General features: G+C 55.4%; 44 protein-coding genes (1 of these 44 only partly in view). 21 read left to right on the plus strand and 23 right to left on the minus strand.

Translation table 11 applies throughout. The features are described from left to right. The 6 genes from CIK94_RS08505 to CIK94_RS08535 form a co-directional block, all read right to left on the minus strand. Window positions 1–187: the 5' end (the start) of a calcineurin-like phosphoesterase C-terminal domain-containing protein gene (locus CIK94_RS08505; protein WP_254046176.1), read on the minus strand. 2,213 nt of this gene lie to the left of the window's left edge; the window shows 187 of its 2,400 coding nt (coding positions 1–187); it begins with the start codon at window positions 185–187; the stop codon falls past the left edge of the window. Between the two features lie 28 nt (window positions 188–215). Further along, window positions 216–2,093, minus strand: a complete 1,878-nt coding sequence (locus tag CIK94_RS08510) for a BACON domain-containing protein (RefSeq protein ID WP_094384938.1) — start codon at window positions 2,091–2,093, stop codon at window positions 216–218. Then, the gene (locus CIK94_RS14080; protein ID WP_094388728.1) at window positions 2,084–2,275 is read right to left on the minus strand and encodes a hypothetical protein; all 192 of its coding nucleotides are present in this window, start codon (window positions 2,273–2,275) and stop codon (window positions 2,084–2,086) included. The genes CIK94_RS08510 and CIK94_RS14080 overlap by 10 nt, the downstream gene beginning before the upstream one ends. Window positions 2,276–2,471: 196 nt before the next feature. Next, window positions 2,472–4,232: a BACON domain-containing protein gene (locus tag CIK94_RS08520; protein WP_094422628.1), complete on the minus strand. Its 1,761-nt coding sequence runs from the start codon at window positions 4,230–4,232 to the stop codon at window positions 2,472–2,474. Window positions 4,233–4,678: 446 nt separating this feature from the next. After that, window positions 4,679–6,055, minus strand: a complete 1,377-nt coding sequence (locus CIK94_RS08530) for an MATE family efflux transporter (RefSeq protein WP_094388730.1) — start codon at window positions 6,053–6,055, stop codon at window positions 4,679–4,681. Window positions 6,056–6,108: 53 nt separating this feature from the next. After that, complete coding sequence (locus CIK94_RS08535; RefSeq protein WP_094422630.1) at window positions 6,109–6,660, minus strand: hypothetical protein; 552 nt, start codon at window positions 6,658–6,660, stop codon at window positions 6,109–6,111. Between the two features lie 417 nt (window positions 6,661–7,077). Between CIK94_RS08535 and CIK94_RS08545 the strand changes: the two genes are divergently transcribed. The 5 genes from CIK94_RS08545 to CIK94_RS08565 all read left to right on the plus strand — a co-directional run bounded on the left by CIK94_RS08545 (window position 7,078) and on the right by CIK94_RS08565 (window position 9,989). Further along, the gene (locus tag CIK94_RS08545; RefSeq protein ID WP_173845692.1) at window positions 7,078–7,905 is read left to right on the plus strand and encodes a MotA/TolQ/ExbB proton channel family protein; all 828 of its coding nucleotides are present in this window, start codon (window positions 7,078–7,080) and stop codon (window positions 7,903–7,905) included. Further along, window positions 7,902–8,396: a hypothetical protein gene (locus CIK94_RS08550; RefSeq protein ID WP_094422636.1), complete on the plus strand. Its 495-nt coding sequence runs from the start codon at window positions 7,902–7,904 to the stop codon at window positions 8,394–8,396. The genes CIK94_RS08545 and CIK94_RS08550 overlap by 4 nt, the downstream gene beginning before the upstream one ends. Window positions 8,397–8,405: 9 nt before the next feature. Beyond that, the gene (locus CIK94_RS08555; RefSeq protein WP_022311182.1) at window positions 8,406–8,927 is read left to right on the plus strand and encodes a biopolymer transporter ExbD; all 522 of its coding nucleotides are present in this window, start codon (window positions 8,406–8,408) and stop codon (window positions 8,925–8,927) included. Further along, window positions 8,924–9,376 (plus strand): biopolymer transporter ExbD, encoded by a 453-nt coding sequence (locus tag CIK94_RS08560; protein WP_094422638.1) that lies wholly within the window; start codon window positions 8,924–8,926, stop codon window positions 9,374–9,376. Before CIK94_RS08555 ends, CIK94_RS08560 begins: the two co-directional genes overlap by 4 nt. Window positions 9,377–9,461: 85 nt before the next feature. Further along, a complete protein-coding gene (locus CIK94_RS08565) occupies window positions 9,462–9,989 on the plus strand; it encodes an Lrp/AsnC family transcriptional regulator (protein WP_094387484.1) in 528 nt (175 codons plus the stop codon). 180 nt (window positions 9,990–10,169) lie between these two features. Here CIK94_RS08565 and CIK94_RS08570 read toward each other — a convergent pair whose 3' ends face one another. After that, window positions 10,170–10,718, minus strand: a complete 549-nt coding sequence (locus CIK94_RS08570; RefSeq protein ID WP_022311179.1) for a DUF3332 domain-containing protein — start codon at window positions 10,716–10,718, stop codon at window positions 10,170–10,172. Between the two features lie 209 nt (window positions 10,719–10,927). Here CIK94_RS08570 and CIK94_RS08575 point away from each other — a divergent pair, with 209 nt between their 5' ends. Together CIK94_RS08575 and CIK94_RS08580 are read left to right on the plus strand one after the other, a co-directional pair. Further along, window positions 10,928–11,563 (plus strand): deoxynucleoside kinase, encoded by a 636-nt coding sequence (locus tag CIK94_RS08575; protein ID WP_094422640.1) that lies wholly within the window; start codon window positions 10,928–10,930, stop codon window positions 11,561–11,563. 15 nt (window positions 11,564–11,578) lie between these two features. After that, on the plus strand, window positions 11,579–12,205 hold the full coding sequence (locus CIK94_RS08580; protein WP_022311177.1) for a deoxynucleoside kinase: 627 nt from the start codon (window positions 11,579–11,581) through the stop codon (window positions 12,203–12,205). Here CIK94_RS08580 and CIK94_RS08585 read toward each other — a convergent pair. Genes CIK94_RS08585 through CIK94_RS14085 form a run of 9 tightly spaced genes read right to left on the minus strand, consistent with a single transcriptional unit; the run spans window position 12,175 to window position 19,985 of the window. Next, window positions 12,175–13,293, minus strand: coding sequence for a DegT/DnrJ/EryC1/StrS aminotransferase family protein (locus CIK94_RS08585; RefSeq protein ID WP_094422642.1), 1,119 nt, complete (start codon window positions 13,291–13,293; stop codon window positions 12,175–12,177). The genes CIK94_RS08580 and CIK94_RS08585 overlap by 31 nt on opposite strands. After that, window positions 13,290–14,264, minus strand: a complete 975-nt coding sequence (locus tag CIK94_RS08590; RefSeq protein WP_254046027.1) for a GNAT family N-acetyltransferase — start codon at window positions 14,262–14,264, stop codon at window positions 13,290–13,292. The genes CIK94_RS08585 and CIK94_RS08590 overlap by 4 nt, the downstream gene beginning before the upstream one ends. Then, window positions 14,230–14,625, minus strand: a complete 396-nt coding sequence (locus CIK94_RS08595; RefSeq protein ID WP_094422644.1) for an FdtA/QdtA family cupin domain-containing protein — start codon at window positions 14,623–14,625, stop codon at window positions 14,230–14,232. The genes CIK94_RS08590 and CIK94_RS08595 overlap by 35 nt, the downstream gene beginning before the upstream one ends. 1 nt (window position 14,626) lies before the next feature. Continuing rightward, on the minus strand, window positions 14,627–15,808 hold the full coding sequence (gene purT / locus CIK94_RS08600; protein ID WP_094422662.1) for a formate-dependent phosphoribosylglycinamide formyltransferase: 1,182 nt from the start codon (window positions 15,806–15,808) through the stop codon (window positions 14,627–14,629). Between the two features lie 24 nt (window positions 15,809–15,832). After that, on the minus strand, window positions 15,833–16,984 hold the full coding sequence (gene rfbB / locus CIK94_RS08605; protein WP_094387488.1) for a dTDP-glucose 4,6-dehydratase: 1,152 nt from the start codon (window positions 16,982–16,984) through the stop codon (window positions 15,833–15,835). Window positions 16,985–17,006: 22 nt separating this feature from the next. Continuing rightward, window positions 17,007–17,516, minus strand: a complete 510-nt coding sequence (locus tag CIK94_RS08610; RefSeq protein WP_094387489.1) for a metallophosphoesterase — start codon at window positions 17,514–17,516, stop codon at window positions 17,007–17,009. Then, complete coding sequence (locus tag CIK94_RS08615; protein WP_094388739.1) at window positions 17,509–18,153, minus strand: AAA family ATPase; 645 nt, start codon at window positions 18,151–18,153, stop codon at window positions 17,509–17,511. The genes CIK94_RS08610 and CIK94_RS08615 overlap by 8 nt, the downstream gene beginning before the upstream one ends. Next, window positions 18,143–19,519, minus strand: coding sequence for an MATE family efflux transporter (locus CIK94_RS08620; protein WP_094388740.1), 1,377 nt, complete (start codon window positions 19,517–19,519; stop codon window positions 18,143–18,145). Before CIK94_RS08620 ends, CIK94_RS08615 begins: the two co-directional genes overlap by 11 nt. Beyond that, window positions 19,512–19,985 carry a hypothetical protein gene (locus tag CIK94_RS14085; protein ID WP_144008356.1) on the minus strand — a complete coding sequence of 158 codons (474 nt, stop codon included), beginning with the start codon at window positions 19,983–19,985 and terminating at the stop codon, window positions 19,512–19,514. Before CIK94_RS14085 ends, CIK94_RS08620 begins: the two co-directional genes overlap by 8 nt. Between CIK94_RS14085 and CIK94_RS08625 the strand changes: the two genes are divergently transcribed. Further along, a complete protein-coding gene (locus tag CIK94_RS08625) occupies window positions 19,963–21,801 on the plus strand; it encodes a glycosyl hydrolase 115 family protein (RefSeq protein ID WP_094422646.1) in 1,839 nt (612 codons plus the stop codon). The two genes, CIK94_RS14085 and CIK94_RS08625, sit on opposite strands and share 23 nt — an antisense overlap. Window positions 21,802–21,940: 139 nt before the next feature. On the opposite strand, the gene trmB is transcribed toward CIK94_RS08625, so the two are convergent. After that, complete coding sequence (gene trmB, locus CIK94_RS08630) at window positions 21,941–22,702, minus strand: tRNA (guanosine(46)-N7)-methyltransferase TrmB (protein ID WP_094387493.1); 762 nt, start codon at window positions 22,700–22,702, stop codon at window positions 21,941–21,943. A gap of 267 nt (window positions 22,703–22,969) precedes the next feature. Between trmB and CIK94_RS08635 the strand changes: the two genes are divergently transcribed. After that, on the plus strand, window positions 22,970–24,004 hold the full coding sequence (locus CIK94_RS08635; protein WP_094422648.1) for a low specificity L-threonine aldolase: 1,035 nt from the start codon (window positions 22,970–22,972) through the stop codon (window positions 24,002–24,004). Between the two features lie 145 nt (window positions 24,005–24,149). On the opposite strand, the gene CIK94_RS08640 is transcribed toward CIK94_RS08635, so the two are convergent. The 5 genes from CIK94_RS08640 to CIK94_RS14750 form a co-directional block, all read right to left on the minus strand. Next, entirely contained in the window at window positions 24,150–25,166 is a 1,017-nt protein-coding gene (locus CIK94_RS08640; protein ID WP_094387499.1) for a branched-chain amino acid aminotransferase, read from the minus strand. Between the two features lie 90 nt (window positions 25,167–25,256). After that, window positions 25,257–25,433, minus strand: a complete 177-nt coding sequence (xseB, locus tag CIK94_RS08645) for an exodeoxyribonuclease VII small subunit (protein WP_022310422.1) — start codon at window positions 25,431–25,433, stop codon at window positions 25,257–25,259. Between the two features lie 8 nt (window positions 25,434–25,441). Continuing rightward, the gene (xseA, locus tag CIK94_RS08650; protein ID WP_094422650.1) at window positions 25,442–26,677 is read right to left on the minus strand and encodes an exodeoxyribonuclease VII large subunit; all 1,236 of its coding nucleotides are present in this window, start codon (window positions 26,675–26,677) and stop codon (window positions 25,442–25,444) included. Between the two features lie 3 nt (window positions 26,678–26,680). Continuing rightward, complete coding sequence (locus CIK94_RS08655; RefSeq protein ID WP_254046068.1) at window positions 26,681–28,051, minus strand: S8 family serine peptidase; 1,371 nt, start codon at window positions 28,049–28,051, stop codon at window positions 26,681–26,683. Window positions 28,052–28,102: 51 nt separating this feature from the next. Beyond that, entirely contained in the window at window positions 28,103–29,275 is a 1,173-nt protein-coding gene (locus CIK94_RS14750) for a helix-turn-helix domain-containing protein (RefSeq protein WP_254046069.1), read from the minus strand. A gap of 300 nt (window positions 29,276–29,575) precedes the next feature. Between CIK94_RS14750 and CIK94_RS08665 the strand changes: the two genes are divergently transcribed. The 6 genes from CIK94_RS08665 to CIK94_RS08695 all read left to right on the plus strand — a co-directional run bounded on the left by CIK94_RS08665 (window position 29,576) and on the right by CIK94_RS08695 (window position 36,121). Then, a complete protein-coding gene (locus CIK94_RS08665) occupies window positions 29,576–29,920 on the plus strand; it encodes a hypothetical protein (protein ID WP_144008357.1) in 345 nt (114 codons plus the stop codon). Window positions 29,921–30,292: 372 nt separating this feature from the next. Then, window positions 30,293–31,165, plus strand: a complete 873-nt coding sequence (locus CIK94_RS08675) for a hypothetical protein (RefSeq protein ID WP_022310426.1) — start codon at window positions 30,293–30,295, stop codon at window positions 31,163–31,165. Between the two features lie 12 nt (window positions 31,166–31,177). Further along, window positions 31,178–32,665, plus strand: a complete 1,488-nt coding sequence (locus CIK94_RS08680; RefSeq protein ID WP_022310427.1) for a TolC family protein — start codon at window positions 31,178–31,180, stop codon at window positions 32,663–32,665. A 7-nt stretch (window positions 32,666–32,672) separates the two neighbouring features. After that, complete coding sequence (locus CIK94_RS08685; protein ID WP_022310428.1) at window positions 32,673–33,659, plus strand: HlyD family secretion protein; 987 nt, start codon at window positions 32,673–32,675, stop codon at window positions 33,657–33,659. 14 nt (window positions 33,660–33,673) lie between these two features. Continuing rightward, window positions 33,674–34,837, plus strand: a complete 1,164-nt coding sequence (locus CIK94_RS08690) for an ABC transporter permease (RefSeq protein WP_173823504.1) — start codon at window positions 33,674–33,676, stop codon at window positions 34,835–34,837. A gap of 6 nt (window positions 34,838–34,843) precedes the next feature. Next, entirely contained in the window at window positions 34,844–36,121 is a 1,278-nt protein-coding gene (locus tag CIK94_RS08695) for an ABC transporter permease (RefSeq protein ID WP_254046177.1), read from the plus strand. Window positions 36,122–36,207: 86 nt separating this feature from the next. Here CIK94_RS08695 and CIK94_RS08700 read toward each other — a convergent pair whose 3' ends face one another. Further along, window positions 36,208–37,311 carry an Mrp/NBP35 family ATP-binding protein gene (locus tag CIK94_RS08700; RefSeq protein WP_094389098.1) on the minus strand — a complete coding sequence of 368 codons (1,104 nt, stop codon included), beginning with the start codon at window positions 37,309–37,311 and terminating at the stop codon, window positions 36,208–36,210. 236 nt (window positions 37,312–37,547) lie between these two features. On the opposite strand from CIK94_RS08700, the gene CIK94_RS08705 reads away from it, so the two are divergent. The 6 genes from CIK94_RS08705 to CIK94_RS08730 all read left to right on the plus strand — a co-directional run bounded on the left by CIK94_RS08705 (window position 37,548) and on the right by CIK94_RS08730 (window position 43,533). Continuing rightward, the gene (locus tag CIK94_RS08705; RefSeq protein WP_094387506.1) at window positions 37,548–37,790 is read left to right on the plus strand and encodes a hypothetical protein; all 243 of its coding nucleotides are present in this window, start codon (window positions 37,548–37,550) and stop codon (window positions 37,788–37,790) included. 199 nt (window positions 37,791–37,989) lie between these two features. Then, window positions 37,990–38,664: a hypothetical protein gene (locus CIK94_RS08710; RefSeq protein ID WP_022310433.1), complete on the plus strand. Its 675-nt coding sequence runs from the start codon at window positions 37,990–37,992 to the stop codon at window positions 38,662–38,664. 3 nt (window positions 38,665–38,667) lie between these two features. Beyond that, the gene (locus tag CIK94_RS08715) at window positions 38,668–39,534 is read left to right on the plus strand and encodes a DUF4384 domain-containing protein (RefSeq protein WP_144008358.1); all 867 of its coding nucleotides are present in this window, start codon (window positions 38,668–38,670) and stop codon (window positions 39,532–39,534) included. A 6-nt stretch (window positions 39,535–39,540) separates the two neighbouring features. Beyond that, window positions 39,541–40,575 carry a hypothetical protein gene (locus tag CIK94_RS08720; protein WP_022310436.1) on the plus strand — a complete coding sequence of 345 codons (1,035 nt, stop codon included), beginning with the start codon at window positions 39,541–39,543 and terminating at the stop codon, window positions 40,573–40,575. A gap of 68 nt (window positions 40,576–40,643) precedes the next feature. Next, the gene (locus CIK94_RS08725; protein ID WP_158215129.1) at window positions 40,644–42,020 is read left to right on the plus strand and encodes a caspase family protein; all 1,377 of its coding nucleotides are present in this window, start codon (window positions 40,644–40,646) and stop codon (window positions 42,018–42,020) included. A gap of 22 nt (window positions 42,021–42,042) precedes the next feature. Next, window positions 42,043–43,533, plus strand: coding sequence for a transglutaminase domain-containing protein (locus CIK94_RS08730; protein ID WP_022310438.1), 1,491 nt, complete (start codon window positions 42,043–42,045; stop codon window positions 43,531–43,533). Window positions 43,534–43,856: the final 323 nt, after the last annotated feature.

Here is a 43,856-nt window from a genome sequence, read left to right on the forward strand (position 1 = left end):
CGGTCTGTTCCCACTGGGCGGTGAGGGCGCCGCCATCCTCGGTATAACCTACGCGGGTGGGGGCTATCTTGCAGGCGGTGACATCGAAGTCGTTGCCAGGCTCGGTGCCGGGTGTCACCTGTTCCTCTACGTTGCTGCAACCTGCCATCAGGGCAGCTGCGAGCAGTGAATATAATATCTTCTTCATACTTCTTTCGTGTGCTGGATGGGTTGGATTAATTGTTTCCGCCGCCTATCTCTACATCCTTGTAGCCCGAGGCGGTGCGCTTGATGACGATGTCGCCCTGATAGGTCACGGCGTAGGCAGCGAAGTTGGAGGCTGAGTAGCCGCCGGGCTTCTGGCGTATCATGCTGGTGGAAGAGATGCTGTTGTTGTAATAGCGCATCACCTGCAGACCGCAGATATAGAGCGAGGGTGTTTTGTCCGAGGTCTTCAGCTTGTGCATACCGCTGGTATTGGCGTTCCAGCGCACGGTGGTGGTATGACCCACTACGCTCACGGTGCCTGTATACCATGTGTACTGCACGCCGCCGATGGTGGCATACTGGAACGACCAGCCGCCGTTGATCTTGGTGCTCAACTCAGGCATCAGGGCTGCGTACTCTCCGGCATACTGTCCGGTGTAGAGGCGCTGTGCCTTGGTCGAGGTATGGGTGTCGATGAAGATGCCCACGGTAGCCTGCTTGGCAGAGTGGTCGACCTTGGTGAGGGCTTCGGTCTTCAGATTCTCGAAGAGTCCGGTGATGCTCACGTTGTTGGTGGCTTTCTGCGAGTTCTGGCTCAGACTCTCGTATGCGGTGACGGTCTTGCCGGTCTTGTTGACCAGGTTCAGCTCGGTCTTGTTGTTGTAGTTCACGCCATCCACTATCTTCAGGTCGGTGCGGTTGTCGCTGGGCGTGGTGCCTGCGGCGCTCCACTTGCTGTCATAGTTGGTGGTAGAGGCAGAGCCCTTGGTGTAGAATGTCTTGAAAGCTGTCATATCCCATACGCCTGCGAAGTCGGTCTCTTCTATCTGGGTAAGGTCGATGGTGGTCTTCTGGCTGCCGTTGCCGAAGATGAGCTTGGCCTGGCGGGGTGCACCGGTGGTGTTGGCGGTGGCAGATACGATGACCTGGGTACCGTCTGAGGTCACGCTGAGCCAGTCGCTGCCTTCGGCAGGTATGCGCTCGATGGTGGTAATCTTGTACTTGGCCACGTCGTAGGTCTTGCTCCACGCCTTGTTGTCGGTCCAGAGCGATACGTCGGCCAGCTTCTCGTTGCTACGGGTCACGGTGTACAGTTTGCCTGCCTCTACCTGGAAGTTGTCGGTGATGAAGAGGTCATTGTATGCTTCGGCGCTGGGGCCCACGATGTCGGCGCGCATGTTCTTGAGCGTCTGGGGCAGCACGGCGGCATAGAAGGTCAGCTTGTTGCCGTCTACCTTGGCGGCGCTGATGTTGATGTCGCCGGTCGACTGGTTGCTTTCGCTACCGTCCTTCAGCGAGAACCATACTCCTGTGGCGAGGCCGTCGGCTTTGAGCTTTACGGCGTAGGTCTCGGTGGTGGGGGTGAAGGGCAGGATGATGGTGCCGCGGATGAAGCCCACGTTGTGCTTCATGCTCAGGTCTATCTTGCCATTGTTGGTGGGGACGTATTCACCCTTGGCCGACAGCAGGTCATAGTTGCCCAGGTCTTCTATCTTTCCCGTCTGTGTGGTCAGGTCGAGCTTGGCTGTGGCGTCAACGATGGGCGCTGCGACTATCTGGTTGACGGCGAAGAGGGTAGTCTTCCCGGTGGGAGTGCTTGCCAGTGTGCCGGTAAACTCGGCGTTATGGCCGTCGCTGCTTATGGTGCCTGCGGTGAATGTGCTCACGCTGTTCTGCTGGTAGCAGTTTACGGCGAGCTTGTCGTCGGCTTTCCACTGCACCTTGAGTCCGGGGTTGGTGGCTTCGCCCTGCTCACTCAGACCCACACGGGTGCTGGGGAGAGAGGTGCGGATGGTCAGCTTGCCGGTCTGCGGGGTGTCGGGAGTCATGGGCGCGATGTCGTCAGACGAACATGCGGCTACGAGGGCGGCGAGAGCTATGCCGCCAAAGATTTTCTTCAGTTCCATAGTCCCTCCTTCTCTTCTTCGTTGGGTAAAAAACTACTAACGCGATCCATGTCGCCGCCTGGTTCCACGTCAGGAACAGAGGCGTTGCAAATCTCGCTGCCAGTCTCAATGGCGCGGGTTTTGCACAGAGGCTTCACATACGCGTCACGGGTAATAGTGGTTGCATTGTTACTCTTTTTCATGTTGTATCTATATAAGGCACCTGTAGTCATGGGCGCCAAGGTTATTGTTTGTGTGGTTGTGGTAGCGATGGTAGCCGGCAGGGAAAGGATGGCTGGTGCCAGCGGGGCATCGCTCACGATTGTTAGAAAAAACACCTGCTTGTAAAGCGATTACTTTCCAAGCAGGTGCCTGCGGTTTATGGTTTATCCGATAAGTTTATTTGCGTACGAAACTTGTACCGGGCTTGCCCTTGGCATTCACCTGGTATACGTTGGCGTAGCCAGTGGGAATGCCGTCTGCAGTAGCAGTAGCTACAATGTCGATACCGGCAATCTGGTTCATAGTAGCGTCAGAATATTGGCTTACGGTAGAGAATTCTACATTGTTGCCAGCGCGGTTGTAGTACATGAAGGTCTTCAGGTCAGCCTGCAATGGGAACCATGCCCATGCATAGTTGGGATTTCCCAGGTTAACCTCGTCAAACTTCCATGGCTTTGCCCATGCTGCAGCAGTGCGGGTAACCAGTGTAGGTACGAAGCGTGCATAGAGACCCTTGGCAGCGCCTTCTGCTGCTATCTTCTGTGCCTCTTCGGGGCGTGCATCGTAGAATACACCCATCTTGGCCTTCTGGTTCTCATAGTCAATCTCGATACAAGCGTCCATGATGGCATCGAAGTAGAGCCCCTTGATACCTACATTGTTGGTGTGCTTGGTCTTACCGTCAGCGTCGGTCAGAGTGACAGCCTTGCGGGGCTCGCCGATGGTAACATCCCAAGACTTGGGGTCTTGGGTGGCTTTGTGAGCAGAAGCGGCAGCACCAGCAAATACCTTGGTAGTGAAAGTATATGTGCCCTTGAAGTCCTTGGGTTCAATCTGAGTGATGGTAAACTTGACATCGCCTACGGTGATGACACCAGTACGTGGAGCGCCAGTCTCATTGGCCTTGGCGTGTACCTTGCCTGCGGCGTAGGTGAGCCAGTCTGCCTCAGAGTTAACGGTACCGTCTACGGCGTCAGCCACGTCGGCCTCGTTGTCCTTGACCCAGATGGTCTTTTCGGTCTTCTGCTTGGCCATGGCTGTTGCCACGGTATAGAGCTTGCCTGCCTCGAGCTTGTCTGCGTGGTTCTTCAGATACTCGCCAGCATACTTCTTGCCGTCTATCTCGGTAGAAATGTTGACGGTGCTGAACTCGTTTTCATTTACGTTGGGCCAGATGGTCATATAGGCAGTAGCGACATTGCCGCTTACTTCACCTACCTTTACAGTGAATGTAGCTTTGCCCTTGGCGCCTGCAGGAGTACTGCTGCCGCCAGGATTGCCACCAGAAATCTGTACCTTATTATATGTAGCATCAGCCTGTACGGTGAGTGCAGTGCCCTTGGCTACAGTAACGCCCTCGGGGAAGGTGAGCTGCAGCTTGAGTACAGAGGTCTTGGGCGCGAAGGTAACATTGTTCAGAGTGGCGGTATTCTTCTCGGTGTTTACGTCCAGATTGCCTTCGGTCATGGGGTCAGCCTGGAAAACGCTGCGCATGGCGGCGTCTTCAAGAGTACCCTCCTGCTTGCTCAGGTCATTGATGAGCGCGCACTTGCCGGCAGCGGCATCGATGTAAGGAGTGCCACCCTTGGTGGTACCGATGAGGATATGGAGCAGACCGGTTCCTTCGGGAATCTCGGCTATCTGGGCAGAGAACTTGCCAGCAGTACCGGGCTCATAGTTGAGCACGCAGGTCTTGTTGAGCCATTCGCCATTAGCCTTGCGGAAATATACCATCATATAGTCGCCCTCCTGGAACGAGCCCTTCAGGCCCTCGCCATTGGGAGTGAATCCTACACGTGAGCCGGCAACGCTGGCGTTGATAGACAGCTTCATCTTCTTGGCGCCTTCGTCCTGATTGTTGTCTACTACGGTGTTGTCTGTACATGATGCGAACAAGCCGGCAACCATGGCAACGAGAAACATCAATTTCTTCATCATTGTTAGTCCTCCCATAAATTAAAGTTGTCCTTAGGTGCAAGAGCGCCGCCACCTTCGTGGTCGGTATTTCCTGGGTCAACAGTAGATTCTACGGAAGTGTTAAGCAGGCTGTCTGCCTCAATTCCGCGAGTCTTCACGCATGGCTTTACGTACGCGTGCTTTACTCCCTGTAAGCCATCCAATAAGGAGCTGCGTAATGTTTTGTCCATATTATTACTCGTTTAAGTTATTAATTATCAGTTTATATTCACGTTAGTTGGAGTTCTCCCGGTGTGCGGGCGAACTGTCTTCAATTGCGGTTGCACTGTCTTTCATGACAGAATAACTACAATTTGTGAGCAAATCTACTAAAAATCTGTGAAATATAATAGTGTTTTCTTTATTTTTTTTGATTTTCGTCAAAAAAAGTTGCGCAATATTTGCGCACATGGCTATCGATAGACTTGTCAGACGGTAGCGAGGCCCCTCATCCATCTGCCTTTGAAGAGGCGGAAGAGGAATATAGTACCACGGAAAGTGAGCTCTATCGCCATGGCAACCCATACGCCGCGCAACCCATAGGTGGGGGCGAGCAGGGCAGCAAGCGTCAGACGCACGCACCACATCGAAACCAGGTTGAGCAGAGCGGGTTTGATGGTGTCGCCGGCACCCACACACACGCTGTAGGTGACGATAGAAGCGGCGAAGAAAGGTTCAGCAAAAGCCTCGATGCGCAGCACCTCGGTGCCGAGGCGGCGTATCTCTTCGACGGGCGACAGCATGCCTATCATCTCGGGGGCGAAGACATACATCACCACACCCATCACTGCCATCACGCCCATGCCCAGTGCCACGGTCATATAGGCGAAGTTGCGGCACAGGTCTGCGCGTCGCGCTCCATAGGTCTGGCCCACCAGTGTCGACGCTGCGTCGCCGATACCATAGCCCGGCATATAGCAGAGGCTCTCGGCAGTGATGGCAAACGAGTTGGCGGCGATGGCCACGTTGCCCAATGGCGCCACTATCAGTGTGCTTACCACCTGGGCACCACTCATCAGCGCCGACTGGATGGCTATGGGAAGACCCACGCGCAGGGCGTTGCGCACATAGAGCCATACCCAGGTGAAGGGGGCGGTGTCCTGGCGCAGGGCGAGGATGCGGTTGCGCCTCGTGGCAACCCACATCATGGTGAGCGAGATGATGGCAAAGGCGCAGAAGGTGCCCATGGCGGCACCGCGTACGCCGAGTTCGAGGATGTAGATGAAGAAGTAGTTGAACACCACATCCAGTATGCACATCGTGATGCTCAGCAGACTGGGGATGTGCATATTGCCCGTACTCTTGAGCATGGCTGAGTTGAGGTGGAACAGCAGGATAAAGGGCATGGCCAACGAGAAGATGAGGAAGTAGGCCGACGAGTCGCCGGCGATGTCCTCTCCGCCTCCCAGCCAGTAGGGTAGTGCTCCGTGGATGGTAACGCCCACCAGCAGTATCATCATGCTGACCACGGCGCCACACACCAGGGCATGGCGGAATACCTGGCGTGCCCTCACGAAGTCGTTGGCTCCGATGAAGTGGGCCACCTGGACAGAGAAGCCGGTAGATACCGCTCCCATCACACTGCCCATGAGCCAGGTGGTCGACTCGATGAGTCCGATGCTGGCAGAGGCTGCCGCACCGAGGTGTCCCACCATGGCGGCGTCGATGAAGAACATGAGTACGGTGGTGATTTGTGCCAGAATGGACGGTACGCTGAGGTCGACAATCAACCTCAACTTCTCGTGCATGGTCATTGCGTTGCCCATGCGTATCTTTTCCAGCAATATTTCACTCCGTTTTGCCATACCTTATTATATATATGGGTGCAAAGGTACGCATAATTATAGACATAGTCAGTCTAAATGGCAAGAAAAAAGTGTCGCAGGCGGTTGTAGTATGCATAATCAGCGTGATATAGATACAAAAAGATTTGCGGTTTTTCAGGGCTGCGCCCTTTGCGTTTGTGGGTGTCGGCAATGTCGTCGAGAGCACGCTCTCGGCCATTCGCCGCCATCCCCATCCGCGCCTGCCTGTCGGCAGGCTGAAAAGCCGCAAAAACAAAAAGTCCGCCTTTGGCGGTAAAAAAAGTCCGGCTGTCGCCGGTACAAAAACAACTGCAAACAAGGAGCCCACAAGCAGCAGCTACTCTGTAGGAGTTGCGTTTCCCCAGCCCAGGGTTGCGGGCGAAGACCGCTACCCTGGGTAGCTGCCCCACTAACATGGCAACTCTGTAGGAGTTGCGATTAGCCGCAGGCGTTATCCGCAGCAGGATAATGGGCTGAAATGAGTAGGGAAATACCATCAAACTGATAATAACGCCTACGGCTAAACACAACACTTTACCTTTCCGCGTCGCACTGCGCTGCGCCGGTGACCTTTGGTTCAGCGTTGTTATCTCTTTGTGTATCATGACCCAGGGTAGAGGCGCTTCGCACCTCTGCCCTGGGCTATGTAATCGCACCTCCTACAGAGTTGCCATGGGTGCGTGCCATCCACAATAGGCTACATGTGTCGCTGGCATAAATCTGACTACTGGACATCTGGTCTATGCTCACGACAGACGGCATCGCAACCATCCCCAACCTAACTTCGAGGCGTGAAATGGTGAAAGCGTGGTTTGACATGATTGTGGCGCGGCCTGCAATCAATAATTCGCAGTTGGAAATGAAGATAGAGGGCTGCTGCGCTACCTTTGCCTCGTGCCCCCGCAACGCGTGGACAGTCTGGCGGCGAAATAAAAAAACGGGCGCGTTTACAAAGATTATACAAAAAATCTTGGTCTGTCGTGGCAAAACCGCTACTTTTGCACCTTATTAATATATATATGATGAAGACAATGACAAAGATACTGGGGCTCTGCATGGCCCTGATGCTCATGATGACTGTGCCCACGACGGCGCAGACCGCCGATAGCCTTGCTGCCGCCGATGTGACAGCAGCCGATACCACCCTCGCCGCCACCGATTCGCTGACAGCCGGCGCCGACGACCTGCAGGCCATTGCCGACGACGAGGCACCCAGCTTCCACCAGATGCTCAAGACCAAGTTTATCGAGGGCAATGCCGGGTTTATGTCACTCGTCGCCCTCGCCCTGGTGCTGGGCCTGGCGTTCTGCATCGAGCGCATCATCTACCTCGGACTCTCCGAGGTGGACGCCAAGCGACTCATGACCGACATCAAAGACAAGGTGGAAGGCGGCGACCTCGACGGCGCCCGTGAGCTCTGCACCACCACCCGTGGCCCCGTGGCAGCCCTCTGCGCCCAGGGACTCTCGCGCATGGCAGAGCCTATGGAGAACATTGAGCGCACCCTCGTGGCTTATGGCAGCGTGCAGGCCGCCAAGCTCGAGCGCGGCTGCTCGTGGATAGTGCTGTTTATCGCCATGGCACCCTCGCTGGGATTTCTCGGCACCGTCATCGGCATGGTGATGGCCTTTGACCAAATCCAGGCCGCCGGCGACATCAGTCCCGCCATCGTGGCATCGGGTATGCGCGTGGCCCTCATCACCACCATCTTCGGTATCATCGTGGCGCTGGTGCTGCAGGTGTTCTACAACCTTATCCTCTCCAAGATAGACCATCTCACCTGCCAGATGGAGGAGAGCGTCATCTCTCTGCTCGACATCATAGCCCGACACAAAGGAGGTCAAGCATGAAGACCGGAAGCAAACCTACCGAAGCCCTCTCACGCCTGGCGCTCTATGCAGTGATAGGTCTGGCTGTGGTGGTCTATGCCCTCTTTATGCTCATCGGCTATGACCTGCCGCTGGCTACCGACCCCACCTTCAGCGCGCCGCTGCTCACCCCGCTGCTCATCGCCTTTGTAGAGCTGACGATGGTGGCTGCCGTCGTCGCCGCCCTGTGGCTGATGGTAGTGCGCCGTCGTGGCGTGAAGTCGCAGCCTCTGACCAACGGCATCCCTGCACGCCGCATCGTGATGGCGGTGGCTCTCGGCACGGTGGCTCTGCTGGCGATAGGCTTTGCCCTGGGCAGCAGCGTCCCCATCATGGCTAACGGTGCCCGCTTTGCCGACGGACTGTGGCTGAGAGTCGCCGATATGTTCATCTACGCCGGCACGGCGCTCATCGTGGCTGCTGTGGTCGCCGTGGCAGTAGTCAAGAGCAGGAAAGTCAAAGAAAAAAGATAGAAAACCATCATGTTTGCCCGTCGTCACCGCCGCTCGTTCGGCCTCAATACCACCTCGACAGCCGACATCTCGTTTGTGCTGCTCATCTTCTTTCTGGTCACCACGTCGATGGACCAGAACAAGGGCCTGGTGCGCCAGCTGCCGCCTATGGAGCCTGCCGAGCAGACCCCGACAGAGGTGGACCGCCGCGACGTGCTCACCTTCGCGCTGGCTGCCAATGGCACGGTGACGGTAGATGGCAAGCCTGTGGCCGACAAGGATGTCGCAGCGCGCGTGGAGCAGCACGTGACGAGCCGTGGGCTGCGCCATATCATCGCCATCGACATAGACCCCGATGCCGAGTATCAGGCTTACTTCCAGCTGCAGAACAGCATCGTCGAAGCCTACCGCCAGCTGCGCGACGCCGAAGCCCGCCGACGCTATGGGCGCCCCATGAAGGGCTGCACCGCCGCCGAGCGCGACCAGGTGAGACAGGCTTGTCCGCAGCGCATCGTCGAAAACTATATGGAGAAAGGAGGTAGTCGCCCATGAGCATCATCCGTCGCCGCCGCCGTGAAGTGCCCGAGCTGAACACCTCGTCTCTGCCCGACCTGATATTCACCGTGCTCTTCTTCTTTATGATAGTGACCCACATGCAGACCAATGCCGTGCGTGTGCGCTATGATGTGCCCCAGGGCACTCACCTCTCCCGCCAGCAGAGTCGCCAGTGTGTGACCTATATCTACGTGGGAACACCCATAGAGCGGCCTGGCGCCCAGCCCCAGATACAGTTGGGCGACAGGATGGTCGATGCCAGTCAGCTGTCGGCCCTCGTGGCTGCCGAGCGCAGCCGCATGACGCCCGCCGAACAGCAGCGCCATCTGGTCGTCATCAAAGCCGACCGCCATATCCCTATGAGTCTGCTGCGCCAGGTCAAGGACGCTCTTCGCAGCGCCCATGCTACGAGAGTTATCTATACTGCCAATGACAAAAAACGTTAACGCTGTTATTTTGTAACTTTTTTGCGTGGAAACAGAGTAAATTGCGGTAAAAATTAGTACCTTTGCAAGTAAAATATAACTTGCTATGGCATATCGTAATTTAGACTTACTGGACAAGAAGATCCTGAACTTGGTGGCCGATAACGCACGCATGCCTTTTCTTGAGGTCGCTCGTATCTGTAATGTGAGTGGCGCTGCCATCCATCAGCGCATTGCAAAGATGACAAAGATGGGCTTAATCAAGGGCTCCAAGTATGTAATCGACCCCGAAAAGCTGGGTTATGAGACCTGTGCTTATGTGGGCCTTTACCTGAAGGACCCCGCCACCTTTGATGATGTGGTAGAGAAGTTGAGAATGATACCCGAGGTGACCGAGTGTCACTACACCACGGGTGGCTATGACATGTTTATCAAGCTCTATGCCCGTACCAACCATGATCTGCTCAACATTATCCATGACCGTCTGCAGCCGCTGGGCCTGTCGCGTAGCGAGACCATTGTCTCCTTCAATGCGGTGATAGACCGTCAGCTGCCCGTGCCCGAGGACATCATCGAAGATGACGAAGACGATGCAGACTTCGACGATGTCGATGTCGCCGACACCACCGATTAAATCCTTCACCGCCGAAGGGTAACCCCGTATGGACGGCAGTGCCTCCATATCCGAATGTCCCACTCTCCATGACAGAGAGTGGGACATTCGTTTAGGCTCTATAGGCCTGAAACCAAAAGGAGCAGCCTCTGCCAGTGGCGGTGGGCTGCTCCAGATGGTCTGTATGTAGAGGGTGTGATTCTATCTCACGGCAAAATACATGCCCTCGTTGGCATCCATGCGTGCCTGGTAAACTCCGGCTTCGTCGAGGGTGTAGGTGCGAGGCTCGCCGTTGACGGTGGCCATGATGGTGCCGTCGTCGTTGAAGCGGAAGATTTCCTTCACGTCACCGTTCTGCTCCATGGTCCATGAGTTGTTCTTCTTGTTGTATTTCAGATTGGTCACCTCGCCTGTAGGTGCCTTGATTTCATATCCGTCCTTGAGGGTGGTCACGGCATAGTAGCGTCCGTCCTGACCCATGATGGTGCGTGTCTTTCCGATGTCGGCGATGGGGTTGCTGCCACTCCAGAACTCAATGGTATTGAACAGCAGCGCGTCGCCCAAGAGGCATACCGAGCCCACAAAGGGAGTGATGATGAAGCCCACGATGGCGTTGACATACTTGTTGCTGGTCATCTGCGTTTCCCACTTGGCAAACTTGTTGAAGAGGGTGAACGAGCCGATACACGAACTCATGGTGAGGCTGCCCAGAAGCAACCATGCTACGACGGTGACATTGATTTTCTTCATATCTATAAGGTTTAATGGTGAATAATGTACTCTGTTACGATTACAAAGATAAATATAATATCCCGATTGGTAGACTGTTTTTAATTTTTTTTCTATTCCGCTACCTTTTTTTATATATAAATGGTTATCTTTGCACAGCGTTTGCGCCAATAGAGATGGCGCCGGGCAGTACAGATTTATCAATAACCACGATAAAAACCTACACTAACGTGCATATAGCGATAGCAGGCAATATAGGTAGCGGCAAGACGACGCTTACCACAATGTTGGCAAAGCATTATGGATGGATACCACGCTTCGAGCCGGTGGATATCAATCCTTACCTTGAGGACTATTATAAGGACATAGCCCGATGGTCGTTCTGTCTTGAAGTGTATTTCCTCAAACAGCGTTTCCGCGACCTGTTGGAGATACGCAAGAGCGACAGAACCGTCGTGCAAGACCGCTCCATCTATGAGGGCGTCTATGTATTTACCGCCAACAACCGGGATATGGGCAACCTCTCAGACAGGGACTATGAGACCTATATGGAACTGTTTGAGATTATGACCGACGTGGCCCAGCTGCCCGACCTGATGATTTATCTGCGCGCCTCGGTGCCCCATCTGGTGAAGAACATCCAAAAGCGTGGCCGTGCCTATGAGCAGACGATGCAGCTGGAGTATCTCAAGAACCTCAACCAGCGTTACGAGGACTTTATCTTCAACAAGTATAAGGGCAAGGTGCTGGTGGTAGAGGCCGACGACAACGACTTCCAGCACGACCCCGACAAGTTTGCCCGCATCATCGAGCGCGTGGACAGTGCGCTGGAACTGGGTACACTTCCATTCACAGACAACGAATAAAAACTCTATACAACTATGCATATAGCAATAGCCGGAAACATAGGCAGCGGTAAGACCACGCTTACCAAGAAGCTCGCCAAGCGATATGGGTGGATTCCCCATTTCGAGCCCGTCGACAACAATCCCTATCTGGCCGATTACTACGCCGATATGGACCGTTGGTCGTTCAACCTGCAAATCTATTTCCTCAACAAGCGTTTCCGCGACGTGGTGGAGATAGCCAAGAGCCAGGACACCATCATCCAGGACCGCACCATCTTTGAAGACGCGCGCATCTTTGCGCCCAACCTCCACGATATGGGGATGATGAGCGACCGCGACTTTGACAACTACACCGACCTCTTCGACCTGATGATGTCGCTTGTCAAGTTGCCCGACCTGATGATTTACATCCGCTCGTCCATACCTACCCTGGTGTCGCATATCCAGAAGCGCGGGCGCGACTTCGAGCGCTCCATCCGCATCGACTATCTCGAGGGTCTCAACAAGAGATACGAGGAATGGATTGCCGGTTATAAGGGCAAGCTCATGATTGTGGATGGCGATACCCTGCAGTTTGAGAACAGCGTGGAAGACTTCAAGACCATCACCGACAATATCGACGCCGAGCTCTACGGTCTGTTCCCGTTTGATGGCGAGTAGTCGCTGACGGCCTCGGCTACCTGCCGGCACTCCTCGTCTGAGAGATAAGGTGCCAGCGGCAGACTCAGTTCCTGGGCATGTATCTGCTCGGTGATGGGCAGTGAGAGATGGCTCCACGCAAGATAACAGCGTTGGCGGTGTGGAGCGATGGGGTAGTGGATAAGCGTCTGGATACCCCGTTGGAGGAGGTGCAGCGCCAACGCATCACGGTCATTGCAGCGTATGGGGAATATATGCCATACGCTGTCATTGTTTCTATCCGCAGGGAGAGCGACAAGCGTGTTGTGGATATGGTCCAGATAATAGCTGGCTATATCCTTGCGACGCTGGTTGTCACGGTCCAGATAGCGGAGCTTCACGCGGAGCACCGCCGCCTGTATCTCGTCGATACGGCTGTTGCGTCCGCAGTAATCAAATACATATTTCTTATGGCTGCCATAGTTGGCAATGGCTCTGACGGTCGCTGCCAGACGGTCGTCATCAGTGGTCACGGCTCCGGCATCGCCCAGGGCGCCAAGGTTCTTGCCTGGATAGAACGAGTGTCCGGCTGCGTCGCCCAGGGCACCGGTGTGCGCGTCGCCGAAGCGGCATCCGTGGGCTTGGGCGTTGTCTTCTATCAGCAGCAACCCGTGTCGGCGGCATATTGCTGCTATCTGCGGGGAGTAGGCACATCGGCCATAGAGGTGCACGATGAGCACTGCGCGGGTGCGGGGAGTGATGGCCTGCTCTATCAGGTTGGCGTCGATGTTGTAGGTGGTTATGTCGGGCTCTACCAGGATAGGCTTGAGCCTGTTTTCTGTCACGGCGAGTATCGAGGCGATATAGGTGTTGGCAGGCACGATTACCTCGTCGCCTTCGGCCAGTCGTCCCAGCTCGATATAGGCGCGCAGTATCAGCGTGAGCGCATCCAGCCCGTTGCCGCAGCCTATGCAGTGGCGCGTGCCGATATACTGGGCATAGTCGTGCTCAAACTCCCGCGTGGCATCGCCTTGCAGGTAGCGTCCGCCATTGACCACGCCGGTCACCGCCTGCGCGATTTCGTCGGCATGCATCGCCGTCATCCGTTTCAGGTTCAAGTATTCTATCATAACTCCCATTCATAAGTGTCGTAGACCACACCCCGGCCGCCATAGCCCTCCTTGTGGGCGATGAGTCCGGCGTTGATGACGCTGCCTTGCTCCTCGGTAGAACTGCCGAAGTCGAGGTAGGGCCAGTCCTTGTAGTCCTGGTACATGACCTGCTCGTAGATAGCCTCCATGGCTCCATACTCCTTGCCCTCGTCGTTGGTTCCGCTGTACTGGCCGTGCACCACCTGTTGCGAGATGTAGAAGGTGATGCCGCCGATGATGTGTCCCTCGCGGTAGGCGCTATACTGGATGATGTTGTCGGGAAACCGGCTCTGCAGCAGGAGCATCTCGTCGAGCGTATGCACAGGTTTGGCGTCAAAGCGCTTGTGCAGGTTGTCGGTGAGTATAGGCCAGAACTCGGCTATGGACGCATTGGCCCTCACGGTCACGCCGTTCTCGTGGGCTTTTCGCAACCGCCGCAGATGGTCTTTGCGCCAGCGCAGATGCTGGGGCATGCTGATGGCGGTGCCGATGTTGCGGAGGGCGAGCCGGGCATGACATTGCCAGAAGATGGCATAGAGGTCTTCCTCGGAGGGATGAACATGATAAATCCAGGGGATGGGGCGGTAGAGCACACGGGTAAAGCCCTCGTGGCGCAGATAGTCGTTGAGACAGGCGAAGAGCTGGCAGGTGTCGCTTATGGTGACATGGATGTCCATAATGAGTCCGCCATAAGTGAGGCCATAATGAGAGATAAGCGTGGTGTCGCGACGGTGGGCGGGGAGCAGGGCGTAGAGCCTGCCTTGGCGATAGAACATCAGCGACCAGTCATCAAAGCGGTCGGCGTGATACTCCATATAGTTGCGCTCAAAGAGGAAGGTGGCGTTGCGTGCACGGCGCACGTAACCGTCCCAGCTCTTGCGGTCGTCGGCGGTATATCTTCTTATCTCAAACATCTCATCGTCTGCTCTGCAGGTATTCTTCGTAGTCATAGATATAATCGGCCTCGTCGTAGGGGTCTTCGGCAAGCACCAGACATACGGCTCCCGACGAGAATTCGTCGAGAGTGCGCCAGATGCCGGTATCTACCAGTAGCCCCTGGTAAGGACGGTTGAGCTGATAGGTCTCACGCTCGGTGCCATTGTCCAGGCTTACGCTGAACGCGCCACTCACAGCGATGATGAACTCACGGCAGTGGCGGTGGGCATGACCTCCACGATGGCTGCCGGCAGGGATGTCGTAGGTCCAGTAGACACGGCTTACCTCGAAGGGGATGTCCTTCATCTGCTCGGCCACGGAGAGGTTGCCCCGAGGGTCGGCTATCTTGCTCAGGCTGATTATCTTTCCTATCATCTTACTTTTTCATATAAGGGTCGGTGCCCAGCACGGTCTTGGCCACACGCTTGGCTTTCTCGCGCAGACAGTCGATGTCGTCGCCCAACTCTCCATAGCAGAGGGCGACACCCATACGGCGGCCTACGTGGGCTTCGGGCTTGCAGAAGATACGCAGACGGGTGCGGTCTTCCTCCATAGCCTCGTCGAAGTGGTAGTCGAGCGGTTGGGAAGACTCCGTCGGCGAGAGTATCACGGCCGAACAGCCGGCGTGTTCGAGGTGGATGGCGGGGATATTCCAACCCATAAAGGCACGCAGATGCAGCTCAAACTCGCTCAGATTGGTGGTGTGGGCGAGGGTGACCATGCCGGTGTCGTGGGGACGGGGCGACAGCTCAGAGAAGATTACCTCGCCTTGCTTGGTCAGGAAGAACTCCACGCCCCAGAGGCCATAGCCTGTCAGCGCGCGTGTCACCTCGGCAGCCATGTGCTGTGCCTGCTCCAGTGCCTGTGGCGCTATCTGGTAGGGTTGCCAACTCTCGCGGTAGTCGCCGCCCTTCTGCACGTGTCCGATGGGCGGGCAGAAGAGCGTCTTGCCGTTTTTCTGAGTGACGGTGAGCAGGGTAAACTCGCTGTCGAAGTCGATAAACTCTTCGATGATTACCTCGCGCACGTCGCCACGGCTTCCCTCCATCGCTTCGGTAAACGCCTGCTGTAGTTCGTCGTCATTGTGCACGTAGCTCTGGCCGTGCCCCGACGAGCTCATCAACGGCTTGACCACGCAGGGGAACCCTATGGCGTCGGCAGCGCTCTTGAACTCTTCAAAGGTCTTGGCGTAGAAGTATTTGGCGGTGCGCAGACCCAGCTCTCTTGATGCCAGGTCGCGTATGGCGCGTCGGTTCATCGTGTAGTTTACTGCCTTGGCGCTGGGAACCACCTGTATGCCCTGCGCCTCGAAGTCGAAGAGTCGCTCGGTGCGTATGGCTTCTATTTCGGGCACGATGATGTCGGGGTTGTGGCGCGCCACGGCGGCAGCGAGGGCATCACCGTCGAGCATGCTGAATATCTCTCTCTCGTCGGCCACCTGCATGGCGGGAGCGTTGTCGTATCTGTCACACGCCACCACGTAGAGACCGGCTCTCTTGGCAGCTATTACCAATTCTTTGCCCAACTCGCCCGAGCCGAGCAGCATTATCTTTTTCATTGTCATATATATAATAAGGTGGAATTATCCACGGTTGCCATACATTTGTTCGTAGTATTTCTGATAGTCTCCCGATGTGACGTCTTTAATCCAGTCCTGGTTCTCGAGGTTCCAGCGGATGGTCTTGACGATGCCGTCGGCAAAGCGGGTTTCTGGGTACCATCCCAGTTCATTCTTGATTTTGGTGGGGTCGATGGCGTAGCGCTGGTCGTGGCCCAGTCGGTCAGCCACGTGGGTGATGAGGCTGTCGTTAATCCAGTCTATGCTTATCTCGCCGTCGTCGCCGATTACCTGCTTGCGCAGCACCTTGCGCAGCTGCTTGTCTTCGGCCATCATGTCATGGATGGTGCTGATGATGAGCTTCACGATGTCGATGTTGCGCATCTCGTTGTGACCGCCCACATTGTATATCTCGCCCTCACGACCCTGGCGCACCACCAGGTCTATCGCCTTGCAGTGGTCTTCCACGTAGAGCCAGTCGCGCACGTTGAGGCCCTCGCCGTAGACGGGCAGCGGCTTGCCTTCGAGGATGTTGTTGATGATGAGGGGTATCAGCTTCTCGGGGAAGTGATAGGGGCCGTAGTTGTTGGAACAGCGGGTGATTGACACGGGCATGTGGTAGGTGTCGCGGTAAGCCATCACAAAGAGGTCGGCCGAGGTCTTGGACGCCGAGTAGGGACTGTGGGGGCAGAGTGGGGTCTCCTCGGTGAAGTAGCCTTCTGCGCCCAGCGAGCCATACACCTCGTCGGTGGCAACCTGATGGAAGCGCTTGCCCGGCTTCCATGCCGGATAACCCTGGCTGTCGCGTCCGGTAACCCACGCACGGCGGGCGGCGTCGAGCAGGTTCTGCGTGCCCAGGATGTTCACACTCAGGAAGAGCTGCGGGTCTTCGATAGAGCGGTCCACATGGCTCTCGGCGGCAAAGTTTACCACATAGTCTATATCGTATTCGCTGAAGAGTCTGTCGGCGAGCTCCCGGTCGCGTATGTCGCCCTTGACGAAGAAGCAACGACGGTTGTCGATGTCGTCTTTGATGGTGCCGAGGTTGCCGGCATAGGTGAGGGCATCGAGCACCACCACGCGTATGTCGTCGTTGGCATACTTCTTATAGAGTAGATACTTGATGAAATTGGCGCCGATGAACCCGGCGGCTCCCGTGACAAGGTAAGTCTTCATATCGGTATGTTTTTTAGTTGGTTTATCGTTGTTTTCTATCATTGAGGGTTATCACTTCGCAGTCGCTCATCTTGTCGCCGTCGATAGTGAGCCTTACCAGCGTGCGGTCTACGTGCCAGCCCTGCATACCGGCTGCTCCTGGATTGATGTGGAGCATTCCCAGCGTGCGGTCATACTGCACCTTGAGAATATGGGAGTGTCCGGCTACGAAGAGTTTGGGCGGCATAGCCACGAGCGAACTGAAGACCGAGCGGTCATAGTGGCCCGGATAGCCGCCGATATGCTTGATGAGCACGTCCACATCTTCACACTTGAACCGCAGCCTCTCGGGATAGCGCCGACGCAGGTCGCCGCCGTCGCAGTTGCCGCAGACGGCGCGGAAGACGGGGCGCATGGCCTCAAACTGGTCTGCCAGTTCGGTGGTGCCTATGTCGCCGGCGTGCCATATCTCGTCGCAGTCGCCGAGATAGGTCTCGTACTTGTCGTCCCAGCATCCGTGGGTATCGCTGATGATGCCTATCCGCTTACTCATGGCTCTTGTCGTTTGCCTGTCCCATCACCTGTCTTGCGTAGTCGGCTATCAGCTTGGTGGCAGCCTCGTGGCCCAACCGTCCTGCGTTGATGCAGAGGTCGTAGCTCTCACAGTGTCCCCACTGCTTGCCCGTGTAGTAGTTGTAGTACGACGCCCGTCGGCTTTCACCCTCGCTGATATACTTGCGGGCTTCGTCGTCGCTGATGTTGCGGCGGCGGGCTATCTCGGCGATGCGGGTGTCGAGGTCGGCACTTACAAACACGTTGACCACATTGTCCATATCGCGCAGCACATAGTCGGCGGTGCGGCCCACGAACACGCAACTGCCCTCCGAGGCAGCCTTGCGTATGGCGTCACACTGGAAGAGGTACAGGTTCTCCTGGTTGAAGTCGGTGTTGTAGTAGCTGTTGCGCGTGAAGAGAGGGAAGTGAAACTGCAGTGCAGTTTTGAAGAACCCCTTCTTCTCGTCGTTCTCTTCAAAGAACTCTTCGCAGAAGCCGCTTTCGCGTGCTGCCAGGTTGAGTATCTCCTTGTCGTAGAGGCGTGCGCCGAACTCCTCGGCGAGCATCTTGGCGATGGCGCTTCCACCACTGCCTATCTGCCGCCCTATGGTGATGATGATGTTGTTATTGTCCATGATTGTTAGTGGCTACGGGGTTGCTATTCTTTAGTTTGCTGATATATATCTTCATGATGACAAAGGTGGCGATAGTTGCCATGAAGTCAGAGATGGGCATGGCATACCACACTCCGCCGATGCCCCAGAACAGGGGCAGCACGCCGATGAGCGGCAACAGGAAGAGCATCTGTCGCGACAGCGAGAGGAAGATGCTTATCTTCACCATGCCGATACACTGGAAGAGGTTGGTCGTCACTATCTGGTAGCCCACAAAGGGGAACACCAGCATCATGATGCGTATGGCGCGTGCCGACATGTCGATGAGCGTGGGGTCGGTGGTAAACATGCGGGCACAGAGATGGGGCACAAACATGGCTATCAGCCATCCCACCGCCATGATTGCCGTAGCCGCCATTACCGATAGGTGGTATACTCGTACCAGACGGTCTATCTGTCGGCTGCCGTAGTTATATCCTGCTATGGGTTGCATGCCCTGGTTGAGGCCTATGATAAACATAACGAAGATGAAGGCTATGCTGTTGGCTATGCCGTAGGCACCCACACTCAGGTCGCCACCGTAGCGCACCAGCTGGTTGTTGAGGAATATCACCACCACGCAGGCGCAGCTCTGCATGAGGAAGGGCGAGATGCCTATCGCGATGATATTCTTTACCAGATTGGCTTTGAGTCTGTATATGCCACGCTCCAGGTGGAGCAGCTCGTTCTTGTTGGCAAAGATGCGCATCTGGTAGCACAGCGCTATCGTCTGCGAGATTACCGTGGCCCACGCCGCACCGCGTATGCCCCAACCGAAGACCCAGATGAAGAGCGCGTCGAGCAGTATGTTCATCACCACCGTGAAGATGGTGGCGTTCATAGCCTGTCGTGGCTTGCTTGCCGACCGCAGCACGGCGTTCATACCCAGATACATGTGGGTCACGGCATTGCCCACGAGTATTATCTGCATATAGTCGCGGGCGTAGGGGATAGTGGCCTCGCTGGCGCCGAAGAAGTAGAGTATGGGGTCGAGGAATATAAGACACAGGGCACCAAGTCCGATACCCACCAGCAGGTTGAGCGTAATGGTATTGCCCAGCAGGTTCTCGGCGACACCATAGTCGCGCTGCCCCAATTTCACGGAGATAGAGGTCGAGGCTCCCACGCCGATGGCGGCACCGAAGGCTCCCGAGAGGTTCATGAAGGGCAGCGTGATGGCCAGTCCCGATATGGCGAGCGGACCTACTACCTGTCCCAAGAACACGCGGTCGGCGATATTGTAGAGCGACGAGGCGGTCATGGCAATGATAGCTGGCAAGGCAAACTGCCACAGCAGCCGCCCTACTGGCTTCGTTCCCAATTCTAACGTAGCTTTCTTATTATCCATTATATATAATTATGTATTGCAAAGGTAGTGCAAGTCGAAGACAATGCAAAGAAAAAACAAAAGTTTTTTCATTTGGCATTGTTGAGACGCAGCCTACCTTATCCAAAGGTAGTGCAAACCGAAGAGAATACAAAATAAACTCGTTTATTTTTATTCTTGAGGTGCCGCCTACCTTCACGGCGGGAGCCGTAAATAGTGCAAACCGAAGAGAATACAAAATAAACTCGTTTATTTTTATTCTTGAGGTGCCGCCTACCTTCACGGCGCCGCTGTAAAGTAGTGCAAGTCGAAGACAATGCAAAGAAAAATCAAAAGTTTTTTCGTTTGGCATTGTTGAGACGCAGCCTGTCCTCACGCCGCTTGCCGTAAAGATTAAAGAGGTCGAATAGAAAAACCTCAAGTTTGTTTTGTATTTCGCCCAGCTTATACTACCTTTGTATTCAATGAAAAGGAATATACTTACCATCTTATTATGCTGCTTCGTGCTTGCCTCGTGGGCCAAGGACGTGGTCTGGTACAGCGGGCGAGGCAGCGTGGAATATAGTTTTGTGGGCAAGCGAACGGGCGTAGTCGATATGGCGCTCAATATGTTTGCCGAAGATATGCGCGCCGTCACCGGCCATCGAGCCGAGCATCGTGCGGGGGCTGTGATAGAGATTTTCGAGCTCGACAAGATGCGCGACAAGGACTTCCGGCGGCTCCAGCGACGCCAGGTGCCTATCGACCGTATCATCGCCAAAGACGATGCCTTTGCCATCTGTGTCGAGGGCGGACATATCGTGGTGCTGGGCAGCAATGCCAACGGCACCGCCTATGGCATCCTTGAACTCTCGCGCCTTGCGGGTGTCTCGCCGTGGGCGTGGTGGGGCGATGTCACTCCCCTGCGCCGCCACTATCTCGCTCTCGCTTCCGACTACCTTACCATCCAGTGGCCCTCGGTGGCGCGGCGTGGTTTCGTCGCCCAGGGTCATGGCCTCGACAGTCACCGCCTCCACCAGCTTCTCCTGCGACTCCGTGGCAATCTCCTGCGCCATGCCGACTGCGACGGTCGGGGCGCCAAGTGTATGGAGATTGGTGAGCGCTGGCTCCCCTCTACCCAGCCCGGCCGCATTTATGCTGAGATGAAGACCGCTTACGACCAGGGTGCCCGCCACGAATGGGTAGCCCGGATTGACAATCCACGCACCGTGGCTTACCAGCTCTCGCTCTTCATGGATATGGCATGGAACATCACCTATGTCAATGCCACCAATATCCCCTCCCACTTTCACGCGTGGCTTACCGAGCAGTTTGGCGAGCAGGCTGCCGACCGCCTGTTGCCCGTGCTCACCGAGTATTACCATCTCGTGGGCATACGCCGACCCGAGCAGATGAATGTCGAGTTCATGGCCGATGCCTTTGGCAACGAGCTCGAGCGCTATCTCGCCAACTACGAGGCTCTCGTCAAGGCTCTCACCCCCATTGCCGCCCTTGTGCCCCAAGAGCGCAGCGAGGCGTTCTTCGCCTGGGTCGACTATCCCGTCAGGGCAGCATGGCTCATGGCGGTCAAGCAGTTGCAGGCCCAGGAGGCGCGCCATATAGGCCGTCCCAGTTCGTTCGTCCGCGACGATGAGGCGCTGTCCTCTGCCGTGCGTAGCTGGAAAGCCTACCAGCAGCTGCTGGCGCTCAACCGCAAGTTTGCCGGCATGCTCGACGGCAAGTGGGAGCATACCCTCTCTCTTGCCTACATGCCCCTGATGGCAGAGCCTAAGTTCCCCGGCCCGCTGTCTCACGACGCCATCAAGCGCTTTGCCCAGCAGGGCCCCGAGCCGTTCAATCTCGATGTCGGCAATACCATAACCCGCAACGCCTGCCATTTCCGCCGCGCCACCCAGGGGGTACAGACGGTCTCTATGCTTGGCCACAGCATGAAGGCGGTGATGGTGCCGCCCGGTGGCAGCCTGTCCTACTCTTTCTTCTCCGAACTCAGAGGCAAGGCCGTCGTGCGGGTGGCTGCCATAGCCATGCCCGACTATCTGGGCCACGACATACGGCTGGCGGTGCGTGTCGACGATGGCGAGGCGCAGATAGTGAGCGTGCGCCCCGATGCCAATTCGCCTCAGTGGCAGACCGCCGAACAGCGCGGACAAGTCATTGTCAACGTCGATGTCAACCTCACCCGCAACAGCCACGATATTGAGATACGCGCGCTCGACACGCCGGTATTTATCGACCAGCTGATGGTCGACTACGACCCCGTGCGCGAGTTCTACATCTTCCCTGTGACCGCCGAGCAGCTGTAGACCCCATCCCCCTATATCGACACCAGCCCACAGATGAACTTCCATCTGTGGGCTGGTGTCTTATATATATAATAAGGTGTAGTCGCCGTTCGCCCCATCCGCTTGGCGGGGCTGGCATCTTGTGCCGTTGTCGTCGTGCTTACTTTGCTGTCTCCTTGGGGCTGCGCTTCTCGCGGTGGTAGCTGCGATACTCGTCCATGGGTATCTCCACATCGGGTTCGGAGAGCTCGCCCTCGCGCGGCAGACCCAGACAGATATACTTGATGTCTATGCCACGCTCCATCCACATCGACTCATAGTAGGTCTGTATGCTCAGCAACCGCTCGTCCATACCCGGGGTGTGGTAGAGGTCGGCGGTAGCCACATGGATGGGCAGCTGGTTGTGCTCAGCCATACAGCGGGTGTAGGTATAGAGGAAGTTGGAGTCGGTCTTGACATGCACCAGTCCGCCATCCTCCATGAAGCGGCGGTAGCGGGTCATGAATGTGGTCGAGGTAAGGCGCTTGCGCACGTGCTTCATCTGAGGGTCCGAGAAGGTGAGCCATATCTGCTGCACCTCGTCCTTGTCGAAGAAGCGGTCTATTATCTCGATATTGGTGCGCAGGAAAGCCACGTTCTTCAGCCCTTCGTCCAGAGCCTGCTTGGCTCCCGTCCACATGCGCGCGCCCTTGATATCCACGCCTATGAAGTTGATGTCGGGATATTTGCGGGCCAGCCCTACGGCATATTCGCCGCGTCCGCAGCCCAGTTCGAGCACTATCGGGTTGGAGTTGTTGAAGTACATGTCGCGCCAGTGCCCCTTCATCTCAAAAGGCACGTTGTCTATGACCGAGAAAGGATACTGAAACACGTTCTCAAACGCTTCCATATCCGCAAATTTGGCTAATTTACCTTTGCCCATATCTTGTTTTTGATGCAAAATTACACAATTTGTGTCAAATAATCAGACGACTGCCTCACAAATCATACCCTCTACGGCATAAAAGTATGCCGATACCTGCTGTCGGGACACAGATTGACAGCCATTGCCTTGGTTATGTTTCTGCTTTTCATTACTTTTGCACCCACCACCCTCGCCTTTCCGTCGGCAGCCACCCGTCCCCGTGTCCTGCTCCGTCGGTCTGCGACGGGGGAGAGTATAGATGACAACTTTACAACACGATAGATTATGATTTCTTTTGAGAGTGATTACAACAATGGATGTACCCCCGAGATACTCCGTCGTCTTGCCGATACCAATGACGACCGTACGTCAGGCTATGGCTCTGACCCTTACTGCCAGTCGGCCATCAGGCGCATACGCGAGGCAGTGCAGATGACCGATGCCGATGTCTTCTTCCTCATCGGTGGCACCCAGACCAATGCCACCGTCATCGACTCGCTGCTCATGGGCTGCGAGGCGGTCATCACGGTCGAGACGGGCCACATCGCCGTACACGAATCGGGAGCGGTCGAGGCTTTCGGACACAAGGTCATCACGCTTCCCGCCGTCGACAGCAAGCTCACTGCCGCCACACTCGACCGCTTCATGGACACCTTTACTGCCGACGAGACGGCGCCCCACATGGTGCAGCCGGGCATGGTCTATGTCTCCATGCCTACCGAGTTGGGCATGGTCTACACCCGCAGCGAGCTCGCCAACCTCTACGAGGCGTGCCGCCGCCACCACCTCAGACTCTATATCGACGGTGCACGCCTGGGCTATGGACTCATGTCCGATGCCTGCGACTACGACCTGCCCTTCTTGGCACGCCATTGCGATGTGTTCTATATCGGCGGTACCAAGGTGGGAGCCATGTTTGGCGAGGCAGTGGTGTTTACCGGCATCAGCGCGCCCAAGTATTTCTTTACCACCGTCAAGCGCCACGGCGCGCTGTTGGCCAAGGGGCGCATGCTCGGCATCCAGTTCGACACGCTCTTTACCGACGGCCTCTACCTGCGTCTCTCGCGCCACGCCATAGCGATGGCAGCCCGCCTCAAGGAGGTCTTTGCCCGTCACGCCATCCCTATGGCTTGCCTTTCGCCCACCAACCAGCAGTTTGTCATCCTCTCGCCCAGCCAGTACGATGCCCTCATCGCCCAGGTGGCTTTTGAGATATGGGAGCGCCATGCCGACGGCACCCTCACTTGCCGCTTTGTCACCAGCTGGGCGACCACCGATGCCGACATAGACCATCTTGACCGCTGTCTGGCTGCGCTATAACGGGCTGCCCATGGTGGTAGCCTGAAAGGCCGTCTGCCAGCCATGCCGGCTGGTTTGCCCCGGCGTTTATACCTTTATATATACGACACCAGCCCACAGAGGTATGACCATCTGTGGGCTGGTGTATGTTGTTATGGTTGTGTTCTTACTCGATAATCACGCGTGTCCATCCGTGCTTGTCTTCCAGTATACCGTACTGGATGCCGCGGAGGGTGTCGTAGAGCTTCTTCGACCATGGGCCGGGCTCGTTGCCGAAGAAGTATTTCTTGCCGGTCTCAAAGTCGTCGATGTGAGAGATAGGCGAGATGACGGCTGCGGTACCGCAGGCTCCTGCCTCTTCAAATGTCTCCAACTCTTCCTCGGGAATTGGGCGTCGCTCTACCTTCATCCCCAGGTCTTCGGCTATCTGCATCAGACTCTTGTTGGTGATAGAGGGCAGGATGCTTGTCGACTTGGGAGTGATATAGGTGTTGTCCTTGATGCCGAAGAAGTTGGCAGCACCACACTCGTCGATATACTTCTTCTCCTTGGCGTCGAGGTAGAACTCAGAGGCGTAGCCGTTTTCGTGGGCTATGTGGTTGGCCTTGAGCGAAGCGGCATAGTTGCCACCCACCTTATAGATACCGGTGCCGAGGGGAGCGGCACGGTCGTAGTCGCGCATGATGACGTAGGGGTTGGCAGAGAAGCCACCCTTGAAGTAAGGGCCTACGGGGGTAACGAAGATGAGGAACAGATAGTCTTCGGCGGGATGCACGCCTACGCAGGGCGTGGTGCCGATGAGCAGCGGGCGGATATAGAGAGTGGCGCCGCTCTCATAGGGGGGGATATACTTTTGGTTGAGGCGTACCACGCGTTCAACCATCTCTACAAAGAGCTCGGTGGGAACCTCGGGCATCATGATGCCGCGGCTGGTACTTTGCAGGCGGGCTGCATTCTCTTCCACGCGGAATACGCGCACCTTGCCGTCGGGACAGCGGTAGGCTTTCAGACCCTCAAAGGCTTCCTGTCCGTAGTGCAGGCTGGAAGCTGCCATTGAGAGGTTGATGTTGGGGTCAGAACTGATTTCTATCTCGCCCCACTTGCCATTGTGGTAGTTGCAGCGCACATTGTAATCGGTCGGCAGATAGCCGAACTTGAGATTTGCCCAATCTAATTCTTTCATTTTACTATCGTTTTAGTATTCGTTCTACTTGTCAGGGTGCAAAAGTAAACAATATTTGTTGCTTTGCCAACCATCTGTAGCAAAAAGTTGTTATCCTGCCAATATTTTGTCTATTTTGTCATTGGCAGCAGTGAGCTTGGCCTCACACAGGGCGATCAGCTTCTTGGCTTCGGTGAGTTGCTTGGCGAGCGAGTCGATGTCGAGCTCGCCTTGTTCCATTTGCTGCACGATGGTTTCCAGTCTTGCCATCGCTTCTTCGTAATTCATTTGCTTGCTCATTTCCTTATCTCTGATTTCAGGGTTCCTTGTTCCAGTCGTGTTTCGATGATGTCGCCGTCGGCCAGTTCATCGCCACTGCGCAGGGCATGACCGTTGTGCAGCGTGATGCTGTAGCCCCGGCGCAGGATGTGTATGGGGTCTTGGGCCTGGGCGCGTTGGGCCACGAGCTGCAGCCTGTGGCGCTCGCGCTCCAAGCGTTGGGTTGCGGCGCTGTCCAGCCTGTGGGCGAGGGCGTCTATGCGTTTGGTCTGCCGTTCGCGGGTCAGGGCAAAGAGGGTAGGGATGCGGTCGGCGAGCTGCTTGAGCCTCATCTTCTCGTAGGCGAGATGGCGCTCGGCGATACGGCTGATGCGCTCGCGGGCGCTGACGAGGGCGGTATAGACCTCGCTCAGATGGTCTATGAGGAAGGCGGCTGCCGCTGTGGGTGTCTTCACCCGCATATGTGACACCATGTCCAGTATGCACTCGTCGCGGTCGTGGCCTATGCCGGTGATGATGGGCAACGGGAAGTTGGCCACGTTCTCTGCCAGCGCCAGCGTGTCGAATCCCGACATGTCGGTGGTGGCGCCACCGCCACGGATGATGACCACCACATCAAACTCGTCTATGCGGGCATTGATGCGGTCGAGCGCGGCTATCACGCTCTGCTCCACCTGCTCGCCCTGCATGATGGCGGCGAAGAGTTCGTGGCTGAACGACAGCCCGTAGCTGTTGTCGTCTATCTGGTGGCAGAAGTCGCCATAACCGGCAGCCTGGGCGCTGGAGACGACGGCTATGCGCTGGGCAAAGCGGGGCAGCGCGAGCTCGCGCTGGAGGTCGAAGATGCCTGCCTCCTTGAGCTGGTGGATTATCTCCATGCGCTTGCGCACGATGTCGCCCAAGGTGTAGTCGGGGTCTATGTCGCTCACCTGGTAGGCGAAACCGTAGGCTTCGTGGAAGGTGGGCGTTACCATCATCCTCACCTTGATGCCAGGCCGCAGCTGTTGCTGGGTCTGGCGTTCAAACTTGCTGCGCAGTGCCGTCCAGCGGTTGGCCCAGCACACCGCACGGGCCTTGGCCAAAGGGGTGGGGCCGAAGGGGTCGTTCTCCACGAGCTCCATATAGCAGTGGCTGCGGTCGTGTAGGTCGGAGAGTTCGGCTTCGACCCAGTATTTGCAGTCCATCTGCTGTTCGATGGTCTCGCGCACCATGTGGTTGAGCTCCAGCAGCGTGAAGGTTCTCTCGCTCGCCATTGGTTATCGTCCTTGTTGGTAGGCACGCCAGAAGTCGGGGATGCCGTAGCCGTAGATGTTATCGGGGGTGAGATAGCGGTCGGCGCTGCTGCGCACCAGACTGATGATTTCTTTAGCGGTCTTGCCGGGCAGCGCCTGCCAGAGGCATGCCACCATGCCGCAGGCTATGGGCGAGGCAAACGAGGTGCCGTTGGCGCCACCGTTGACGCCGGCTGCGTTGAAGATGCGTGCCATGCCGCCCCGTGCCATGATGTCGGGCTTCACGCGACCGTCCTGCGACGGACCGATAGAGCTGAATACCGTGTTCAGGCCGTGGCTGTCTACAGCCCCCACCGTGAGCACGTCGATGGCGTCGCCCGGAGGCGTCACCTTCTTCCAGCGGTCGCGGCCCGAGTTGCCTGCGCTGCACACCAGCACCACGCCCTTCTGGGCCAGCATCGATGCCGTGTTGGATATGAGCGTGCGGCGGCCGTCGAGGTCCACATACTTGTGGCTCGTGGTGGCATCGTCAAACTCGGCGTAGCCCAATGACGAGTTGATGACGTCCACGCCCACCGAGTCGGCATACTCGGCAGCCATCGCCCATGAGTCTTCCTCCATCAGGCTCTCTGTGGGGCCGTATTCCGAGCGCAGCAGATAGTAGGAGGCTTCGGGTGCGGTGCCCACGTAGCGGAACGAGTCGACCGCAGCCATGCACGACAGCACCATAGTGCCGTGAGACAAGAGGTCTTCCATCTTGTCGCGGTAGGGGTAGACAAAGTCGCGACAGCCCAGCACGCGTACACCGCGCAGGGCGGGTATACGGGTGTAGTTCATGTAGCCGCCGTCGATGATGGCGATGGTCATGCCCTTTCCGCGGAAGCCAGCCTCATGCAGCTTCACGCCGTTGAGCTGTGCTATCTGGGGCAGCGCCTTGCCATAGACGCTCTCCGATGCCTTGGTCGTGTCTTTCACCACGCCGTAGGGCTTCACGGGACTCACCGAGTCGGGCGACTCGAAGACGCGCACCACGCGGGTCACAAAGTTGAGCCCTTCGAGCCGGGGGGCGATGTCGCCCTTGGGCGAGGCGATGAGCACGGTGTTGTTCCATCGGCTGCCGCCCACCACCTGATAGCCGTCGTGGCGCAGCGTGCCTATGTATTTGGATGATACGGGCAGGTCGGTAGAGTCGACAGCCAGCCCCTGGCGCTCTCTGCGGGCAAGGGCCTTGGCAGAGAGAAACTTCTCGGGGTGGCGCAGCGAGTAGCTTCCGCCCTTCTTGTCTTTGAGATACACTCTGTACATGTAGCTTTTGCCCCCGGCAAAAGCCACCTTCTGCGCCTGTATCTGCATCGAGCAGCACAGCGCCAGTAGTAGATATAATATTCTGTTCATAGTCGTGTGGTTGGTGGTGGCTGTCGGGGTGAGGGCTACAGCCGCCGGTGGTTACATACTGCCGTCGGCATCGCTGCCGCCTGTCTGCGACGGCAGTATGGGGCAGCCCCTCTCTCTCCAGGCTGTGGGTGTGCAGCCTGCGCGGTTCTTGAAGATGCGGTAGAGGTGGGTGCGCGACGAGAAGCCGCACTCGGCAGAGATGATATCATTGCTGTAGTCGGGGTAGTCGCGCATCATCTCCTGTGCCGCCTTGAACCTTATCTCGCTCAGCCATATACGGAACGACAGTTTCAGGTTCTGCTCGAAGTAGCGGGTAAGCTCTGCCCGAGGGATGAGCAGCATGCGCGAGAGGGTGAGCATGTTAGCATTGCTGTCGCGGTAGCCCTTGTCCTGGCACCATTTGTCCAAGCGCTCGGCGACGATGCGCTCGCGCTCGGGCGGCAGGGCTGCCAGATTGTAGGTGGCGGCTGCCGGGCTTCCGGTGCCATTGGTTCCGGCTGCGCGGGCAGACTCCTCGTCATCGTTGACCAGCTCTTCGGTGGGCACGTAGTTGAAGCCCAGGTTGCTGAATGTCAGGACAAAGAAGAATATGGCGAGCAGGATGACGGGGGCATAGATGACCAGTATCTTGTTGAAGAGGATGACAAAGGGCATCGTCATCAATGCTACAAACAGCACCGCCACGCTCGTCTTGGCAAAGCGCACATGGGGCAGCATGTCGTTGGCGGTGAGGGTCTCGAGCAGCTTGCGGCGGAGCAGTATTTGGCGAGATGCCTTATAGATGCAGTAGGCTACAAGGCATATATAGAGGGCAAGCATCACATACATCCACATGCCGATGCGCATGCTGCCGTTGCAGCAGTAGCCTATGGCGTAGCACACGACGATGAGGGCATAAAGCCCGACGATGCCGGCGACAAAGCGGCGGCGGTTGTCGTGGACGGCTTCGATGTTGTAGATGGACAAAGCAATCAGTGCAAAGCTCGGGGGATAGGCAAGCAGATTGAGCACTGCACCCAGGTCGGCGCCCGACGCTCTCACAGACAGGGTCATCTGCGCCAGGAAGTGGGCAGCCAGTATCAGCATGGCTGCAAACAGCATCCAGCGCGACTGCTCATAACGACGGTTCTTCCATCTCACGTGGAGGCTGCCAAGGCCCAATAACATAGCATTGATAAGCATGGACAAGAGGCTCGTAAACTGAAGCAGAAATAAAATCTTCATGACCTTTCGATGTTTTAGTCGTTAATCATACACTCTCAGAGTATCATCTCGCAATACTTTAGAGTATTATCTTGCAAAAATACAGCTATCTTGCAATACCCTTGGTATTATCTTGCAAAAAATACAGCTATCTTGCAATACCCTTAGTATTATCTTGCAAAAAATACAGCTATCTTGCAATACCCTTAGTATTATCTTGCAAAAATACAACTTTCCTCCCAAACGGCGGAGGAAAAATCCCGAAATCTTGAAAAGTTTTTTGCCACTCTCCGAGGCATCGTGCCAACCACCCTCACCAGCATGACGCCCACCGCGATTGTCTCCAGCATCGTGGAGAGTACCTCCAGACAGCTGGAGGGTACCTTTAGCGAGCTGGAGGGTACCTTTGGAAAGCTGGAGGGTACCTCTATCGGCGTGGAGATTGTCTCTATTGAGCAGGATGGTATCTCCAGAAGTCAGGCGACTGCAGACAGCGGCGTGGAGGTTGCATGGGCTGGCTCGTACCTTCTGATACGAGCACACGTGACAATAGGCACGAGCCCACGTGACATAAGATACGAGCCCTCGTATCGCAAAGCACGAGCCGATGATGATGGTCAGCACGCCGCCGAACGTGGTGGATGCCATAAGTCTTGGTCATCGTGACGACAACAGTGCCGATAGCGTTGCCTGGCGGCACAATCACCAGCCCGCAGACCACGGTTGGCGTAGGCGAGTATGCCCCTATCCACCCCGCCGACAGTCCCACGGATAGGGTCATGATAGCGGGCGTCTTGGCAGCCGTCAGCCCCCAGTTCGAGACGGTCATCGGCATGCCCGCAACAGGCTCTCCGAGAGGGCTGAGAGTGGTGGTATACACCGCAACTGCCCACTGCAAACAAATATTAATGATTGGCCTTTTTTTCCACAAAAGTGCTAATTTTTCATATTATTATATATTTGGTCTGACGATTTATTTGATAAGTCAGATAATTGGCTTACTTTTGCAGCGCATAACAAATATTCACAGTGCAATATATGAAGACTAAAATTCTTATCCCCGTAATCGTCGTAGGTCTGCTCCTTGTGGGCGGCATAGTGTATCTCGCTCTCAGCCTCAACCAACAGAGGCAGGAAAACCAGGCTATGCAGGAACTTGCCGAGATAGACAAGCGGGAAATGGAGAACGAGTATCAGCAGTTTGCCAATCAGTACGGTGAGATGAAGACCAAAATCAACAACGACTCTATCGTCGCCCAGCTCACCGCCGAACAGGAGCGTACCCAGCAGCTGCTCAAGGAACTCAAGGATACCAAAGCGTCGGACGCAAGAGAGATAGCCCGACTGAAGAAGGAACTGGCCACCGTGCGCGCCGTATTGCGCAACTATGTGTTGGAGATAGACTCGCTCAACCGACTCAATCAGAACCTTACTGCCGAGAATACCCGTGTGCGCGGACAGTATGAAGAGGCTACCAGACAGATAGAGGGACTCAATTCGGAGAAAGCAACGCTCTCGGAGAAGGTCGCTATAGCCGCACAGCTCGATGCTATAGGCATCAGCGTCACACCCTTAGACAAGCGAGGCAGGGCTACAAGAAAGATAAGGAAGTGCAAGGCCATCCAGGTGAGCTTCGCACTCGCCAAGAACGTCACCGCCCAGAGCGGCATGAAGACAGTATATGTAAGACTGACATCGCCCACAGGCACACTGCTGGGTGGCGCAGGTTCATTCAGCTATGAAAACCGCACCCTGCAGGCTTCGATGAAGAAGGTGGTGGAATATGGCGGCCAGGAGACCCCCGTGACACTGTTCTGGAATGTCACCCAGGCGCTGGTCGAAGGCACCTATCATGCAAGCATCTTCGCCGATGGCAACATGATAGGTTCCAAGAGCGTTACGATAGACTAAAAAGGAGAGCAAATGACAAGGCTATTATTATCATTAATGTTATGTGCCGTCTGGCTGCCACAGGTTCAGGCGCAGGGGCTGTCGCTCGACAGTTGTCGGGCTCTGGCGCTGCGCAACAACAAGCAGCTCAATGTGGCAAGGCTCAAGCAGGATGTGGCGCGATACAACCGCAAGGTGATGCGCACCAAGTATCTGCCCAAAGTCGATGCCGTGGGCGGCTATGAGTATTTCAGCAAAGAGATATCGCTGCTCAACAGCAACCAGAAGACCGCTTTCGGGTCGCTGGGAACGACTGCCACGGGAGCCGTGGGTGGCAATATCACCCAGATGATAACGGGGTTGGTTCAGCAGGGCGTCATCACGCCCGAGTTGGCACAGCAGTTGGGTGGCGTGCTCAACAAGCTCACGCCACAGTTGGCTGAGGCTGGCAACAAGTTGGGCCAGGCGGTCAACGACGCCTTCCGCACCGACACCAAGAACATCTGGTCGGGAGCCGTCATGGTGAGACAGCCCATCTTTATGGGCGGCGCCATCGTCGCAGCCAACAAGATGGCAGACATCGGCGAGAAGATGGCTGCCAGTGACCTCGAACTGCGTCGGCAGACCACCCTCTACGACATAGACCAGGCCTACTGGCTCGTGGTGTCGCTGCGCCAGAAGGAGCAGTTGGCCCAGAGCTATCGCGACCTGGTTAAGAAGCTCAGCGAGGATGTGAAGAAGATGATTAGAGAGGGCGTGGCTACCAAGGCCGACGGACTCAAGGTCGATGTCAAGGTCAACGAGGCCGACATGCAGCTCACCCAGGTCGAGGACGGCCTGTCGCTGGCCAAGATGATGCTCTGCCAGCTCTGCGGTCTGCCCATGGACCGGGAGATAACCCTCGCCGACGAGAACGTGCAGACACTCGCCCCAGTCATAACAGAGACCTATGAAGCAGCCGACACAACCTATGCTGCGCGCCCAGAGATACAGATGCTCGAGAACGCCATTGAACTGAGCCGCCAGAGCACCCGCCTCATCCGCGCCGCCGCTCTGCCCCATGTGGCACTTACCGGCGGATACATGGTGAGCAACCCCAATGTCTTCAACGGGTTTGAACGCAAGTTTGCCGGCGTATGGAACGTAGGCGTACTGGTACAGGTACCCGTGTGGAACTGGTTTGAAAGCAGCTACAAGATACGCGCTGCCAAGACAGCCACCAGCATAGCCGTGATGGAGTTGAGCGATGTGCGCGAGAAGGTCAATCTACAGGTGGCACAGAGCCAGTTCAAGCTCAAGGAGTCGCTCAAGCGGTTCCACATGGCCAACGAGAACATGAAGAGTGCCGAAGAAAATCTGAGATGTGCCAACCTGGGATTCAAGGAAGGCGTGATGGAGGTCACCGATGTCATGGCGGCACAGACCGCATGGCAGATGGCACAGTCGCAGAAGATAGACGCCGAGGTGGGCGTCAAACTGTCGCAAGTAAACGTAAAAAAAGCATTAGGTATATTAAACTGAAACGATTATGTCAGCTAAAACACAACATAACAACATACTGCTTGCCGTTGTAGGATTTACGGCAGTGGTGGTCATCGTGGCCCTCATCGGCTATCTCACCCTCGGCCAGGAACCGGAGATTATCCAGGGCGAGGTCGAAGTGTCTGAATACAGGGTGTCGAGCAAACTGCCCGGCCGCGTGGTAGAACTCAGAGTCAAGGAGGGCGACTTTGTGCATGTCGGCGATACACTCGCCATACTCGAGGTGCCCGAGATGGACGCCCAGAAGCGAGTGGTCGAGGCTACAGGCGAAGCGACCAAGGCGCTCAAGGACCTCACCGACGCCGGAGCACGCCAGGAGCAGATACAGGGTGCCTACCAGCTGATGCAGCAGGCCAAGGCTGCCAGCGAGATAGCCCAGAAAACCTATAACCGCATGCAGAACCTCTACAACGAGGGCGTCATAAGCGGACAGAAGCGCGATGAAGCCTTTGCCGCGTACAAGGCGACCGAGGCACAGGTAAAGGCTGCCGAGAGCCAGTATGAAATGGCGAAGAACGGAGCCCGCAAACAGGAGCGCGAGGTGGCTGCGATGAACGCACAGGCCGCCAGCAACGCTGTGGATGTGGTGAGCTCGCTGCTGCGCGAGACGGTGCAGGTGGCACAGGTAGAGGGCGAGGTGAGCGAGGTATATCCCAAGGTGGGAGAACTCGTGGGACTGGGCTCGCCCATCATGAGCATCTCGATGATGAACGACGTATGGGGCACATTCAATATCCGCGAAGACCAGTTGGGCGGCATGAAGATTGGCGACACGTTCACCGCCTACTGTCCGGCATTCGGCAAGGACATAGAACTCAAGGTGTACTATATACACGACCAGGGAAGCTACGCCGTGTGGAAGGCCACGAAGACCAACGGCCAGTATGACCTCAAGACATTTGAAGTCAAGGCTCGCCCAGTGGGCAAGTTTGAGGGCCTGCGTCCGGGTATGAGCCTTATCCGTAAAGACTGAGAGGCACAGACACTATGATAAAGCAGATATATCGGATAGCCCTGCGCGAGTGTGGCATCCTGCGCTCCAATCCCATCTATGCGTTTTGCATGGTAGTGTTCCCGGTGCTGGTGGTGGTGTTCTTCACCTCACTCATGACCGAGGGACAGCCTGTAAACATGCCGGTGGGAGTGGTAGACCAGGACAATACCGCCACAACGAGGGCGCTGATACGCCGGCTCGATGCCTTTCAGACCACGAAGGTGGTGGCGCACTATGCCAACATCAACGATGCGCGCCGCGCGGTGCAGGAGGGCGACATCTATGCCTTTCTGCTCATCCCAAAGGGTACCACCGACGGCATGGTGTCGGCACGCCAGCCCAAGATATCATTCTACTACAGCCAGGTGACGCTCCTGGCGGGCTCGACGCTCTTCAAGGACCTCAAGACCATCTGCACGCTGGGCTCGGCGGCAGTAGGCTCGGCTAAGCTGTCGGCTCTGGGCAAGACCGAGCGCGAGATACAGGCTTTCCTGCAGCCCATAGCCCTCGACATGCACATGATAGGCAACCCCTGGGCCAACTACAATGTGTATCTCTCGACCATCATGGTACCCGGACTGCTGCTGTTGTTTGTATTCCTCATCACCCCATACTCCATCGGCACCGAACTCAAGTTCAAGCGTTCGCACGAGTGGCTCAAGATGGCGGGCAACAGCATGCCGGTGGCTCTGGCAGGCAAGCTGCTACCCCATACGCTCGTCTTTCTGACGGTGTTCTATGGGTTTGACTTCTACATCTATTATATATTGGACTTCCCCTATCCTGGAGGCGTGGTGCCGATACTGCTCGATGGCTTCCTCTCGGTGGTGGCAAGCCAGTGCTTCGGCGTGTTTGTCTTCGGACTGATGCCGTCGCTGCGTATGTCGATGAGTATCTGCTCGCTGTGGGCGGTGCTGAGCTTCTCGGTGTGCGGAGCCACCTATCCCGTGTTCGCCATGGACTCGATGATAGAAGCCATGGCACAGCTCTTCCCGCTGCGCCACTACTACATGATATATAAAATAAGCATATTCAACGCATTCCCCCTTGCCGACTGCGCAATCAACGTCGCGGCTCTGGTGCTGTTCATGCTGCTGCCGCTGTTTACCGTGCGCAACCTGCGCAGGGCCATGCAGGAATATGTCTATATACCCTAAATGATTATGAACGGAGACCATAGTCTTATCTCACAAATCAAACAAGGCATCTATGACATGTGTCATATCTGGGCCAAGGAGATGCGGTCGGTATTTGCCGACGAGGGCGTGCTGTTGTTCTTCATCTTCCTGCCCTTGTTCTACCCTGTGCTCTACTCATGGATATACAACAACGAGGTGGTCAACAAGGTGCCCGTAGCCATAGTAGACTTGTCGCACAGCCACGACAGCCGCGAGTTTGTGCGCAAGGTCGATGCCTGTTCGGGGGTACGCGTGGCTTACTACTGCAACAACCTCGAGGAGGCGCGTGAGGTGGTGGGGCACCAGAAGGCCCACGGCATACTCTATTTTCCATCAGACTTCGCCACGAAACTGCATCGGGGCGAACAGGCACATGTGGGCGTGTACTGCGACATGAGTCTGATGCTCACCTACAAGGCTATACTCCAGTCGGCGCAGGCTGTGTCGATGGAGATGGGAAGCCAGATACAGATAGCGGGCTCCAACTCGTTTACCGCCCGCGATGAAGAGATAGCCACCCGTCCGCTCGACTTCGACGAGGTGCCCATCTTCAATGCCACGGGTGGTTATGGCAACGCCATCCTGCCCGGTGTGCTCATGCTGATACTCCAGCAGTCGCTGCTCCTGGGCATCGGTCTGGCGGCAGGTACTGCCCGCGAGAACAACCGCTATCAGGACCTCGTGCCCATTACCAGCCATCACAACGGCATCTTCCGTATTGTGCTGGGAAAGGCGATGTGCTACTTCATGATTTATGCCGTGGCGGGTGCCTATATCACCCTCTGCGTTCCCCGCTTCTTCCACTTCACCACCCTGGCCCAGGGCGGTCCGCTGTTGGCCCTCATGGTGCCCTATCTGCTGGCTTGCATCTTCTTTGGCATGATGCTGTCGTGTCTGGTGCGCTATCGCGAGAATGTGATGCTGCTTGTGGTGTTCACCTCGGTACCTCTGCTCTTCATGACGGGCATCAGCTGGCCCGTAAGCAATATTCCCGGCGTGTGGAAAGGCGTGTCGCTGCTCTTCCCGTCGACCTTCGGCGTGAGGGGCTTCCTCACGCTCAACAGCATGGGAGGCACGCTCGACGACATCACCACCGAATATATGGCATTGTGGGTTCAGGTGGCCATATACTTCTTTGCCACCTGCGTGGTCTATCGTCTGCAGATTATCCACACCCACACCCACGCCTACGAACGCCTCGAAATGCTCAAGCAGAAGACCAAGGAGGCAATAGGCTGCAAGCAGTCGGGTAAGGAAGGATAATTGCGGCAGTGCAGAAATGACAATCCCTGTCTCTGGCATCCATCGGATGGAGAGACAGGGATTGTCATATTGTATAGGGGTGTAGATTACTTCTTGCTGATGTCTACGATGCGGGTCTTGGGCAGCTCCTTGTTGCGTCGGTTGGTCACTGTCACCACCGCCTGGGCCAGGTTGAGGAACGCCTGACCAGTCTGGCTCTCGGTGTTGAGCACTGCGGGAGTACCGGCGTCGCCATTGTCGCAGATGCTCTGCACCAGAGGAATCTGGGCGAGCAACGGACAGCCCATCTCCTTGGCCAGCTGCTTGCAGCCCTCCTTGCCGAAGATGTAGTAGCGGTTCTCGGGCAGTTCGGCGGGAGTGAACCATGCCATATTCTCCACCAGACCGAGGATGGGCACGTTGACCTTGTCGTTGCGGTACATGTCGATGCCCTTGCGCGCATCGGCGAGAGCCACATTCTGCGGCGTCGATACGATGACGGCACCGGTGATGCTCAGCGTCTGCAACAGGGTGAGGTGGATGTCGGATGTGCCGGGAGGCGTGTCAAGGATGAAATAGTCCAGGTCGCCCCAGTCGGCGTCGGCGATGAGCTGCTTCAGGGCAGATGTGGCCATGCCTCCGCGCCACAGCGTGGCGGTGTCGGGATTGACGAAGAAACCAATGGACAGGAGCTTTACGCCATACTTCTCGATGGGCTCGATGAGCTGGCGACCATCCTTCTCTACCGCATAGGGGCGCTCGCTCTCTACGCCGAACATCTTGGGCATGGAGGGACCGAAGATGTCGGTATCGAGCAGACCCACCTTGTAGCCCATGATGGCGAGGGCTATGGCGAGATTGGCAGAAACGGTCGACTTGCCTACGCCGCCTTTGCCCGAGCTTACGGCTATCACGTTCTTCACCTGAGGCAGCAGTTTGCCCACCTCGGGGCGTGGTGCCGACTTGAACTCGGTCTTAATCTCGACCTCTACCGCCTTGTCCACGTGGTAGTGTATGGCTGCCTCGGCAGCCTTTAAGGTCGATTTGAGGAACGGGTCGGTCTCGCGGGGGAATATCAGTGTGAAACTCACCTTCATACCGTCGATGCGAACATCGTCGGCGAGCATTTCTGCCTCTATCAGGTTTTTCTTGTTACCAGGGTAAGTCACCGTAGCCAAAGCGTCGGTGATAAGTTTTGGATATAATGTCATCATATTGTCTTTTAATCAGTTGCAAAATTAGCCAAAAAAACTGTAACAGCCTCATAAATGTCCATAATAATATCCCCCGCACTCTCCCCGCCGTCCTCTGCCCCTGCCACAATGGTGCCCTCCACGACCGAGACGGCAACCGCTGCCGCAGACCTCGCCACCTTCGGCATGGCGATGGCGGCAGAGAGGGTGGCGACAACCGTTGTCAGGGATGCTATATATATAATAAGGTGTAGATGGGTTGCAGCCAACCCAAGGATGACAGGCGGGCGGAGCGCAGGCTGCAGGAATGGCGCAGAAAGGGACAGATGCGTCACTTCCTCCAGTATAAAGGACTGGTGGATGGCGGCGGAAAGCTAATGGATATGGATGGTCTTGACCGTGATTTGGACAAAAATAACGATGATGGTCAAAAAATCTTCCGTTTTTTAGTATTTATTCAGAATTTAATGCTACTTTTGCAACTAACGAGATTATAACTATTACCTCACCAACTTTGGCGATGTCGATTACGAGCTAACAATGGTCGCCCTTGGCATATTGCATTTCACACGTTCACTCCACGGAGTGAGGCTCTCCGTGCTACAGATGTATATCTGCCCTACATAACACAATTAATGTCCGTCACATCTTAACCAAGCCAATCGGGAGCCGTTGGTACAATTAAAAACTTAACGTATGAGAACCATCAGATTAGTATTGACCCTGGTGCTGGTCATGACTTTTACCGTATCTTTTGCCCAGTTGACGAAAGAGCAAATCAAGGAACGCAAGGAAATCAAGAAAGCCTCGAAGGCTGAACTCGGCGAGAAGGCCACGAAGACAGCCCGCAAGGAAGCCAAACGCTTGGCAAAGGAGGGATGGAAGGTCACGCCCGGCGCTCTGCCATTGGAAAAACAATTGGACAAGTCGTACCTCATGCAGATGGAGTATGATGAGAATATGTTTCCCAAGTATCTCATGGGCGAGGCTATGAGTATCGGCGAAAACTATGACGCTGCCCGCCTGCAGGCTATGGAGCTGGCCAAGCAAAGCCTGGCTGGACAGATACAGACTGAGGTGACCGCCCTGATAGAAAACACCGTAAGCAACAAGCAGCTGGCGGCTGAAGAGGCTGCCTCTGTGACCCAGACCATCAGTGCAGCCAAGAACCTTATCTCCCAGAGTATAGGCCGTGTGCTCACCGTGGTAGAGATGTATCGCGTGCTGGGCAACAAGAACAAGGAGGTGTCGCTGCGCATTGCCTATAATGCGGAGATGGCAAAGCAGGCTGCCAAAAAGGCCGTGCGCCAGGAACTGGAAAAGAAGGGCGACGACCTGCACAAGAAGTTGGACGAACTGCTGGGTTGGTAGCGTATGCGTAGTTGGGTAGTAACTCTATGCTGTCTCGTGGCGAGTGTGGCTTGGGCGCAGAAAACCGTCACGGTGGTAGCGTCGTACACCTATCACGTGCCCGAGAATGTGACGGTGGAGCAGGCCAAGACTACGGCGCTCGAAAGGGCAAAGGTCCAGGCTATCGCCGACGAATTTGGCACTCTCATAGGGCAGAGCAACTCTACCCTGGTGACCAATGAAAACGGAAAGAGTGATACCCATTTCTCATCGATTGGTCGTAGTGACGTCAATGGCGAGTGGATAGAAACCATCGGTGAGCCCCAATATGCGATAAACTATGAACAGGGGATGCTCATCGTCAATGTGAAGGTCAAAGGGCGCATACGCAAGTTGTCTGGCCCCAAGATAGACCTCGCTGTCAATATACTGCGCAATGGCACCGAACTCAAATACGAGAGCGACGATTTCCGCAATGGCGACGATATGTATCTCCACTTCCAGTCGCCCGTAAGCGGCAGACTGCTGGTCTATCTCGTCGACTATACCGCACGCCAAGTCTACTGTCTCTTGCCCTATTCGCAGCAGGCGGATATGGCCCAGCCTATAGAGCAGGGTAGGGAGTATCTGTTCTTTTCTGCCAAGAGTGTGGCAGCCGAAGAGCGTCAGGTGGTGGATGAATATACGCTCACTACTGACAAGAAAATGGAGCAGAACGAAATGGTCGTGATATTCAGCTCTGGCGAACTGGCCAAAGCCAATACCTCGGCGAGTGAGGGGCTGCTGCCGCGAGCCATGAGCATTGACCACTTCAACAAATGGCTGGCTGAAATGCGCATCAAAGACAAAAATATACAAATCATCAATAAATCATTAACCATTAAAAATTAACTAATTATGAAAAAGGTATTGCTTTTATTCTTTTTTGTCTCCCTCTGTGTGAGCAACACGTATGGAAAAACCAAGACTTCTTATCGCAACGCGCTGATATTTGCCTATTCTCAGGCCAACAGTGTGTTTGAAGATGACAATATACGACTGGAAATTTACAACGAGCAGCTATGGGCCAAGAACAAGACCAAGAAGACCATCTTCATCGACTTGTCTCAATGCTTCATGGTGCATAATGGCTCGTCGTTCCCTCTGTTTGACAAGAAACAGGACGAGCGCCACGCCTCGAAGAAAGGCAAGACTACGTCGATAGATGAGTTTATTACCATCCCGCCATCTACTGGCGGCAAGCAGAATGATACTTTCATCTGTAACATGGCAACGGGTATTCTGGGTAATTACAGTACCTCGGAAACTCCTGCCGGAGAATTCACAGAGTATGACAAGCGACTGTTCAATCTCATTGCCGATTTGCTGGACGAGTCGAAGAAAGCCGACCCCAAACGTGAGGAATACAAAGGTACTGTAAGCCGTCACCTCACTGAAGACGAGAGTATCAACAATATTGGTGCCTCTATTGCCTATGCCTTCAACAAGCGTTCCGAGGAATGGACAAGTGTGGCCCTGTCTGCCTGGGTGAGTGACATCATCTTCTCGCCCTACTATGTGGAAATGCCCGACGACCTGACCAAGAAAGACAAGCGCGGGTTTGGCGTCAAGGAGACCAAACCAGCCGTTCTTCACGTGATGGCCAACTCTCCCTTTGAGTTTGACGAAGACCGCTCACCCATCATCGTGTGTGACTGGGAAGGTAACTTCAAGAAGGGAACATTCAGACTGAGCAGTACCAATGTGTCGAAGCAGGGAAAGGTTGGTATCGGTCGTATTATCGGCGCCATATTTACCTATGGAGCTACGCTGCTCGTGCCCCTGTCAGAGACCAGCTATAAGAAAGTCATCCACTTTGATGGCGCTACAAGCGATTGGGGTAAGATGACTTACGTAGGTAGACTTCAGGATACCAAGCAGGAAAAGAAATAGTATAAACCGCGACTGCCACTCTGCCCGAATGAATGAGGGGAGTGGCAGTTGTCTTAGCATTGTATGTCATGATGCGCTTATTGTTCCTTATATTAATATGGTGCGTGCAGACGGTGTCGGCGCAGAGTATGGATGTGCAGAGTAAGGCTGCGCTCGAGTCGATGCGCGGCGGTTATGTCCAGTATGCTTTTGATGAGTTCAAACGGCTTGCCGCTTCCAATGACATGGCTGCCCAGTACTATCTGGGCTGGTGTTATGAGAATGGTGTGGCTTGTGAGAAAGCGCTTACGGATGCGTTCCGCCTCTATCGTCGTGCAGCCGAACGTGGTCTGCCTGATGCCATGTTGCGCTTGGCTTCGTTTTACCAAAATGGTATTGTGGTAAGTCAGGACGATGGCAGATATAACGAATGGATGGAGCGCTATCAGAAGAAAGGCGGCAAGTGTCTGCTGCCTGATATCGCCGAGGCATATAATGGGGCGCAACGCAATATAGCCAATTATGCGCTCAGTCCGAAACGGGGAGGAACGGTAAGGCAGCAGCCCGCCGCCAGTAGTGGAGGCACAGGGCAGACGGTAAACCATATTACTATCGTACAGCAGACGGCTCCCACGCCAAAGCCAGAACAACCCAAGCCCGCGACGTCAAAGCCAGTGGTGACCAAGTCGGATGTAGATACCGGCATCCCCTCGACTGGTGCGGTCAACGAGAATACTTTTGCGCTCATCATCGCCAATGAAGCCTATCAGAATGTGGCACCTGTACCCAATGCTATCAATGACGGAAGGGTATTTGCAGACTATTGCATGAAGACTCTGGGTATGCCCAAGACCAACATCCATCTGGTAAACAATGCAACCTATATCAATATCAAGCGTGAACTCAATCTGATGCGTCAAATTGCTGAAGCATACAAGGGTGGGGCTAAACTTGTCGTCTACTATGCAGGACACGGACTGCCCGACGAGGCTTCGGGAGACGCTTACCTCTTGCCGGTAGATGGTTATGGTTCGGATTTGACAACCTGCTACAATCTGAATGATTTCTATGCCGCATTGGGAGCAATGTCCCTGTCTCAGGTGGTGGTGCTGATGGATGCCTGCTTCTCCGGCTCGTTGCGTGGAGATGGCATGCTGGCGTCGGCTCGTGGTGTGGCAATCAAGGCCAAGGGCAGCGAGTCTAAGGGAAACATGGTCGTACTGTCTGCCGCTCAGGGAGACGAGACTGCCTATCCCTTGGATGGGCAGCATCATGGTATGTTTACGTATTATCTTCTTAAGAAACTGAAGGAGAGTAAAGGTACGGCAAATTTGGGCAGCCTGTTTGACTATGTCAAGGACAATGTGGTGAAGAAGTCGCTGGTGGTAAATGGCAAGCGGCAGACTCCTACCATTTCTCCGTCGGCTGCTGTCTATGACAAGTGGCGTAATTGGACATTGAAATAACCATTGTATAAAGGAGACAATCATGGTGAGGCAAATGGTGTTCTGCGTGTCGCTGCTGATGGCAGTAAACTGTCTGGGGCAGACGACAAACAAGGCTCGGCAAGGGTATGAGCAGTTTAAGAAACAGGCTCGGCAAGGGTATGTAGACTTCCGTCGGGCTTGCAATGCTGATTATGCTGCTTTCCTGAAACAAGCCTGGCAGTCGTATGAGGCAGGTCCCGTGGTGCCACGTCCCAAAGAGCGTGAGGTGAAGCCCGTGGTAATGCCGCAAGGAGATGTGGACAAGCCGGTGAAACCTATGCCTATCAAGGTGGATACGGTGATAGCTCCTGTGCCTCAAGGGGCTCAGCCCAAGCCTGTGGCTCCCATCTATGAGGGAACGGTGGAGAATGAACAGCAACTTTCCTTTACCTTCTTCGGAACAGAAGGCCGTGTGCGGATGCCTGTCCTGCGTCCTGATATCGGTGCCGTCTTGAAGGGCGGTGTGTCAGAGAATGAGGTGAGCAAAGGATGGACTATGCTCTCGGAAGGCGGCTTTGACCATCTCATCCGCGATTGCCTCGGACTGCGTATGAGTCATCAGCTCTGCGACTGGGCTTATCTGCTCATGCTCCGCAAGATGAGCGAGAGCTACTATGGTGGCGACGCCAATGCCTCGACCCTCTTCCTGGCTTGGGTCTATTGTCAGAGTGGTTATCAGATGAGGTTGGGGAGCAACGGTCAACGTCTCTATCTTCTGTTTGGTAGTCGTCATCAGATTTATGACCACGCGTTCTTCCGCATCGATGGTAATTATTTCTATCCGCTTGTGGACAAGGGAGAAACGGCTAGTACGCGGTTGCGTATATGCGGGGCAGCTTTCCCCGAAGAGCAGCCTCTGTCGCTCTATATCCCTTCGGCGATGTCTCTGACCAACAATTTCAGCGACAACCGCACCATACGGTCCAAACGCTATCCCTCGGTGGAGGCGCAGGTAAGGGTAAACCGCAATCTGATAGATTTCTACGATGTCTATCCCACCTCGGCGATAGACGACAATCCACTTACGCGCTGGGCGATGTATGCTAATACGCCTATGGCTGAGAATGTGAAATCCCAGCTGTATGGCAAGATGCGGCAGCTCATTTCTGGCAAATCTCAGATTGAGGCGGCCAATATGCTCATAGACTGGGTGCAGACGGGGCTGGTGTATGAATATGATGACAAGGTCTGGGGTGGCGACCGTGCCTTCTTTGCCGAAGAGACGCTCTATTATCCTTATTGTGACTGCGAAGACCGTGCGATTTTGTTCACTCGTATGGTGCGCGATTTGCTCGGATTGAAGTGCATCCTGGTGTATTACCCCAACCATCTGGCTTGCGCCGTCGCCTTCGACCAAGCGGTGCAGGGTGACTATGTAGTGGTCGGTGGTCGGCGTTTCGTGATTGCTGACCCAACGTATATCGGGGCGCCAGTGGGGCGGACTATGCCCGATATGGATAACAGCTCTGCGCAGGTAATCATGCTCGAGTAGTCTTCGGTCTATGGCAATTCCACATGTGACCGCCGTCAGTCTGCATCGGAATAGATTGGCGGCGGTCACATGTATCATGACTTCTTCTACATCTTTGATGAATGTGTAAATGTCGGTCTGTGGGGTATATATTATAATAAGGTATATAGTCCTCAGGGTCATCATTTTGGTTGATATAAATCAATAGGTGAAAAATATTTTCAACTTTTTTGTTGAAATGTTTGGTTTGTGTTGAAAAAAGCTATACCTTTGCATCCGCTTTCGAGAATGAAACACTTCTCCTGAGCGCTGAAGAAAGAGTTCTTTGATTGAGTCCGTATCAA

It is taken from the genome of Prevotella sp. P4-51 (assembly GCF_002251455.1).
In the GTDB taxonomy this organism is placed as follows: domain Bacteria; phylum Bacteroidota; class Bacteroidia; order Bacteroidales; family Bacteroidaceae; genus Prevotella.

Coding starts and splice junctions, on each gene's coding strand:
- CIK94_RS08695 (WP_254046177.1), top strand. CDS start 34,844: ATGAACGGAGACCATAGTCTTATCTCACAAATCAAACAAGGCATCTAT.
- CIK94_RS08550 (WP_094422636.1), top strand. CDS start 7,902: ATGAAGACCGGAAGCAAACCTACCGAAGCCCTCTCACGCCTGGCGCTC.
- CIK94_RS08595 (WP_094422644.1), bottom strand. CDS start 14,625: ATGATAGGAAAGATAATCAGCCTGAGCAAGATAGCCGACCCTCGGGGC.
- CIK94_RS08655 (WP_254046068.1), bottom strand. CDS start 28,051: ATGAACAGAATATTATATCTACTACTGGCGCTGTGCTGCTCGATGCAG.
- rfbB (WP_094387488.1), bottom strand. CDS start 16,984: ATGAAGACTTACCTTGTCACGGGAGCCGCCGGGTTCATCGGCGCCAAT.
- CIK94_RS08685 (WP_022310428.1), top strand. CDS start 32,673: ATGTCAGCTAAAACACAACATAACAACATACTGCTTGCCGTTGTAGGA.
- xseA (WP_094422650.1), bottom strand. CDS start 26,677: ATGGCGAGCGAGAGAACCTTCACGCTGCTGGAGCTCAACCACATGGTG.
- purT (WP_094422662.1), bottom strand. CDS start 15,808: ATGAAAAAGATAATGCTGCTCGGCTCGGGCGAGTTGGGCAAAGAATTG.
- CIK94_RS08665 (WP_144008357.1), top strand. CDS start 29,576: ATGACGCCCACCGCGATTGTCTCCAGCATCGTGGAGAGTACCTCCAGA.
- CIK94_RS08715 (WP_144008358.1), top strand. CDS start 38,668: ATGCGTAGTTGGGTAGTAACTCTATGCTGTCTCGTGGCGAGTGTGGCT.
- CIK94_RS08590 (WP_254046027.1), bottom strand. CDS start 14,264: ATGACTACGAAGAATACCTGCAGAGCAGACGATGAGATGTTTGAGATA.
- CIK94_RS14080 (WP_094388728.1), bottom strand. CDS start 2,275: ATGAAAAAGAGTAACAATGCAACCACTATTACCCGTGACGCGTATGTG.
- CIK94_RS08700 (WP_094389098.1), bottom strand. CDS start 37,311: ATGACATTATATCCAAAACTTATCACCGACGCTTTGGCTACGGTGACT.
- CIK94_RS08570 (WP_022311179.1), bottom strand. CDS start 10,718: ATGAAGAAAATCAATGTCACCGTCGTAGCATGGTTGCTTCTGGGCAGC.
- CIK94_RS08520 (WP_094422628.1), bottom strand. CDS start 4,232: ATGATGAAGAAATTGATGTTTCTCGTTGCCATGGTTGCCGGCTTGTTC.
- CIK94_RS14750 (WP_254046069.1), bottom strand. CDS start 29,275: ATGAAGATTTTATTTCTGCTTCAGTTTACGAGCCTCTTGTCCATGCTT.
- CIK94_RS08705 (WP_094387506.1), top strand. CDS start 37,548: ATGGGTTGCAGCCAACCCAAGGATGACAGGCGGGCGGAGCGCAGGCTG.
- CIK94_RS08680 (WP_022310427.1), top strand. CDS start 31,178: ATGACAAGGCTATTATTATCATTAATGTTATGTGCCGTCTGGCTGCCA.
- CIK94_RS08675 (WP_022310426.1), top strand. CDS start 30,293: ATGAAGACTAAAATTCTTATCCCCGTAATCGTCGTAGGTCTGCTCCTT.
- CIK94_RS08620 (WP_094388740.1), bottom strand. CDS start 19,519: ATGGATAATAAGAAAGCTACGTTAGAATTGGGAACGAAGCCAGTAGGG.
- CIK94_RS08640 (WP_094387499.1), bottom strand. CDS start 25,166: ATGAAAGAATTAGATTGGGCAAATCTCAAGTTCGGCTATCTGCCGACC.
- CIK94_RS14085 (WP_144008356.1), bottom strand. CDS start 19,985: ATGGTAAGTATATTCCTTTTCATTGAATACAAAGGTAGTATAAGCTGG.
- CIK94_RS08565 (WP_094387484.1), top strand. CDS start 9,462: ATGGCATATCGTAATTTAGACTTACTGGACAAGAAGATCCTGAACTTG.
- CIK94_RS08530 (WP_094388730.1), bottom strand. CDS start 6,055: ATGGCAAAACGGAGTGAAATATTGCTGGAAAAGATACGCATGGGCAAC.
- CIK94_RS08635 (WP_094422648.1), top strand. CDS start 22,970: ATGATTTCTTTTGAGAGTGATTACAACAATGGATGTACCCCCGAGATA.
- CIK94_RS08610 (WP_094387489.1), bottom strand. CDS start 17,516: ATGAGTAAGCGGATAGGCATCATCAGCGATACCCACGGATGCTGGGAC.
- CIK94_RS08730 (WP_022310438.1), top strand. CDS start 42,043: ATGGTGAGGCAAATGGTGTTCTGCGTGTCGCTGCTGATGGCAGTAAAC.
- CIK94_RS08585 (WP_094422642.1), bottom strand. CDS start 13,293: ATGATAGAATACTTGAACCTGAAACGGATGACGGCGATGCATGCCGAC.
- xseB (WP_022310422.1), bottom strand. CDS start 25,433: ATGAATTACGAAGAAGCGATGGCAAGACTGGAAACCATCGTGCAGCAA.
- CIK94_RS08625 (WP_094422646.1), top strand. CDS start 19,963: ATGAAAAGGAATATACTTACCATCTTATTATGCTGCTTCGTGCTTGCC.
- CIK94_RS08710 (WP_022310433.1), top strand. CDS start 37,990: ATGAGAACCATCAGATTAGTATTGACCCTGGTGCTGGTCATGACTTTT.
- CIK94_RS08560 (WP_094422638.1), top strand. CDS start 8,924: ATGAGCATCATCCGTCGCCGCCGCCGTGAAGTGCCCGAGCTGAACACC.
- CIK94_RS08615 (WP_094388739.1), bottom strand. CDS start 18,153: ATGGACAATAACAACATCATCATCACCATAGGGCGGCAGATAGGCAGT.
- CIK94_RS08535 (WP_094422630.1), bottom strand. CDS start 6,660: ATGATACACAAAGAGATAACAACGCTGAACCAAAGGTCACCGGCGCAG.
- CIK94_RS08555 (WP_022311182.1), top strand. CDS start 8,406: ATGTTTGCCCGTCGTCACCGCCGCTCGTTCGGCCTCAATACCACCTCG.
- trmB (WP_094387493.1), bottom strand. CDS start 22,702: ATGGGCAAAGGTAAATTAGCCAAATTTGCGGATATGGAAGCGTTTGAG.
- CIK94_RS08725 (WP_158215129.1), top strand. CDS start 40,644: ATGATGCGCTTATTGTTCCTTATATTAATATGGTGCGTGCAGACGGTG.
- CIK94_RS08545 (WP_173845692.1), top strand. CDS start 7,078: ATGAAGACAATGACAAAGATACTGGGGCTCTGCATGGCCCTGATGCTC.
- CIK94_RS08580 (WP_022311177.1), top strand. CDS start 11,579: ATGCATATAGCAATAGCCGGAAACATAGGCAGCGGTAAGACCACGCTT.
- CIK94_RS08690 (WP_173823504.1), top strand. CDS start 33,674: ATGATAAAGCAGATATATCGGATAGCCCTGCGCGAGTGTGGCATCCTG.
- CIK94_RS08720 (WP_022310436.1), top strand. CDS start 39,541: ATGAAAAAGGTATTGCTTTTATTCTTTTTTGTCTCCCTCTGTGTGAGC.
- CIK94_RS08510 (WP_094384938.1), bottom strand. CDS start 2,093: ATGGAACTGAAGAAAATCTTTGGCGGCATAGCTCTCGCCGCCCTCGTA.